This is a genomic window from Cellulosimicrobium sp. NPDC057862, from assembly GCF_042797035.1.
Lineage (GTDB): Bacteria > Actinomycetota > Actinomycetes > Actinomycetales > Cellulomonadaceae > Cellulosimicrobium.
The window spans coordinates 57831-113040 of sequence record NZ_JBHVMH010000007.1 but is presented as its reverse complement, the minus strand read 5'-3'; the positions used below and the strand labels follow the sequence as shown (position 1 = coordinate 113040).

The window sequence follows — 55210 nt, the reverse complement described above, 5'->3', positions numbered from 1 at the left end:
TTGCGGCCGAGCGGCGCCTCGGGCGACGAGTCGGCGTCGTCGGCGTCGAACGTGCGCGGCGCGTAGTCGGGGACGTCCGGCAGGTCGACGGGCAGCAGCGCGTCGGGGATCGCGACGGGCTGGTCGTTCTCGTCCCAGACGATCGGGAACGGCTCGCCCCAGTAGCGCTGGCGGCTGAACAGCCAGTCGCGCAGGCGGTAGGTCGTGGTGCCCTCGCCGAGGCCCTTGCCGACGAGCCACTCCGTGATGCGCCGCTTGGCCTCCGCCACGCCCAGACCGTCGAGCGACACCTCGTCGTTCGACGACCCGACGGCGACACCGTCGCCCGTGTACGGGCCCGTGAAGTCCTCGGGGAGCCCACCCTCGGGCTCGACCGTGCGCACGACCGGCAGCCCGAACGCCTCGGCGAACGCGAAGTCGCGCTCGTCTCCGCCCGGGACGGCCATGATCGCGCCCGTGCCGTAGCCCATGAGCACGTAGTCGGCGGTGAAGACCGGGATCGTCTGCCCGTTCACCGGGTTCACCGCGAGGTGCCCGGTGAACACGCCCGTCTTCTTGCCCGCGTCCGCCTGGCGCTCGACCGCCGTCTTCGCGGCGGCCTCGCGGCGGTAGGCGGCGACCGCCTCGACCGGCGAGCGGTGCCCGCCCGTCCACGCGCTCGACGTGCCGTCGGGCCAGTGCGCCGGGACCTCGTCGAGCAGCGGGTGCTCGGGCGACACGACCATGAACGTCGCACCGAACAGGGTGTCGGGGCGCGTCGTGAAGACCTCGATCTCGCCGCCGGACTCCGCCGCGGCGTCGTTCGCGCCGTCGGGCGTGCCGAGCACGGCGAACCGCACGAGCGCGCCCTCGCTGCGACCGATCCAGTTGCGCTGCATCGCCGTGACCTTCTCGGGCCAGTCGATGAGGTCGAGGTCGTCGGCGAGGCGGTCGGCGTACGCGGTGATGCGCATCTTCCACTGGCGCAGGCTGCGCTGGAACACCGGGAAGTTGCCGCGCTCGGAGCGGCCGTCGGCCGTGACCTCCTCGTTCGCGAGGACCGTGCCCAGGCCTGGGGCCCAGTTCACCGGCGACTCGTCGACGTACGCGAGGCGCTGGGAGTCGACGACGGCGCGGCGCTGCTCCGGCGTGAGAGTCGCCCAGTCCGCACCCTCCTCGACGCCCTCGACACCGCCCGGGACCGGGCGCGCCCCGGAGGCGAGCTCGGCCTCGAGCTCGCCGATGCGGCGCGCACGGCCGCGGCCGCCGTCGGGGCGCAGCGCGTCGGCGTCGTACCAGGAGTCGAAGATCTGGAGGAAGATCCACTGCGTCCAGCGCACGTAGTCGGGATCGATCGTCGCGAACGTGCGGCGCGAGTCGTGCGCCAGGCCGAGGCGGCGCAGCTGGCGCCGCATGTTCGTGATGTTCGCCTCGGTCGTCACGCGCGGGTGCTGGCCCGTCTGCACGGCGTACTGCTCGGCCGGCAGGCCGAACGCGTCGTAGCCGAGCGCGTGCAGCACGTTCTCGCCGCGCATGCGCCGGAAGCGCCCGACGACGTCCGTCGCGATGTACCCGAGGGGGTGCCCCACGTGCAGCCCCGCGCCCGACGGGTACGGGAACATGTCCATGATGAAGTACGGGCTCGCGCCCTCGGGGCCGTTGCCGTCGCCGTCCGTGAGCTCCCCCGTGGGGTTCGCGGCGAAGAACGTGCCGCGCTGCTCCCAGAGCTCCTGCCACTTGAGCTCGATCTGCTCCGCGAGCGCCGGCGTGTAGCGGTGGGCGGGGCCGCCCGCGGCGGGGGCGTCCGGGGCGTGCGGGATCGAGGTCGTGTCAGGCGTGGTCACCCGGCCGAGTTTACCGGCCGGCGGGAGGCCCGACGGCGGCCCGTCCGCCCGTGCGAGGATGTCCGCCGTGATCATCGTGACGACCAACGAGGTGCCCGGCTACCGCATCGACGCGGTGCTCGGCGAGGTGATGGGCATGACCGTGCGCAGCGCGAACATCGGGGCGAACTTCGTCGCGTCGTTCCGCTCGATCGGCGGCGGCGAGGTGACGGAGTACACGAAGCTCGTCTACGAGTCCCGCCAGGAGGTCATGCACCGCATGGTGCAGGAGGCGCAGCGCCGCGGCGGGAACGCCGTCGTGGGCATGCGCTTCGACACCGGCGAGATCGCGGCGTCGTTCTCGGAGGTGTGCGCGTACGGGACCGCGGTCGTGGTCACGCCGATCCCGGCGGGCCAGCCCGGCGCGACGGCGCAGTCCGCCCACCAGGCGCAGGGCGCCCCCGCACCCCAGCAGCCGGGCGGGCACGGCTACCCGCAGGACGCTGCACCCGACCAGCCGGCCTGGCGCTGACGCACGCTGCGGTGCCCGCCGCCGGACCGTCGCGGGGCCGCGGCGCGCGTCAGAACAGCGTCATGATGATCGGGCCCTTGACCAGCAGGATCCACGCGACGAGCGCGACGTAGCCGATCGCCAGGAACAGGTGCCGGTTGCCCACGAGGGTGCGACGCACGCCGTCGCCCGCCGGCAGGTACCCCTCCTGGACCGCGTGGACCACCTGGTACCAGAACAGCGGGAGCATGGCGAACCACACGACCATGCAGTAGGGGCACATCGCCGAGATCTCGTACATCGTCGTCCAGATGAGGAAGACGATCAGGCCCATCCCGAGCGTCGTCCCGCCGAGGAGCGACAGCCAGTACCAGCGCGGGAGCCGCGCCCCCGCGAGCAGCACGACGCCCGTCGTGATGACCACCGGGAACGCCGCGATGCCGAGCAGCGGGTTCGGGAACCCGAGGAGCGAGCCCTGCCAGGAATCCATCGCGTCGCCGCAGTCGAGCAGCGCGTTGAAGCTGCACGACGGCACGTGGTTCGGGTCCGCGAGCTTGAGGAACTTCTCGATCGCCAGCGCCGCCGAGCCGAAGAGGCCGATCACGCCCAGCACGACGAGCAACCAGCCCATCGTGCGCGTGCTGATCGGGCGGGGACCGGACGACGGCAGCGGCTCGTCGTCGTGGTCGGCGGACACGCTCGCACCGGCGGTGGCGCTCTTGCTCACGGGGACGCTCCTCGTGGGTCACCGGCTCGCGCCGGACGTGACGGCGCGCACGGCGGTGCACGCACGGCACAACCTACCGCGCGTCGCTGGATCCCGGCTGGGAGTCCGCCGAGGTAGAGCCCCGGTCCGCGGCTCTACCTCGGCGGGCTGACCGGCTCCATGGCAGGCGAGCGGGCGTCGTCGGGCAGGGTGGCGACGACGACGCCGGCGGGGCGGCGGCCGACGAGGAGGATGATCGCGAGGCCGGCTACGGTGAGGACGACGCCGGTCCAGGCCGGGGCGAGGTAGCCCCAGCCGGCGGCGATGACGAGACCGCCGAGGAACGCGCCGTTCGCGTTGCCGACGTTGAGCGCGGAGTGGCACAGCGCCGCGCCGAGCGAGGGCGCGGCGGGCGACAGGTCCATGAGGCGCGTCTGGAGCGAGAGCCCGAGGACCTGGGACGTGACGCCGAGCAGGAAGAGCGACAGCATGGCGGGGACGGGGTGGTGGCCGGTGAGGGCGAACAGCGCGAGCGTCACGCCCGTGGAGACGAACCCCAGGTAGACGGTGCGCATGACGGAGCGGTCGGCGAGCCGGCCCCCGAGGATCGTGCCGACGGTCATGCCGACGCCGAAGATCGCGAGCACGAGCGGCACGGCGGCGGACGACAGGCCAGTGACGCGCGTGATGGTCGGCTCGACGTAGGAGTAGACGGCGAACATGCCGCCGAACCCGACCGCGGCGCCGACGAACCCGAGCCACAGGGGCCCGTTGCGCAGCGCGCCGAGCTCACGGCGCACGCTCGAGTCCTCGTTGCCCGCGCCGGTCGGGACGAGCCGCCACAGGGCGGCGAGCGTGACGAGGCCGAGGGCGCCGACCACGACGAACGCGGCGCGCCAGCCGAGCTGCTGCCCGGCGAAGGTCGAGAGCGGGACGCCGACGACGTTCGCGATGGTCAGCCCGGCCATCATGGTCGCGACGGCGCGCCCGCGGCGCCCGGGGCCGGCGACGGCGGCGCCGACCGCGGCCCCGACGCCGAAGAACGCGCCGTGCGGCAAGCCTGCGAGGAACCGCCCGGCGACGAGCGTCTCGATGCTCCCCGCGGTCGCGGAGAACAGGTTCCCGAGCGTGTAGAACGCCATGAGGGCGAGGAGCAGCGTCTTGCGCGGCAGGCGCGCCGCGACGACGGTGAGCAGCGGCGCCCCGACGACGACGCCGACGGCGTAGGCCGTGATGGCGTGACCCGCGGTGGGGATCGAGACGTCCAGGTCGGTCGCGATGTCGGACAGCAGGCCCATCGTCGCGAACTCGGTCGTGCCGATGGTGAAGCCACCCATCGCGAGCGCGAGGAGCGCGGGTCCGGCCCCGCGCAGGCGTCCGGCGCTCGCGGGGGGCGTGCCCGTGGGGGGTGCGTCCGCGGCAGGCGCGGGCGTGGCGGTGCTGTCGGTCATGGTGTCCTCGGGCGTCGTGGGCAGGGCGGCGGTGGAGGTCTCGGACCGAAATAGCGATCGAATCGATTCGAGGGGTGTCGGCGACGTCGGCGACGAGAACAGGGGCAGGCCGTCAGTCTAGGCGGAGACGGGCTCCGCGCGCACGACCCACACGTGGTCCGCGGCGCGCAGGCCGAGCTGCGCGGGCGGCGTCGGGCGCGCGGCGTCGGGGCCGGAGCCCGGCCCGGCAGCGCCGGGCGGCGACCAGACGACGGAGAGGATGCCGGCGTACTCGCGGCGCTCGCGCACCTCGACGCCGGTGTCCAGACCGACGCCGATCTCCGCGAGGTAGCGCAGGACGTCCGGGTCGGCGTCGGAGATCCGCGCCACGGTCCCCCGGTCTCCCACCACGAGGTCCGCGAGCGGCACCGCGGGCGGACGCACGACGCTCCCGTCCGCCCCGGGGATCGGGTCGCCGTGCGGGTCGCGCGTCGGGTGCCCGAGGCGCGCGTCGATCCGCTCCATGAGCAGGTCGGAGACGGCGTGCTCGAGCACCTCGGCCTCGTCGTGCACCTCGTCCCAGCCGTAGCCGAGCTCGGACACGAGGTAGGTCTCGAGCAGCCGGTGGCGTCGCACCATGGCGAGCGCGAGGCTGCGCCCGCGCTCGGTGAGCGTGATCGCCCCGTAGGGCGCGTGCTCGAGGAGACCCTGGGCGCTGAGACGGCGCACGGTCTCCGAGACCGTGGAGGCGCCGACGCCGATGCGCTCGGCGAGGAGCTTGGTCGTCACCCTCTCGTCCGACCACTCCTGGGCGGCCCAGACGACCTTGAGGTAGTCCTGGGCGACGGGCGTCAGGTCGGTCGGGTGGTCCACCCGTCCACCCTAGGTCACGGGCTCGACCGCGGTCCTCAGGGTGTCGCGGGTCGGACGAGCTGGAGCCGCACCTCGACCGTGCCCTCGTCGCGCACCTGGACCGGCGCGACGGGCGGCACGGCGATGCCGAAGTCGGAGAAGCGGACGCCGATCGCACCGGTCGCGAGCACCCCGTCCCCGGAGCGCTGCGCCTCGAGCGCCACCGTCACGGCCTCGGTCTCGTCGCGGATCGTCAGCGCGCCAGACGCCTCGAGGCGCACCGGAGCCGTCGTGGACGAGAGCTCGCTGACGTCGAGCGGCGAGGTGAGCGAGAAGAGCGTGGTCGGGTAGAGGTCGGTCTCGAGCGCCTGCTGGAGCTGGCGGTCTGCCACGGAGGACCCGGTCCGGAGCGTCGTCGTCTCGACCGTCACCGTCGCGGTCTGCAGCGAGCCCGACCGCACGCGGAACGTCCCGGTGACGTCCGGGGTGACACCCAGGAGCACGGCCTCGTCCGCCGGGACGTCCAGGACGTCGGCGCGGAAGCCCGCCTCGGACCCGGGGCCGACGACCCACTCGCCGTCGACGTCGAACGGGCCGGGCACGGCGGGCGCGGCCGACGCCGTCGACTCCCCCGGCGACTGCAGGCCCAGCGGCGGCGGCGTGCGGCCCTCGCGCACCTCCGAGTACACGAAGGGTGCGAGAAGCACCACGACGAGCGCGAGGACCACCGACACGACGATCCAGCGCGTGGACCTGCTCATACGGCACATCCTGCCGTGTCCGGCCACGCGCGGCCAGGACCGACGCGCGCCGTCTCAGCCCTCGGTGGCGGGCACGTCGTCGGAGGGCTCGTCGGCGGGGACGTCCCCGCCCTCGACGCCCTCCTCGCCGCCGTCGTCGCCGGCCGGCTCCTCGACGACAGGCACGCCCGACGGCGTGGGCCAGGCGATGCGCGGCCAGACCTTCGCCGACTCGTCGGTCCCGATCTGCACGAGCTGCCAGTCGACGATGCGGCGCCGCTCAGGGTCGAAGCGCAGCACCGTCATCTCGGCCGTGCCCTTGAGCGGGCCGATGCGGAGCTGGTCCTTGACCGCCCCCGCGGTGCTGCCGCTCACGTACCGGACGCCGCCGCCCATCCGCTCCGGGCCGGACCGGGTGTGCATGTGGCCGGAGATCTGGTTCGGCACGCAGCCGGAGTCGAGCGCCTCGTTCCCCATGCGCGGCGTGTGGATGAGGAGGAGGTCGATCCCGTCGCCGTCCTCCTGCTCGGCGCACGCGACCTCGGTGAGCCGGGTCGCATACTCCTCGGGGGTCTCCTCGCGAGGAGGCTGGCTGCCCAGGCCGAGGCGCGTCTCGAGCGGGTCGCGGTCGCCGAGGATGCGGATCCCCTCGACCTCGACGACCTTCCCGTCCAGCACGGTCTGGCCGTTGGCGCGCTCCTGCGCCGAGGTCTCGACGCTGTCGTGGTTGCCGTCGGAGACGACCATCGTCGCGCCCTTCGGCACCGCGGACGCGAACGAGTCGACGCAGAACGACTCGACCGCCGTGCCGTTCATCGTCGTGTCCCCGGCGTTGAGCACGATCGACGCCCCGGAGCGCTCGGCCGCGGTCCGGACGAGCGGCGTCATGCCCGTGTTGCAGTGCAGGTCGCTCACGACCAGGAGCGTGACGAGGTCCTCCTCGGCCGCGGGCTCCGGAGCCGGCTCCTCCGTCGTCTCCGCGTCGGCCGACCCCTCCGCGCCGGAGACGTCCCCGCCCGCGTCCTCGCCACCGGTGCCCGACGGCGGAGCGTCGGTCGCACCGTCCTCGTCCCCCGTCGTGGTGGTCGCGTCGGGCGACGTGGCGTCGTCGGGCGAGGACTCGTCGTCGGGTGAGGGCTCGTCGTCGGACGTCGTGGTGGCCGCGGCCAGCGGCGCGGTCAGGCGCTGGATGCGCTCACGGCGGTCCCACGCGGCGACGAGGTTGGCGTCCGCGCGTGCGTAGAAGTCCTCGTTCTCGCGGTAGAGGTCGATGAGCATGGCGCCGTAGGTGTCGACGACGCCCGCGAGCCGGCCGGTGATACGCGCGCCCTCGAGCGGGGTCCCGTCGAACACGGCGGACGCGCGCTGGGACGGGCCTGTCGTCGTGCCGGGGTCGCTCGCGACGAGCGACGCACCGACGAGGGACACGAGCACGACCCCCGCCGTGATCTCGTACGTCCGCGGCGCGACGCGCTCGGTGAGCTCGCGGCGGCGCGGCGGGCCGAGCAGGAGGTAGAGCCCGGCGCCGACGGCCGCGACGACAAGGATCGCGAACCCGGTCCGGCGCAGCGCGTCGACGACGAGGGCCCGCGCGACGGACCCGATCGTCTCCTGCGGGCCGCCGAAGAAGCGCAGGTAGTCCTCGAGGTCCTGCGACAGGCCCTCGAGCGTGTCGGCCTGCCCGACCGCGGTGAGGTCGGCGGGGATCTCCTCCACCGTGACGTCGGCGCCGAGGCCGAGCGGCAGCGGAGAGTCGATCTGGATGGTGCCGAGCGGGCCGAGGTCGACGGTGACGAGGCCGTTCGTCGTGACCTCGTAGAGCGCCTCGTGCGGGCCGAGGCTGCGCTCGGCCGTCGCGGTCGTCACCCCCCACACGACGCACGGCACGAGCGCGAGCAGGACGGCGAGGGTCCAGCGGACCCAGCGGGGCGGGGTGCGGTGCGGACGGCTCATCACCGCCCAGCCTCCCGGATCCGGGCTCCCGCCGCCAACCGCGAGGGCCGCGCACCCCGCCGCGAGGGTGCGGCGGGGCACGCGGGACGGCGCGTCGTCAGGACTTCGCGTTCCGCAGCGTGACGAGCGCCACGCCCGCGGCGACGAGCATGAGCACCACGCCGATGAGCGACGTCGTGCCCACGCCGCTGCCGAACGCGGCGTGCGCGGAGTCCAGCAGCGCCTGCGCCTGCCCGGCGGGCAGGGTGGACGCGACCTGGGTGGCGCCCCCGAGCGTCTCGGCCGCGGCGACGGCGTCGGCCGCGGGTACGCCTGCCGGGACGACGACGTTCGCGTGGTACGACGCCGTGAGGATGCTTCCGAGCACGGCGGTGCCGAGGACCGCACCGACCTCGTACGCGGTCTCGGAGATCGCGGACGCCGCACCCGCCTTGGCGGCGGGGACGGACGACACGATGAGGTCGTTCGACACGGTCTCGGCCGCGCCGACGCCGAGCGACAGCACGACGAACGCCACCATGAGCAGCGCGAGCGTGCTCTGCCCCGCGCCCGCGGCGACGATCGCGTACCCCGTCGCGGAGAACAGCAGCGCGACGGCGACGACGTGCGCCGGGCGCACGCGGCGCACGACCCGCACCACGCCCAGGCCCGCCACGATCATGACGAGCAGGCCGGGCAGGAGCGCGACGCCCGCCTGCATCGGCGTGAGCCCGAGCACGAGCTGCACGTCCTGGGACACGAAGAACAGGAACCCGACGAGCGAGAACACGGACAGCAGGTTGACGAGCACGGCGCCGCTGAAGGCCCCATGGGTGAACAGGCGCACGTCGATCATCGGGTCGTGACGGCGGAGCTGGCGGCGCACGAACAGCGCCCCGGCGGCCAGCCCGACGACGACGCTCCCGAGCGCGAGCGTGCTCACCCCGGACTTGGCGAGCATCTTGATGCCGTAGACGACCGGGGTCATGGTCGCCATGACGAGCACGATCGACAGCACGTCGATGCGGCCCGGGGCGGGGTCGCGCGACTCGGGCACGAAGAACGGCGCGAGCGCGAGCAGCAGCACGAGCACGGGCACGGCGAGGAGGAAGACCGAGCCCCACCAGAAGTGCTCGAGCAGGAACCCGCCGACGATCGGGCCCAGCGCCGACCCGGCGGCGAACCCGGCCGCCCAGATCGCGATGGCCAGACGGCGCTCCTCGCGGTCGACGAAGACGTTGCGCAGGATCGAGAGCGTCGACGGCATGAGCATCGCGCCGAAGAAGCCGAGCGCCGCGCGGGACGCGACGAGCGCGCCGGCCGACGGCGCGTACGCGGCGACGACCGACACGGCCGCGAAACCGACGGCGCCGACGAGGAGCAGCCGGCGGCGTCCGACGCGGTCGGCGAACGAGCCCATCGGCACGAGCAGGCCGGCGAGCACGAGCGGGTAGATGTCGATGATCCACAGCAGCTGCGTCCCGCTGGGGCGCAGCGACTCGGAGATCTGGGGCAGCGCGAAGCTCAGCACGGTGTTGTCGATCGACACGAGCAGCACCGGGAGCATGAGCACGGCGAGCGCGAACCAGCGGCCGGCGGCGCCGCGCGCGGGTCCGCGCGTCGCGGGCGCGTGCTGGGCGGGTGCGGTCCGGCCGGCCGTCGAGGTCGTCGTCACGGGGGTCGTCACGGCGAGAGGTCCTTCCACGTTCTGCGGGCGGTCGGGGCAGCGCGGTGGCGCCGAACTTCCAAACCGTCCAGACGGTACAGTAACGATCTCGAGCCTCGGCGTCATCCCGAGCACGGTGTGACGCTGCGCACCGACGCCTCTCCCCTGCCGACCGTCGCCTGCGGCCCCACCCCCCGGCCGGAACGGCCAGCGCACCACGCCCTCCCACTACCCTCGGAACCATGCCGCCGCCCCCTGCCGCCCGCGCCAAGGTCCTGCGCGCGTTCGCGTCCCTGCTCGTCGAGCAGGGCGAACGCGCCGCCACGCTCGAGGCCGTCGCCGAGCGTGCCGGCGTCTCCAAGGGCGGCCTGCTCTACCACTTCGGATCCAAGGACGCGCTCGCCGACGGTCTCACCGCGCACCTGCGCGAGCTCACCGCCGCCGACGTCGAGAGGATGCGCGCTGCACCTGCGGGTGCCGTCGACTACCTCATCCGCACCTCGACGCTCGTCGACACCGAGTTCGAGCTCGTCTACCTCGCCGTCTCGCGCCTGGCGCAGGGGTCGTACCCACGCGCGCGCGCGGCGCTCGACGGCGCGCACGACGCGTGGACCCGCGCCGTCCTCGACGAGGTCGGCGACCCCGTCGTCGCGAACGCGATCGTCCTGCTCAGCGACGGGCTCTACGCGCACGCCGCGCTGAGCAGCGACGTGCTCGGGCGCGTCACCGGCGGTGGCGAGGTGGACGACGGCGCCGACACCGCCGGCGAGGACCTCGCCTTCCGGGGGCCGCGCCCGGGTGACGACGTCGACGACCTCCTCCGGCTCATCGGCGAGCTCGTCGCGCTGCGCCGCGCGTCGACGGGCTGAGCAGTCCCCTCACGCGGGAGGGCCCGGTGGCACGTCCGTCGACGCGCCACCGGGCCCTCGTGCTCGGGCGTCGCCCGCGATTACCCGCCGAGCCAGAACGGGACGGAACGCGCGCGCGTCACCGACTCACCGTCGACGTCGGCCGTGAAGGAGACGTCCACCTGGCCCTCGACCGGCTCGGTCGTCCGCACCGCGAACGCCTGGTACGCGCTCGCTCCCGCCGCGACGCGCGGGAAGTGCTTGCGGCCGAACGGCGTCTCGACGCTCACGTCGGCGGTGCTGTCACCCTCGTTGAGCACGCGCACCGCGAAGTACAGCTTGCCCGCGATCCAGCGCTGGCTCACGTCGACGGAGAAGTGCGGCCCGGGGTCGTCGGCGCAGGGGTCGGCCGTCGGGGCGTCCTCCCAGAGGGCCCGGTGGTACCGCGAGTACGACCCGCCGTCGACCGGGACCGAGACGCCGAAGAGCAGGTCGACGTCCTCCAGGCGCCACTCAGGGCTGTAGGAGGGCGAGACCGTGCCGTCGTCGTACGTGACGAACGTCGGCCACGGCTGACGGCTCGTGAACGGTTGCCCGAACCCACCGCCGCCGTACACGACGTCGTCATACCCCTCGTTCGGCCCCACCCAGTCCATCTCGAGCGTCCCTGCGTCAGCGCCGGACGGCGGCGACACGACGACGTCCACGGCCGGCGCGCCCTCGTCGCACACCGGCGTCACGGAGACGACCTCGAGGTCGCAGCGCGGTTGGACGACGGCGCGCCACCTGAGCAGGAGCCGTCCGTCGCCGTCCATCTCCCAGGCTCCGCCCCAGAGCGGGAACTCGTAGCCCGCGGACGGCGTCGCGACGATCCCTCGGTCCGTGCGCGAATAGCTGATCGCCTCGGTGTCGTCAGGAAGCACGACGTCGTCCGGTGTCGCCGCGCAGTCCGTCACGGTGCCCGGAGTCACCGGCTCCACCGTGGTCGGTGGCACCCAGCAGGGCTCGGAGAGCCCGGACTCGGTACGGTCGAGAGCGTCGTCGACGGCGTCGACCTCGACGGACCACGCCTGCGCGGCTGTCCCGTCGACTGCCCACTCGCCCCAGAAGTACCCGCTCTCGTCGATCGCGACCTCGCCGACGACCTCGTCCCCCACGCGCACGGCGAGCTCCGTGCCTGCCGGGTACCCGTCGACCGAGACCGTCAACGTCTCGCAGTAGGCGTTGACGTCGACGCGCAGCCGCGGGTCGAACCGGCACGGCTCGGTCATCCCGGACCATGTCCGGTCGAGGGAGTCGTCCGGGGAGTCGAGGACGACGGACCAGTCGTGCGCGACCTGCCAGTCGAGGCTCCACGTCCCCCAGTACGCGAGGGCGGCCGACGTGTCCTGTCGAACCTCGCCGTCGATCGTCGTCACGACGCGCGAGCCCTCGGGGTACTGGGTGACGCTCGTGACGAGCTCGCCGCAGGACGCGACCACCCACGCCGAGACGTCCGGGTCGGTGTCGCACGGCGTCGTGGTGCCGCTGTCGGAGAAGTCACCGTCCGCGCCGTCCGGGGCGTCGACGACGACGCTCCAGTCGTGCGGCGCGGAGAAGTCGAGGTCCCGCCAGACCCCGTGGGAACCGTCGAAGGTAGCGGTCTCGGTCTCACCGTCGAGGGTGAGCGTGAACGTCGACCCGGCGGGATACCCGTCAAGACTGACGTTGAGGGAGTTGCAGGACGGCTGCACGTACTGGGTAGCGGCGGCGGCGGGGGTCGCGGTGGCGACGCCCAGCCCGCCGAGGGCCAGCACCGTCCCCACGGTGCCGGCAAGGAGCTTCTTCACTCGGTGTCGTGGTCCTTCACGAGAGGACGGCGCGGGCCGTCGGCGGAGATGACGAGCGCATTCAACCAGACCTGGGCAGGGTCTGGACATCTCCGGCGTACCACCTGTGGGTCGCCGGTCGGAAGACCGGAGAGGTCAGCCGTCGAACGCCGCCCGCAGCGGGGCCAGGTCGAGCTTTGCCTGCGTCATCATCACGTCGACGACGCGCTGGACGCGGGCGGGGTCCGGGTCCTGGAGCATCGCGAGGAACTCGACGGGGACCACCTGCCACGACAGCCCGAACCGGTCCTTGAGCCAGCCGCACTGCGACTCCTGCCCGCCGTCGGTGAGCGCGGCCCAGTACTCGTCGACCTCGTCCTGCGACTCGCACTCGACGACGAACGACACCGCCTCGGTGAACGGGAACTGCGGGCCGCCGTTGATGGCGGCGAACCGGTGCCCGGCGAGCTCGAAGTCGGCCGACACCGCCGTGCCGTCGGGCTGGCGGAACACGTCGCCCACCTTCGCGTCGGGGAAGACGCTCGAGTAGAAGGTGATGGCCTCCTCGAGGTTGCCGTCGAACCACAGGCTCGGCACGATCGCGCGCATCGTCGTCTCCGTTCGTCACAGGTCTTCTGGACGGCCGGACGACCGTCCTCACCGTTCCGACGCGCGCCGGGCGCCGAACTCATCGCCCACCACCCGGTCGCGACCGGCAGCAGGCCAGGCCTCCCTACGCGGACGCCTTCTTGCGGGTCGACCTCGCCGTCGTCTTCGTCGTCGTCTTCTCCTTCGAGGTCGACGAGCGGCTCGAGCTCTTCTTGGCCGCGGACTTGGAATCCTCGTCCTTGGCCCCCGAGCTCTTCGCCCGGGACCCCGAGGAGCCCTTGCCCGACGACGAGGCGGCCTTACGGCCCGAGCCGCCCTTCGCGGTCGACCCGCCGGACGACCCCGACCCGCTCGCACGGCTGCTCTTCGACGAGGCGACGGACTTGCGCAGGGCTTCCATGAGGTCGATGACCTCGGCGCCCTCGCCCTCCTCGGGCTGCTCGCCGAACGTCTCGGCGGTGTCGAGCGCGTCGCCCTGCTCGAGCTTGGCCTCGATGAGCTGGCGGAGCTGCGCCTGGTAGTCGTCCTCGTACTCCTCGGGCGTGAAGTCGGCCTCGAAGCTCGCGACGAGCTGCGCCGACATGGCGAGCTCCTTGTCCGTCACCTTGGCCTCGGCGTCGAGCGAGGGGAACGCGGCCTCGCGCACCTCGTCGGCCCACAACAGCGTCTGGAGCACGAGCACGTCGTCCCGCACGCGCATCGCGGCGAGCCGGGTGCGCTGGCGCAGCGCGAACTTCACGATCGCCGTGCGGTCGGTCTCCTCGAGCGTGCGGCGCATGAGCACGTACGCCTTGTTGGAGGTCGAGTCGGGCTCCAGGTAGTAGCTGCGGTCGAGCAGCAGCGGGTCGATCTGCTCGCTCGGCACGAACTCGACGACCTCGATCTCGCGGCTGCGCTCGGCGGGCAGCGCGGCGAAGTCCTCCTTGGTCAGCACGACCGTGCTCTCGCCGTCGTCGTAGGCCTTGTCGATGTGCTCGTACGGCACGACCTCGCCGTCGATCTCGCACACGCGCCGATAGCGGATGCGCCCGCCGTCCTTGTCGTGCACCTGGTGCAGCGGCACGTCGTGGTCCTCCGTCGCGGAATACACCTTGACGGGGACGTTGACGAGGCCGAACGTGACGGCGCCCTTCCAGATGGCCCTCATCCGTCCATGGTGGCGCCCCGCGCGCCCGCCCGCGAGGGGTGGCGGCGCCGGGTCGCGTGCGGGCGAAGCCCGCGGGCTGCCCGACGGCGGCGCGCGTGTGGGTGGCTCGCGGCACCATGGTCTCGTGGCGGGGACGAGGTTCGAGTTCGAGGCAGAGCTGTGGCGGTGGGAGGCGCGCACCGACAGCTGGGTGTTCGCCGCGCTGCCGGAGGACGTGAGCGACGAGATCGCGGAGCTCCCGCTCCCGCCCGCGGGGTTCGGCTCCGTCAAGGTCGAGGTGACGCTCGGGGCGCAGCGCTGGTCGACGTCGGTGTTCCCCGATGCGCAGCGCAAGACGTTCGTCGTCCCCATCAAGGCCGCGGTGCGGCACGCCGAGGGCGTCGACGTCGGCGACCGGGTGACGATCGGCGTCGAGACCCTGCTCTGACGTCGGTCCGTGCCGGGCGCACGTGCGCCGCTCCCACCGCGTCAGCCGAGGAGACCGTGGTGCAGCGCGCGCAGGACGGCGCGCGTGCGGTCGCGCGCCCCGAGCTTGAGCAGCACGGTCGACACGTGGTTCTTCACGGTCCCCTCCGCCAGGAAGAGGGCGTGCGCGATCTCGCGGTTCGAGTAGCCGGCCGCGACGAGGCGGAGCACCTCGAGCTCGCGCTCCGTGAGGTCCTGGACGACCACCGGACCGTCGTCCGCCTCCTCGGCCGGGGGCTCCCCCGCCCGGACCGCGCGCAGCAGACGGTCCGTGATCGACGGCTGCACGAGCGTGCCGCCGGAGGCGAGCGTCCGGACGGCGCCGGTGAGCTGTTCCAGCGTCACGTCCTTGAGGAGGTAGCCGCGCGCGCCGGCACGCAGCGCCCGCAGGACGAGGGCGTCGTCGTCGAAGGTCGTGAGCACGAGCACCGGGGTGTCGTCGCCGCTCTTGCGCAGGGCCTCGAGAGCCCAGATCCCGTCGTGGCGCGGCATGCGCAGGTCGAGCAGCACGACGTCGGGCGCGTGCTCGCGCACGGCCGCGAGCGCCGTCATCCCGTCCTCGGCCTCGGCGACGACGTCGACGTCGGGCGCGAGCTCGAGGAGGCTGCGGATCCCCTGCCGCACGAGGGTCTGGTCGTCGACGAGCAAGACGCGCACCGCGGCGTCGCTCATGCGCCCGGCACCGTCGGGCGCACCGGGGCGGTGCCGCGCGAGCTCGCCAGCACGTCTCCCCCGGCGCGGCGGTGCTCGGCGCGAGCGGCCAGGCGCTCGGGGGCGAGCTCGACCTCGACGCGGAACCCGCTCCGGCCGTCGAGGCGGACGGTCCCGCCGGCGGCGCGGACCCGTTCCTCGATCCCGCGCAGCCCGTTGCCCGGCTCCACGCGGGCGGCGCCCCACCCGTCGTCCTGCGCGACGAGCCGTACCCGGCCCTCCTCGGCGGTGACGGTCACGTCGAGCACGGTCGCCTCGGCGTGCCGGATCGCGTTGGTCAGCGCCTCCTGGACCACGCGCACGAGCACGACCGTCTGTTCCTCGTCGACCGTGACGCCGCCGTCGACGGCGACGCGCACGCGCGGCACGGCCACCCGCTCGACGAGCGAGCCGAGCGACTCCTCTAGGCTCGGCGCGTGCCGCCGGAGCTCCCCGACGGTGGCACGCACGTCGCCGAGCAGCTCGCGGGCGACGTCCTTGGCCCGCACCACGTGCTCGCGCGCCCGCTCGCCGTCCTGGTGGCTCGCCGTCTCGAGCTCGAGCGCGAGCACGGTGAGCTGGTGGCCGAGCACGTCGTGCAGCTCGCGCGCGATCCGCAGCCGCTCCTCGGAGCGCGTCGACTCGTCCCGCAGCACGGCCGCCGCGCGCAGCTCGACGTGCGCGACGGCGAGCTGTTCGCGCATGCGCCGCTCGCGCTGGAGGGCGAGGGTCGAGCCGACGCTCGCGACCTGGAGCAGCAGGTAGATCGTCGCCGTGAGCAGGGCGTCGGTGACGGAGCCGCGCAGGCCGACGGCGGCCCCGGCGACGACGGTGTTCACGGCGACGACGACCGCCACGACGCGGACGGGGGCGACGTAGACGCTCAGGGCCGAGACGACGACGAGCAGGATCGGGAGCCAGCCCGCGCCGGGGGCCGTGAGCACGAGCGTCGCGACCAGGACGACCTGCGCCCCGAGCAAGGTGTACGCCCGGGGTGTCGCGAACCCCGGCCCGAGGGCGATCCCCACGGTGACCAGGACGAACGCGGCGAACACCCCGAGCCACGCGCCGAGCGGCACCGTCACGGAGCCGGCCGCGGCGATCAGGACGAGCGCCCCGATGCCGAGGACCACGACGAGCATCGCGATGCCCGCCCACACCTCCGGGTCGGTCCGTCGCATCCCTCCACCCTACGGACCATCCGGCCGGGCGCGACGTGCCGGAAGTCATGGGCGCCGTCGGTGACGACCGGCACGCGCGCGACGGTCACCGTGGTCCCTAGCGTCGACGGAGCGACCGGGCGGGACCGACCTGACCGGTCGCACGGACGCACCGACGACGAGGGAGGACGACATGGACGCCGTCGACGCACGGCACCTCACCAAGCGCTACCGGCGCAGGGGCGGCACGACGACGGCGGTGGACGACGTCAGCCTTGTCGCCGTCGAGGGCGGGGTCCTGGGGATCCTCGGCCCGAACGGGGCGGGCAAGACGACCACGGTCGAGATGGTCGCGGGCGTGCGCCGCCCCGACGAGGGGACCGTGCAGGTGCTCGGCCTCGACCCGTTCACCGACCGTGCCGCGGTGCGCCAGGTGCTGGGGGTGCAGCTCCAGTCGGGCTTCCTGCACGGCGCGCTGACGGTGCGCGAGCTCGCGCACCTCTACCGCACGTTCTACGGCACGGGCCGCGACCCCGACGAGCTGGTCGCGATGCTGGGGCTCGAGGAGCAGCGCGACGTGCGCTACGAGCGGCTCTCGGGAGGTCAGCAGCAGCGGGTCGCGATCGTCCTCGCGCTCGTCGGGGATCCGCGCGTCGTGATTCTCGACGAGCTCACCACCGGGCTCGACCCGCAGGCGCGCCGCCAGGTGTGGGGCGTCGTCGAGGACCTGCGCGACGGCGGAGCGACCGTGCTCCTCGTCTCGCACCTCATGGAGGAGGTCGAGCGGCTGTGCGACCGCGTGACGCTCCTCGAGAGCGGCCGCGTCGTCGCGCACGACACCCCGGCCGGGCTCGTCGCGGGCGCCGGGCTCGACCAGCGCGTGCGCTTCCGCGTCACGGAGCCGCTCCCCGGGGCGCTCCTGGACCGCGTCCCCGGCGTGGAGGAGGTGACGGTCCGCGGCGAGCAGGTCGTGGTGACCGGTCGCGGCGACCTGCTCCAGGAGGTGAGCACCGCGCTCGTGCGGGCCGGCGTCGTGGCGACGGAGACCCGGCTGGAGCGCGCGACGCTCGACGACGCGTTCCTCGCCCTGACCGGACGCCCGCTCACCGACGACCCGTCGCGCGGTCTCCGCGCGACGACCGCCCCGACCGAGGAGGCCGCATGACCACGACCGTCCCCGCCGTCACGACGCCGTCCGGGCGGCGCGCCTCGACCCGGCCCGCTCCGCGCGCGTGGGTCGCGCTGATCGGCGCCGAGGCGCGCATGGTCGCGCGCGACACCGCCGGGCTCGTCATGCCGTTCGGCATGCCCGTGCTGATCCTCGTCATGTACGGCGTCAGCGACGCCACGACGATGGTCCTCCCGGGCTCGGGGGGCAGGACGGCGTTCGACGTCTTCGTGATCCCGGTCGTGCTCGCGATCGTCGTCGGGATCATCGGCGTCATCAACATGCCGAGCTTCCTGGCCTACTACCGGCGGTCCGGCGTCCTCAAGCGCCTGTCCGTCACGCCCGCGTCGCCCGCGATGGTGCTCGTCGCGCAGGTCGTGGTGAGCCTCGCCCAGACCGCCGGGGGCGTCGCGCTCGCCCTCGTCGTCGCGACGGCCGCGTTCGACGCGCGGCTCCCCGCGTCCCCCGGGGTCGCGCTCGGCGTGCTCGCCCTGGCGTCGGCCGCGATGTACGCGGTGGGGATGCTCGTGGCCGCCGTCGCGCCGACCCCGAACGCCGCGCTCGCGCTCGGCCTCGTCGCGTTCTTCGCGTTCGGGGCGACCGGCGGCATGTTCGGCGACGTGTCCAACCTCCCCGAACCGGTCGCGCGGCTCGGGGAGCTCCTGCCCTTCGGCGCCGCGGTGCAGGCGCTCGGCGACGCGTGGGCGGGTCAGCCCGTCGAGGTCTCCCACCTCGTGGCGCTCGGCGGCGCGGTCGTCGTCGGCACCGTCGGCGCGGCGCGCTGGTTCCGCTGGACCTGAGCCCGCCCCGCCGCCGGCCGTCGCCGCTCGCCCCGAGGGCGAGCGGCGTCAGCCGTCGCGGCGACGCTCGTGGAAGGCCTCGTCGGCGACCTGCACCGTGCGCATGAAGTTCTCGACCATCTCGCGCGGCGACACGAGCGCGTCCGCGGTCTCGACGGGCTCGGCCTCCCCGTCCAGCTCGCGGACCTCGTCGTGGATGCGCTCCATCGTCGTGTCGAGGGTCGCCGCGACGTCGGCCGCGAGCTTGAGCGCGTCCGTGAGGTGCTGGGGCACGTCGCGCTGGTACTTGTAGTAGATCTTGTGCTCGAGGCTCGCCCAGAAGTCCATCGCGATGGTGCGGAGCTGGATCTCCACGACGACGTCCTCGACCCGGTCCGAGAGGAAGACCGGCACCTTCACGATGAGGTGCAGGCTCTTGTAGCCGTTGCCCTTGGGGTGCGCGATGTAGTCGCGCTCCTCGAGCACGGTGAGGTCGCGCTGGCCGACGAGCATGTCCCGCACCCGGTAGATGTCGGAGACGAAGCTGCACGTCACACGCACGCCCGCGACGTCGAACATGTTCTCGCGCACGCCCTCCGGGGTGAGCGGGATCCCCTTGCGCTGGGCCTTGGCGAAGATCGAGTCGATCGACTTCAGGCGCGAGCCGAGGTGCTCGATCGGGTTGTAGTCGTGGATGTGCCGGAACTCGTCGCGCAGGACGGTGATCTTGGTCATCACCTCGTCGATGCCGAACTTGTACGTCATCATCAGCCGGCGGAACTCGCGCACCCGCGGACGGATCTCCCCGGAGGGCGGGACGTCGTCGGTCGTCAGGTGCGTCACGGTGTTCCTCTCGGTCCTGCCTCGTCACGGCGGCCTTCCCGGGTCGGTCGGGCCGCCTCCTCCAGTGTGCACGGTCGGGGGCGCCGGGAAGTTCCCACGACGGCCCGCGGACAGGGCCGTTGGTCCCTCGTCCGGTCCCGTCCCGCGGGCGGCGGCGCCCCGTGCGCGCCACGATGGGCCCATGGCCACCTCATCGAGCCGGAGCGCGGGCGAGACGGTGAGCGTCGGTGGCCACCGCCTGCGGCTCACGAACCTCGACAAGGTCCTCTACCCCGCCACCGGGACGACCAAGGCGGACGTCCTCGCCTACCTGGCGGCCGTCGCCGACGTCATGCTCCCCCACTGCGCCCACCGGCCCGCGACGCGCAAGCGCTGGCCCGACGGCGTCGAGGGTCAGGTGTTCTTCCAGAAGAACGCGGGGCAGGGCGTGCCGTCGTGGGTCCGCACGCGCCGCATCCAGCACAAGAGCAGCGCGAACGACTACGTGCTCGTGGACGACCTGGCGACGCTCACGTGGCTCGGCCAGACCGCGTCGCTCGAGCTGCACGTGCCGCAGTGGCAGTTCGGCCGCACCGGCGTCCACCTCGACCCCGACCGGCTCGTCCTCGACCTGGACCCGGGGCCCGGGGCCGGGCTGCCCGAGTGCGCCGAGGTCGCACGCCTGGCCCGGACGATCCTCCAGGGCATGGGGCTCGACCCCCTGCCCGTGACGAGCGGGTCCAAGGGGATCCACCTGTACGCCGCGCTCGACGGCAAGCAGGACGCCGCGGCCGTGTCCGACGTCGCGCACGAGCTCGCGCGCTACCTCGAGGCCGAGCACCCCGACCTCGTCGTGAGCGACATGAAGAAGTCGCTGCGCGGCGGCAAGGTGCTCGTCGACTGGAGCCAGAACAACGGCAACAAGACGACGATCGCGCCGTACTCGCTGCGCGGGCGCGAGCACCCGACCGTCGCCGCGCCCCGCACGTGGGAGGAGCTCGACGACCCGGACCTGCGCCACCTCGACGCCGACGAGGTCGTCGAGCGCGTGCGGACGATCGGCGACCCGCTGGCCGCGCTCACGCTGGGCCACCTCTCCGCGCTCGAGCCCACGCCCGAGCGCATGGCGACGTTCGAGCGCAAGGGCGCTGCGACGTCGGGCAGCGACGGCGCGGACGATCCCGGGGCGGGCGACGACGAGCGGCCCGACCGCCTGCACCGGTACCGCTCCATGCGCGACGCGCAGCGCACGCCCGAGCCCGTCCCCGACGAGGCGCCGCCCACGAGCGAGGGCGACAGCTTCGTCATCCAGGAGCACCACGCCCGACGCCTGCACTGGGACTTCCGCCTCGAGCACGACGGCGTCCTCGTGAGCTGGGCGCTGCCCCGCGGCGAGCCGACCGACCCGAAGAAGAACCACCTCGCCGTCCAGACGGAGGACCACCCGCTCGCGTACGGGGCGTTCGAGGGCACGATCCCGAAGGGTGAGTACGGCGCGGGCGAGGTGACCATCTGGGACGCCGGCACCTACGAGCTGGAGAAGTGGCGCGACGGCAAGGAGGTCATCGTGACCCTCCACGGCGAGCAGCACGGCACGCGCCGCCTCGCGCTCATCCACACGGGCGGCCGCGACGGCCGCGACGGCCGCGACGGCCGCGAGACAGCCAACTGGCTCATCCACCTCATGGCCCCGCGTGGTGAGACGAAGAAGCCGGGTGGGGCGCTCGCGCCGGGTCGTGGCGGGTCTGGCGGGAGCGCCGAGGAACGAGGCGCGGACGGTGGACCCGGCGCGAGCGCCCCACCCGCCACCCAGCCCGACCACGATCACGCCGAGCCGGCCCCAGCGCGGACGGACTGGCGACCCATGCTCGCGTCGCCCGCGTCGGCGGGCGACCTGCACGACGGCGACGCATGGGCGTTCGAGATGAAATGGGACGGGTTCCGGGCGCTCGCGCACGTGTCCGAGGGGCGGGTGCGGCTCGTGAGCCGCTCGGGCAAGGACATGTCGGTGACGTACCCAGAGCTCCAGGCGCTCGCCGAGCAGGTCCCGGCCGAGGCGCTGCCGGTCGTGCTGGACGGCGAGATCGTCGCGCTCGACGCACGGGGGCGGCCGAGCTTCCGGCGCCTCCAGCAGCGGGCGAACATCGCCAAGCCGGGGGACGTCGCGGCGGCCCGGCGCAAGGTCACCGTCGACCTCATGGTGTTCGACGTCCTGGAGACCGCGGGCCGGTCGCTCGCCAAGCGCCCGTACGACGAGCGGCGCGAGGTGCTCGAGGACGTGCTGGGCGACGCGCGCGCCCCGGTCCACGTGCCGCCCGCGTTCGACGGCGACCTCGACGCGGCGATGGAGACGTCGAAGCGGCTCGGGCTGGAGGGCGTCGTCGCCAAGCGGCGCGACGGCACCTACTCGTCGGGCCGCCGCTCGGCGCTGTGGCTCAAGCTGAAGCACGCGCAGACGCAGGAGGTCGTCGTCGTGGGGTGGCGGCCGGGGCACGGCGACCGGACGCACCTGATGGGCTCGCTCCTGCTCGCGGTGCCCGACGGCGACCGGTTGGTCTACGTGGGGCGCGTCGGGTCGGGTTTCACGGACGCGGAACGACGCGACCTCGTCGCCGAGCTCGGCCGGATCGAGCGCACCACGGCGCCCGCGGCGGGCGTCCCCCGCGAGGACGCGCGCGACGCGCGCTGGGTGTCGCCGCGCCGGGTCGCCGAGGTGGTCTACGCCGAGTGGACGGGGCCGGGCGAGGGCGAGGCGGACGACATCCCGTTCGGCAAGCTGCGGCACCCCGTGTGGAAGGGGTGGCGCCGCGACAAGCTGCCGGCCGACGTCGTTCGCGAGGAGCCCGCGACGCTCGACCGGTGACGGACCGTCGACGGACCGTTGACGCGCGCCTCGACCCGCGGGACCGTTGCTGCGTCGAGGTTCCTCGGCTCCCCTCCGACGCAGGACGGCGACCATGACCGACACGTCCTCCGCACCTCCCGCCCCCGAGCGCCCGGCCCGGCTCCCGCCGCGCTGGTTCGTCCGCACGGCCTGGGTCGTGCACCGCGCCTACTACCGGGTCACCGGCCACCGTCGCGGGCTGTGGCGCCCGCAGCCCGAGAAGTGGGGCACGCTCCTGCTCCGCACGGTCGGGCGGCGCACCGGCCGCGAGCACGACGTGATCGTCGGGTACTTCGAGGACGGCCCGAACCTCGTCACGCTCGCGATGAACGGCTGGGCCGCGCCCGAGCCGGCGTGGTGGCTCAACCTCCAGGCGCACCCCGACACGACCGTCGAGCTGCACGGCGAGACGCGGGCCGTCCATGGTCGCGCGGCCGAAGGCGCGGAGCGCGCCCGGCTCTGGGAGCGGTGGCGCACGTTCGACCACGCGCTGGACGGGTTCGCCGCGCGCCGCCCGACCGAGACGGCGGTCGTCGTGCTGGAGCCGCGGGCCGCCGAGGCGTCGGCTGACGACGGCGCGTAGCTCGGGGGCGCACGACCGACGCACCCCTCGTCCTCGATGGCTTCTCGGCCCTTCCGAGAGTGTCGACACGCACCGCCGATGGCACGGACCCGCCGCTGAACGGTCCACGAACCCGGGCGCGTCGCGCCGGCGTGCAGGTGGGGCATCCTTGCCTATGGTCGAGCCATGGCAGGCCCGATGCACTTCGACACGCTCGCAGACTCGTACGGGTCCGCGCGTCCGCCGTATCCGGCCGAGCTCTGGGATCGGGTGCGTCGGACAGGATTGGCCGCACCGGGCCGACGAGCGGTCGACCTCGGCGCGGGCACCGGTGAAGCGACCGGGCCGCTGCTCGCGCAGGGAGTCGACGTGGTCGCCGTCGAACCGGGCACGCGGCTGGCCGCCGTGCTCGCGGCCCGGCACCCGACGGCTGAGGTGCTCGTCGGCCGCGCCGAGGAGGCCGAGCTCGGCCGAGCCGCGTTCGACCTGGCGGTCGCGGCGACCTCGATCCACTGGATGGACCTCGACGTACTCCTGCCCCGGCTCCACCGGGCTCTGGTGCCAGAGGGGCGGTTCCTCGTCTGGCGGCACGTCTTCGGCGATCCCACGGCGGAGCCCACCGCGTTCCGTGACCGGGTCGCGCAGATCGTCGCGCGGCGGAGCCGACCGCCTCGCGCCGGGGACCCGGAGGACCTCGGCGCGACCACAGCGCTGCTGACCGCCTCTGGGCTGTTCAGCGTCGAGGACGTCGGCGAGTACCGCTGGAGCGTCACGCTGGACGCAGAGCAGGTGCACCGACTCTTCAGCACGTTCAGCGACTGGACGCGGGGCGAGGTCGACGAGGTCGCGGCCGCCGTGGCGGACCTCGGGGGGCGCGTGGTCGAGCACTACACGTCCTGGTTGATCGTCTGCGCACCGGTCCCCGGGGCCGGTCCCGCGTAGCGCACCCAGCGCTCCGCGCCCCGAGAGATCGACGTCGCTGGCACGAACCGACCGTGCGCTGCGGCTGGTCGTGGGACGCCGTCGAGAGGATGATCAGGGTCGTTGGTATACCATTTTCGGATGGCTCCCCTCTCCTCTCCCGGTGGCGCGGCGCCCCTGAGGCGCCGCACGCGCCGCACCCGGCACGTCGTCGCGGCATGGGCGACGGCTGCTGTGGTCGCGTTGCTCGCCGCCTGCTCACCCGGCGCCGCGGGCGACGCTGCCCCGTCCGCTCCGGCTCCGGACGTCGCGCCGCCTTCAGCCACGGATCCCGAACCGGCCCCGACCACCGTGCCCGCGGCCCCCGAGGAGCCGGTGGAGGCGCCCCCGCGCTACCTGCTCGCGACCGAGGCGGAGTCCGACGGGCTCGCGGTCGTCGACCCGACGATCCGTGACGGGAGCGCCGTCGTCGATCGGGTCGAGGTCGGCGCCGCTCCGTGGGGGATCGCCGTGCACGCCCCGACGAGGCGCGCGTACGTCTCGACGGCGCAGGGGGTCGCCGTGGTCGACCTCGCGACGCGCGAGCGCGTCGACCTGATCCCCTACCGAGACGCACCCGACCGGGCCGGGTTCGGCGAGTACCGCCGCGGCGGCATGGGCATCGCCGTCTCGCCCGACGGCGCTCGGGTCTACGTGGCCGTCCACCGCGGCGACTCGTCGACGCTCGAGACGATCGACGTCGCGTCGCGCGAGGTGCTCGCGAGCACGCCCGTGGGCCTGCGGCCGTTCGACGTGCTCGTCGCGGCCGACGGCAGCGAGGTCTACACCGTCGACCACGACGAGTTCTCCGTGCACGTCGTCGACACCACGACGTTCGAGGCGCGGCGCATCGAGGTCGCCCCCTTCGGCACCGAGGGCGGGCTCGCCTCGTTCGAGAAGCCCCACTACGCCGTGCTCGACGACGACGGCGCGCTCCTCCTCCCCTACCAGGGCCGCGTCCTGGTCCGTCTGGACCCGGCCACCGGCACGACGTCGAGCGTGCCGTCCGCGGCCGACAGCCACCAGCACGGCGTCGCCCGTGCGCCCGACGGCCGCGTGGTCGTCGTGGGCAACGGCCCGTTCGGGAACGCCGCGGGCGGCCCCAACGTGACGGTGCTCGACCCCGCGACCGGGGCCGAGCAGGTCGCGCCGCTCACGCGCCGGCACGAGACCGTCACCACGTGGACCGACCCCGTGACCGGGGCCCTCAGCGCCGTGCTCGCCGGCGGCTACACCCAGGCCGAGGCGTGGGACGGCGCGACCGTCGTCGACCTCGGCACCCTCGCCACGTACGAGATCCAGATCCCCGGACGGCCCCAGGTCGTCGTCCCGCTCCCGGAAGGACCCACCGCATGACCAGCCCGAGCACCCCCGAGACCGTCACCGTCCTGCGCGACGTCCGCCCGTGGGGCGGCGAACGGGTCGACCTGCACGTCGCCGACGGGCGCATCGCCGCGGTGACGCCGCACGACCCCGCCGACGCGGCGCCGTCGGGCACGCCGTCCGGCTCGCCGACAGGTGACACGAACGGCGTCGTCGACGGACGCGGCCTGCTCGCGCTGCCCGGCCTCGTCAACGCCCACGCGCACGTCGACAAGAGCTGGTGGGGCAAGCCGTGGGTCAGCTACGGCGGCGAGGCGACGACGCAGGGCCGCATCGCGCACGAGCGCGCGCACCGCGACGAGCTCGGCATCCCCGGCGTCGACGTCACCCTCGCCGTGCTGCGCGAGTTCGTCCGCCACGGCACGACGGCGATCCGCACCCACGTGGACGTCGACCTCGGCCTGGGCCTGCGCGGCATCGAGGTCGTGCGCGAGGCGCTCGCCGCGCTGGGCGGCGCCGTGCACGCCGAGATCGTCGCGTTCCCGCAGGACGGCGTGCTGCGCCGTCCCGGGGTGCTGGAGCTGCTCGACGCGGCCGCCGCCGCGGGGGCCGAGCACATCGGTGGGCTCGACCCCGCGTCGATCGACCGCGACCCGGTCGGCCAGCTCGACGGGCTCTTCGCGATCGCCGAGCGCCGCGGCGTCGGGATCGACGTGCACCTGCACGACGGCGGCGACCTCGGCGCGTTCCAGGTCGAGCTCATGATCGACCGTACGCTGCGCGCGGGGCTCCAGGGCAAGGTCAACGTCGCGCACGGCTTCGCGGTCGGCGACGTCCCGGCGTCGCGCCAGGCGGACCTCGTGGCCGCGATGGGCGAGGCGGGCATCACCATGACGACCGTCGCGCCGATCGGCGCCGCTCCCCTGCCGGTGCACGCGCTGCGCGCGGCGGGCGTCGCCGTCGGGCTCGGCACGGACGGGATCCGCGACCTGTGGTCGCCGTACGGGACCGGGGACCTCCTGGCCCTCACGACGCAGCTCGCCCGCCTGTCCCGCTTCCGGTACGACGAGGAGCTCGTGACCGCGGCACGCATCGCGTCGTCGGACGCCGCGCGCTTCGTCGGCCGCGACGTGCACGACCTCGTCGTCGGGGCACCCGCGGACGTCGTGCTCGTCGACGCCGAGAACGTGCCCGACGCCGTCGTGCGCGCCCCGCGCCGCGCGCTCGTCGTCGCCGGCGGCCGGGTCGTCGCGCGCGACGGCGACGTGCTCGTCTGAGGCACCCGCGACGCTCCGTCGCCCGGCCGCGACTCGCGCGCGGCCGGGCGATGAGTTCATGAGGCACCGGTCGTCTACCCCGACGACACCACGTACCGGGCGAACCGCCCACGACGCCGGAGGCACTCATGAGCACGCAGATCTTCGTCAACCTGCCCGTCAAGGACCTCGACGCCTCCAAGGCGTTCTACACGGCGCTCGGCTACACCGTGAACGAGCAGTTCACGGACGAGAACGCGTCCTCGATCGTCATCAGCGACACGATCTACGTCATGCTCCTCACCGAGGAGTTCGCGAAGCAGTTCACGAACAAGGCGATCGCCGACGCCACCGCGACGACGGAGGTCGTCAACGCGCTCAGTGTCGGCACGCGCGAGGAGGTCGACCGCCTCGCCGACGCGGCGTTCGCTGCCGGCGCGTCCCCGGTCAAGGACCCGCAGGAGGAGGGCGGCTTCATGTACTCCCGCAGCTTCGCCGACCTCGACGGCCACCAGTGGGAGGTCCTCTTCATGGACCCCACGGCGTTCGAGGGCTGACGGACCCCACGAGGTAGAGCCTCCGGTCTCGAGGGAGAACCCCGCGCGTCCTCCCTCGAGACCGGGGGCTCTACCTCGTGGCGGTCGGCCGCGGGAATCGAGCGGGCGCGCGTGCCGTTGCCGCCATCATGCGAGCCATCACCTACTCCCGCTACGGCGGCCCCGACGTCCTCGAGACGACCGACCTCCCGACCCCCAAGGTCGGGCCCGACTCCGTGCTCGTGCGCGTGCGCGCCGCGAGCGTCAACCCGGTGGACTGGAAGGTCCGCGAGGGCTACCTCGACCAGATCATGGACGCGGTCTTCCCCGTCGTCCCCGGCTGGGACGTCGCGGGCGTCGTCGAGCGGGTCGGCCTGGACACCCCCGAGCTCCAGGTCGGCGACGAGGTGTACGGGTACGTGCGCAAGGACGTCGTCGGCGGCGAGGTGTCGGGCGGGACGTTCTCGGAGCTCGTCGCGGCGCCGGTCCGCACGCTCGCGCGCAAGCCCGCCGCCTGGTCGTTCGAGGAGGCGGCCGCGGTCCCGCTCGCGGGTCTGACGGCGTACCAGACGATCCGGCGTGCCGGGGTCGCCGAGGGACAGACGGTCCTCGTGCACGCCGCGGCCGGCGGCGTCGGGTCGTTCGCCGTCCAGATCGCGCGGGCGCTCGGAGCGCGCGTGATCGGCACGGCGTCGGAGCGCAACCACGACTTCCTCCGCTCGCTCGGCGCCGACCCGGTGACGTACGGCGACGGGCTCGCGGACCGGGTCCGGGCGCTCGCGCCGGAGGGCGTCGACGTCGTCCTCGACTACGTGGGCGGCGACGCGCTCGACTCGGTGCCCCAGGTGCTGCGCGACGGCGGCACGGTCGCCTCGATCACGGACGCCCGCGCACGCGACGAGCTCGGCGGGCACTACGTGTGGGTGCGCCCCGATGCGGCGGACCTCGCAGAGCTCGCGCGTCTCGGCGACGAGGGCCTGCTGCGCGCGGAGGTCGCGGAGGTGTTCGACCTCGCCGACGCCGCCGACGCGCACCGCGCGAGCCAGTCGGGCCACGTGCGAGGGAAGGTCGTCGTCCGGGTCTGAGCCCCGCGAGATCGACCCGAGCGTCCCCAGATCGACCCACCGAGGGTCGATCTCGGACGCTCGGGTCGATCTCGTCCGAGCCGTCAGTCGCTCGGCAGCTCGCGCAACGGTGACGTCAGGTCGCCGCCCGCGTCCCCCGTGTTGACGGTCCCCCGGCGCTCGACGAGCACCGCTGACGTCTCGACGGCGGCACGTGGCCGGTGCTCGACGCCGCGCGGCACGACGAACAGGTCGTGCGGCCCCAGCACGACCGCCCGCTCGACGCCGTCCTCGCGCAGGTCGATCGTCAGCTCGCCCGCGAGCACGAGGAACAGCTCGTCGGTGTCGGGGTGCGCGTGCCACACGAACTCACCGAGCACCTTGACGACCTTGACGTCCTCGTCGTTGAGGCTCGTGACCCGGTGCGGCTTCCAGTGCCCGTCGAACGCGTCGAGGGCCGCGAAGAGGTTGCGCGCGTCGCTCATGCACCCACCCTGCCACTCCCCTGCACGGCGCGAGATCGACCCACACGTCCGAGATCGACCTTCAGAGGGTCGACGTCGGAGCGCTCGGGTCGATCTCGCGGGCGAGCGGTGCCACGCTGGCACCATGAGCAGCACCGACGCCGCACGTCCGGGGGCCGCGTTCGGCCCCGAGGTCTACGCCGCCCGCCGCGAGCGCGCGGCCGCGCACGCCCGCGAGGCCGGCCTGGCCGGACTCCTCGTCTCGCCCGGACCCGACCTCGCGTACTTCACCGGCTACGCGCCGCCGGACACCGAGCGCCTCACGCTGCTCGCGATCCCTGCGGGCGAGCCCGGCGCACGGGCCGGTGCGTCCGTCGTCGTGCCGCTGCTCGAGCGGGGCGACCTGGTCTCGGCCCCCGGGGCGGACGGGCTCGACGTCGTGACCTGGCGCGACGGCGACGACGAGCACGATGCCGCGGCGCGACTCCTCGACGGGACCGGCACCTACGCCGTCTCGGACTCGACCTGGGCGCTGCACGTGCTCGGGCTCCAGCGGGCGCTCCCGGACGTGCGGTTCACGGCGTTCACCGACGCCGTCCCGACGTTGCGCGCCGTCAAGGACACGCAGGAGGTCGAGCGCCTCGCCGCGGCGGGCGCCGCCGCCGACGCGGCCTTCGCCCAGGTCCGCGAGGTCGCGTTCGCGGGCCGGCGGGAGCGGGACGTCGCCGCCGACCTCGACCGGTTCCTGCGCGAGCACGGGCACGAGCAGGTCGACTTCACGCTCGTGTGCGCCGGGCCGAACGGCGCCGACCCGCACCACGACGCGGGCGACCGCGTCATCGAGCCGGGCGACCTGGTCGTGCTCGACTTCGGCGGGCTGCGCGACGGGTACGGCTCCGACACGACGCGCACGGTCCTGGTCGAGGGCGGCACCGACGACGCGCTCGCCGCGCAGCAGCGCGAGGTCTACGACGTCGTGCGTCGCGCCCAGCAGGCCGGGGTCGACGCCGTCCGCCCGGGCGCGACGTGCCAGGACGTCGACCGCGCCGCGCGCGCCGTCATCACCGACGCGGGCTACGGCGAGTACTTCGTGCACCGCACCGGGCACGGCATCGGCACGACGACCCACGAGCCGCCGTACATGGTCGAGGGCGAGGACCGGCCGATCGAGCCCGGCATGTGCTTCTCCGTCGAGCCGGGCATCTACCTGCCGGGCCGGTTCGGCGTGCGGATCGAGGACATCGTCGTCGCGTTCCCGCCCGACGCGCCCGACGGCGCACGTCGCCTCAACACCTCGACCCACGACCTCCAGACGGTGCGGTAGGCCGCGCGGGTGGTTCAGCGGTCCCCTGAGACGGCGTCCGCGGTCGCACGCACCTTCTCGTTGCGGATGCCGACCCAGCTCAGCACGCCGCCCAGGACCAGCAGCGCCGCGGTGACGACGAGCGAGCGGTGGAAGCCGTCGAGGTCGAGCACACCGCCGACGATCACGCCCGCGAACGCGATGACGACGAGCCCCGCCACGCGCGAGACGGCGTTGTTCACCGCCGAGCCGATGCCGGCGTCGGCCGCGGGGATCGAGCCCAGGATCGCGGACGTCAGCGGCGCGACGGTCATCGCGAGGCCGAGGCCGAAGAGCAGGAGGCCCGGGAGGACCTGGGTGACGTAGACGGCGTCGTCGGTCGTGGTGAGGAGCAGCAGGTAGCCCACGCCCCCGATGATCGGCCCGACCGTCATGAACAGGCGCGGGCCGTACCGGCCCGCGAGCGCCCCGAACCGCGTGGACAGCGCGAGGAGCACGAGCGTCACGGGGAGCTGCGCGAGCCCGGCGGCGGTCGCGCTGTACCCGCCGACCTGCTGGAGGAACAGCGTGACGACGAACCCGCCGAAGTAGAGCGCGCCGTAGATGGCGGCGGTCGCGAGGTTGCCCCACGCGAAGTTGCGCACGCGGAAGAGGCGCGGCGGGAGCATCGGGTCGGGCGCGCGCCGCTCCCACCACACGAACACGACCAGGCACGAGACGCCGACGACGCACGGTCCCCACACGACCGGGCTCGCCCAGCCGAACCGCCCCTGCTCGATGAGCGCGAACACGGTGCCCGCGAGCCCGACGGCCGCGAGCGTCGCCCCGGCGACGTCGATGCGCCGTCGCCCGTCTGGGCCACCCGCGGCCCCCGGTTCCTCCGCGGCCGACCGGGGCACCCCGCGCAGCAGCCACAGCGTCACCGCGACGGGCAGCACGTTGATCCAGAAGACCCAGCGCCACGAGATCGTGTCGATGAGGATCCCGCCGAGCAGCGGCCCCACGAGCGACGCGGTGCTCGTCCACGCGGTCCAGGAGCCGATGGCGCGGGACTGTCGTTCGCCGTCGAACGTCGAGATGATCATGGCGAGCGAGCTCGGCACGAGCAGCGCGCCCGCGACGCCCTGGAGCCCGCGCGCGACGACGAGGAACAGCCCGTCCGGGGCGAGCGCGCACGCGACCGACGTCACCGCGAAGCCGACGAGGCCGATCGCCATGATGCGACGCCGACCGTGCACGTCGGACAGCGAGCCCGCCAGGAGGATGAGGGCGCCGAGCGTGATCATGTAGGCGTCGACGACCCACTGCTGCAGCGCGAGGCCCGTGACCGGCCCGGTCGTCAGCTCCGCGGAGATCGCGGGCAGCGCGACGTTGACCACCGAGCCGTCCAGGAACGACACGAACGACGCGAGGACCGCGACCACCAGCACCCGTTGCTGCACCGTCACCGACCCACCGTACGACTCCACTCTCATGCCGTCCCGACCGAGCGGGGCGGCGAGGTGTGACGCGAGGTGGTCCGCAGAGCGACGACTGGACACCATACCTAGAGGTAGGTATGGTCGCGGCATGACGACGACCGACGCTCGCGAGCGGCTCGTCGCGGCCGCGCAGGACCTGTTCTGGGCCCAGGGCGTCGGCGCGACCAGCCCGCGCCAGGTCCTCGCCGCGAGCGGCGTCGGCCAGGGCAGCCTCTACCACCACTTCCCCACCAAGCACGACCTCGCCACGGCCGCCGTGCACGCCACGACGACGGCGGGCCTCGACGCCGCACACCGCGACCTCGACGCAGGCGGGTCCGCCGTCGAGCGCCTGGTCCGCTACCTCGAGCGTCCGCGCCCCGCGCTCGCCGGGTGCAAGGTCGGCCGCCTCGTGAGCGACCAGGCCGTCATGGACGACGCCGAGCTCGCCGCGGAGGTCCGCGCCTACTTCCGCGGCCTCGTCGACCTGGCCGCCGCCGTCCTCACGGAGGACGGGCTGCCCGACGACGCGGCCCGCGACCGCGCGCACGCCGCCGTCGCGATCGTGCAGGGCGGGTACGTCCTCGCGCGCGCCCTCGACGACCCCGGCGCGATGACCGCCGCCGCGCGGGGTTTCGTCGCGCTCCTCGACCCTCGCCCCGCCGACCTGCTGGAGGACGCATGACCGACGCCCCCGACCGCCCGTCGCTGCGCGAGCGACTGCGCGCGCTCCCCGTGCTCGCGACCGACCTGCCCGGCCTCGACGTCGACGAGGCACCGGACGAGCCGGTCGCGCTCTTCGTCGGCTGGCTCGAGGAAGCGATCGACGCCGGCCTGCCCGCGCCGCACGCCGCGACCCTCTCGACCGCCGACGCGAGCGGCCGGGTCGACGCCCGGACGCTGATCCTCAAGGACGTCGACGGCGACGGCTGGGTCTTCGCGACGCGTGCCGACTCGCCCAAGGGCGTGGCGCTCGCGCAGAACCCGAACGCCGCGCTGACGTTCTTCTGGCGCGAGCACGGCCGCCAGGTCCGGGTGCGCGGGCCGGTCGTCCCGCTCGGCCCCGAGGCGTCCGCCGCCGACTTCCTCGCCCGCTCCGACTTCTCCCGGGCTACCGCGCTCGCAGGGCCGCAGAGCGCCCGGCTCGCGTCACGGGACGCCTACCGGACCGCGTGGGAGGGGGCGCTCGCGCGGGTCCGCGCCGAGCCCGGCCTCGTGCTCGACGCCTGGGCGTCGTACGCGCTCGAGCCGACGAGCGTCGAGTTCTGGGCGTCCTCGCCCGACGGCCAGACCCGCCTGCGCTACACCGCGGCGCCCGACGCGGGCGACGCGACGCCTCACCCCTGGACGAAGGAGCTCCTGTGGCCGTGACCGACCCCACCGCACCCGCCGCGCCGGACGTCGAGCAGGTGCGTCGCGACGCGCGCGCCGCGCTCGACGCCGTCGCCGCCGCGACGCGTGCCCTCGACGACGCCGCACTCGCCGGGCCGTCGGCCCTCCCGGGCTGGTCGCGCAGCCACGTGCTCGCGCACGTCACCGCGATCGGCGAGGCGATGGCCCGCCAGGCGGAGCGCGCCGCCCACGGCGAGCTCGTCGAGGTGTACGACGGCGGAGCGGCCGGCCGGGAGGCCGGCATCCAGGCGGGCGCCCGCCGCTCGGTCGCGGAGCACGTCGGCGCGCTCGAATCTCTGGGCGAGCGCCTCGACGCCGCATGGCCGGGCCCGGGGTCGTCCGCGTGGGACGCGCCCGTGACCTACCGCGACGGGACCGTCGTCGACGCGCTCGTCGCGTGGTGGCGCGAGGTCCGGATCCATGCCGTCGACCTCGACGCCGGGCTCGGCCTCGACACCTGGCCGCGCGCGCTCGGCCTCCATCTCCTCGACTTCCTCGGGGTCCGCCTCGCCGACGACGTCGCGGTCGAGCTCGTCGGCGAGCCCACCGCGCTCAGGGTGGGCCCGGGCGGCCTCCGCCTCGCTGCCGAGCCCGGGGTCTCTCCCCGCACCGAGACGCCCGTGGGGAGCGACCCCGGGTTCGACGCGCGAGACGGCGTCGTCGTCCGGGGTCGCCTCACCGACGTCGCCGCCTGGCTCGCGGGGCGCCGCCCCGACGCGGAGCCCGACGCCTTCCGCGACGGCGTACGCACGCCCCTCCCCGGGATCGGTCCCTGGCCCTCGCCCTACTCCCCGCCGAGGTAGGACGCTCCTGCCGCGAGGGGGCGAGACGTCCGGCCTGCGCCGCTCGGGACGTTCGTCCCGGGAAAGTGTGACGCACGCCCGTGACGCACCGCACAGTTAGTGCACTCTTTCACAAGCGTAGAATCGGAGCGTGTCGAGTCGAGCGAGCAACCCCGCAAGCAGCGCAGACCAGATCGACGTAGCCCTCATCGGCGGTGGCATCATGAGTGCCACGCTGGGAGCTCTCCTCAAGGTCCTGGAGCCCTCCTGGACCGTGCGCATCTACGAGCGTCTGGACGCCGTGGCGCAGGAGTCGTCGAACCCGTGGAACAACGCCGGGACGGGTCATGCCGCCCTGTGCGAGCTCAACTACACGCCCCAGAAGGCGGACGGCTCGATCGACATCGCCAAGGCGGTGAAGATCAACGAGCAGTTCGAGGTGTCGCGCGAGTTCTGGCACCACCTGCTCACGACGGGCGCCCTCCCGCAGCCCGCGAGCTTCATCTCCCGCACGCCGCACATGACGTTCGTGCGCGGCGCGGAGAACGTCGACTACCTGCGCCGCCGGTTCGAGACGCTGCGCCAGCACCCGCTGTTCAGCGAGCTCGAGTTCAGCGACGACCCCGCCGTGATCGCCGAGTGGGCACCGCTCCTCGTCGCGGAGCGCGACGGTGACGAGCCGGTCGCGGCGACGCGCGCGACGAGCGGCACGGACGTCGACTTCGGCGCGCTCACGCAGCAGCTCGTCGACTACCTCGTCTCCCAGGGCACGCAGCTCTTCCTCGAGCACGAGGTGAAGAACCTCAAGAAGACGAAGGACGGCCGCTGGCGCCTGACGGTCAAGGACCGCTCGTGGAACGCCCCGAAGCGCCGCTCGACCGTCGAGGCCCGGTTCGTGTTCGTCGGCGCCGGCGGTGGCGCCCTGCCGCTGCTCCAGGCCGCGGGCATCCCCGAGGCCAAGGGCTACGGCGGCTTCCCCATCAGCGGCGAGTTCCTGCGCACCGACAGCCCCGAGCTCGTCGCGCAGCACCAGGCCAAGGTGTACGGCAAGGCCGACGTCGGCTCGCCGCCCATGTCCGTCCCGCACCTGGACACGCGTGTCGTCGAGGGCAAGACGTACCTGATGTTCGGCCCGTACGCCGGGTTCAGCCCCAAGTACCTCAAGAAGGGGAAGTACCTCGGGCTGTTCACGTCGCTGCGCCTGCACAACCTCGGCTCGATGGTCGGCGCGGGCCTGAAGAACCTCGACCTCACCCAGTACCTGGTCGGCCAGCTCCTCGCGAGCCCGGAGACCAAGTTCACGGCGCTCCAGGGCTTCATGCCGACGGCGCACCCCAAGGACTGGGAGACCATCACCGCGGGCCAGCGCGTCCAGGTGATCAAGAAGGACAAGGACGGCAAGGGCGTCCTCGAGTTCGGCACCGAGGTCATCGCCGCCGCCGACGGCTCCATCGCGGGCCTGCTCGGCGCCTCCCCGGGCGCGTCGACCGCCGTCCCCGCGATGATCGACCTGCTCGAGCAGTGCTTCCCCGCCCGCTTCACCAAGTGGCGCCCCGAGCTCGCGACGATGATCCCGAGCCTCGGCCAGGCCCCCTGGGAGGCCGAGGAGCTCGAGGGCCTCGACCAGCTCACGGGCGGCGCGGACGTCGACGCCGTCGGCTCGCGCGCCTGACCACGATCTGACGCCCCTCCCCCACGACGGCCCGGACCTCCACGAGGTCCGGGCCGTCGTCCGTCTCCGCGCGGGGACGGTCAGCGTGGGAGCGGGACGCGCCGGGACGCCCTCGACGACGACGGCTTCGACGGCTCCGTCGCGGTCGGAACCGGAGAAGCACCGCGGACGCCGTCCCGCACGGCAGGGTTCGGGACGACGCGCCGCAGCACGAGCTCGGCCGCGACCTCGTGCGGGTCGACGTGCTCGCCCTGCACGTCCGAGCGAGCGGACGCGGCCCGCAGGTCGGCGTCGAGGCGCTGCGCGTCGCGGTCCCAGCGCTCGCCGTGGACCGACCGGTCGCCCCATGCGCCGGCGCCGGGCCACGCGCCGTCCGACCCCGCGGGGAACCACGGTCGCACAGGGTCCTCTCGCCGCACCACGAGCGCCGCGACGGTCGGGCCGACGACGAGGAGAAGAACCATCACACCCCAGAAGATGTCCATGCCTCTACCCTGTCGCCGCACGTGCGCGGCGACGAGTGGCAGGAGCGACACCTCTCGACAAGATCCCGCCACGGGCGTAGCGTGCCGTGCATGGTGCGTTCCGTCGCGGCCGTCGTGTGCGACGGCCTGGCCCCGTTCGAGTTCGGCGTCGTGTGCGAGGTGTTCGGCCTCGACCGCAGCGAGGACGGCGTCCCGTCGTTCGACTTCCGCGTGTGCGGACCGGTCGCCGGGCGCCCCGTGCGCACGTCGGTCGGCGCGCAGGTGGTCCCGGAGCACGGTCTCGACGCCACGGACGACGTCGACCTCCTCATCGTCCCGGCGATCCGCATCGGCTCGCACTACCCGCCCGAGGTGCTGGACGCCGTCCGGCGCGCGTCCGAGCGCGGCGCGCTGCTGCTGAGCGTGTGCTCAGGGGTCTTCCTCCTCGCCGCGGCCGGCGTGATCGAAGGGCGGCGCGTCACGACCCACTGGATGCACGCCGACGAGCTGCGCCGCCAGTACCCGAGCCTGGACATCGACCCGGACGTGCTGTTCGTCGACGACGGCAACCTTGTCACGAGCGCCGGGACCGCCGCGGGGATCGACGCGTGCCTGCACCTCGTGCGACGCGAGCTCGGGGCCAAGGTCGCGAACACGATCGCGCGGCGCATGGTCGTGCCGCCCCAGCGTGACGGCGGGCAGCGCCAGTTCATCGAGCGCCCGGTCCCGGAGTGCGAGGAGGACTCGTTCGCCGAGCTGCTGGAGTGGATGACCGAGCACCTCGACGAGCCGCTCACGGTGCGGGACCTGGCACGCCGGGCCCACACGTCGGAGCGCACGTTCGCGCGCTCGTTCGTCGCCCAGACGGGCACGACGCCGCTCGCGTGGCTGACGTCGCAACGCGTGGGGCACGCGCAGTCCCTGCTCGAGGAGTCGACGCTGGACCTCGAGGAGGTCGCGCGGCGGTGCGGGTTCGGCTCCGCGGCGCTCCTGCGCCACCACTTCCGGCGTGCGGTCGGCATCACCCCGACGGAGTACCGCCAGACGTTCCGCTTCGCCGCCTGACGACGACGCGGCCCCCGAGGCTCCTGCGCGAGTTCTTCACGCGCCGGGCTCGCGTCCGCAACCTACGGTCCCGTAGGGTGAGGGTCATCTGCAGCACGAGCACCCGCTCACCTCCGCGGCTGGGAAGTCGACACCGACACCCTGCGAGGCCGCACATGACCTCTGCCGCAGTGCGCCCGGGCTTCCGGGCCACCCGCCCCCGCACCGACGAGCCGGGCGCCGTCACCAGCACCTACAGCGCGCTGTCGCGCACCGTGCGCGACGCCGGTCTGCTCCACCGGACGCACGGCTACTACCTGTGGACCCTCGCCGTCCTGACGCTCGCGCTCGGCGGCGCCGTCGCCGGGTTCGTCCTCCTCGGCGACTCGTGGTTCCAGCTCCTGATCGCCGGGGCGCTCGGCCTGATCTTCACCCAGTTCGCGTTCGTCGCCCACGAGGCGTCGCACCGACAGGTCTTCGCGTCCGGCCCGGCGAACGACCGCCTGGGTCGCACCCTCGCGAACGGCGTCGTGGGGATCAGCCACTCGTGGTGGATGAACAAGCACACGCGCCACCACGCGAACCCCAACCAGCGCGGCAAGGACCCGGACATCGCCCCGGACGTCGTCGTCTTCCTCGACGAGGACGCGGCAGCCGCGAAGGGCTTCCGGGCCGTGATCAACCGGTACCAGGGCTGGCTGTTCTTCCCGCTGCTCACGCTCGAGGGTCTCAACCTGCACGTCCAGGCGTACCGCTCGCTCCTCGCGGGCGGCCGGACGCGCGGCAACCTCCGGGCCCGGGTCGGCGAGCTCGTGATCCTCACGCTGCGTCTGTCGCTCTACGTGGGCGCGATCTTCTGGTTCCTGCCGCTGGGCATGGCGTTCGCGTTCCTCGGCGTGCAGCTCGCCGTGTTCGGCGTCTACATGGGGGCGTCGTTCGCGCCGAACCACAAGGGCATGGCGATCATCCCCGAGAACACGAAGATCGACTTCCTCTCAAAGCAGGTCCTCACGTCGCGCAACATCCGCGGCGGCTGGTGGATGAACATCCTCATGGGCGGGCTCAACTTCCAGATCGAGCACCACCTGTTCCCGAGCATGCCGCGGCCCCACCTCGCGCGGGCGCGCGAGATCGTGCGCGAGCACTGCGCGAACCTCGGCCTGCCCTACACCGAGACGAGCCTCGTGCAGTCCTACGGCATCGTCGTGCGGTACCTCAACCGTGTCGGGCTCTCCGCGCGCGACCCGTTCGACTGCCCGATGTTCCGCCAGCTCCGCAAGGTCTGACCGCCGCCGGGGCTCGCCGCCGGGCCGGGCTGGCCCGACGGCGTGCGCCCGGGTCAGGCCGACGCCGCGTGCCCGTGCCGCCAGTACCCGACGAAGTCGACGTGCGTCTTGGGCACGCCGCGGTCGTTGACGAGGTGGCGGCGCACCCCGGTCGCGAGCGTCGACTCCCCCACCGCGTACGCGTAGACGGGCCCGGACGGCAGGTCGGCCGACCGCACGGCCTCGAGCGCCAGCGCGCCGGGCAGGAGCTCGTGCGGGTCCGTGCCCGCGGGCGCCGCGCCCTCGCGCACGACCCAGCGGAGCTCGACACCCGCCGGCACGCGGAAGTCCTGCGCGTCCGCCGCCTCGGGGATCTCGACGATCGCGAGGCCGCGCGCGTCGTCGGGCAGCGACTCGCAGATGCCCGCGACCGCGGGCAGCCCGGTCTCGTCGGCGACGACGAGAGTCCAGTCGTGCGGGACGCGCGGGTTGTAGCCGACCCCCTGGTCGAGCAGGCCGACGCGGTCCCCCGGCTGCGCGGACAGCGCGAACGACGACGCGGGCCCGGCGTCGCCGTGGACGACGAAGTCGACGTCGATCTCCCGCAGGTCGGGCCGCGCGGCGCGCACCGTGTAGTTGCGGACCCAGGGCCGGCGCGCCTTGGGCGTCGCGAGGTACTGGACGTACCACATGCCCGAGGTGCGCGTGGGCAGGCGCAGGGAGTCCTGGTCGTCACGCGCCAGGAACATCCGGAACCACTGGTCGAAGCCCATGGGCGTGAAGAGGTCCGTGTCCTCGCCGCCGAGCGTCACCCGCACGACGTTGGGGCTCACCCGCTTGCTGCCGACCACGCTCAGCGTGACGACGTGCGCGTCGGCGGGCTTGACCATCTTGAAGGTGGCCACCAGCGGCTCCTCGGGGTGCGGCCCGGGCCGGCCGGGCGAACGGCGGCCCCGCGAGCACGGAACCGTAGGCAAGGCTAGCCTCACCTCGCGCGCGCGTCGATGTGGTCGATCCCACAGGCCGCACGCCCCTCCTCCGCCCGGGGACGCCGTCGTCCGGTGTCATGCTCGGGGCGTGGAGCTCCCCGTCGCCTGGTCCGTCGTCCTGCTCGTCACCGCCGCGTGGAACCTGCTCATCTGGCCGCGGTTCCTCCAGCGCATCGCCAAGGACCCGCGCGCGCGTGACGCCGACGGACGCGCGACGCGCTTCCTCACGGTGCACGTCGTGCTCGTCGCGGTCTCGCTCGTGCTGGCCCTGGCGGTCGGGGTGCTCGGCCTCCTCACGCTCGTCTGAGCCCGGCCAGCCGCTCCGGGTTCCGGAAGAGCAGGACGCGCACGACGCGCTCCCCGTCGTACTCGACGGTCGCGCCCATGGCGGGCTCCCCGTCGACGGTCCACACGCCGCCCAGCGCGCCGTTGACGAGCGCGGGCTCGAAGGCCATCGCGGTCGTCTCGGGCTTCGCCGAGAGACCCACGAGCATCCGCGCCACCTTGTCCGCTCCCGTCACGGGCCGCAGGGCCGCGCGCGCCTTGCCGCCGCCGTCGCTCACCACGACGACGTCCGGCGCGAGGATCTCGACGAGCGCGGTCGTGTCCCCCGTCGCGCACGCGGCCATGAACCGCTCGACGGCGGCACGCTGCGCGTCGTCGGGCGGCGTGAACCGCGGGCGCCGCGCCCGCACGTGCTCGCGCGCGCGGTGCGCGGTCTGGCGCACGGCCTCGGGCGAACGGTCGAGGCCCTCGGCGATCTCGTCGTACGGGACGTCGAACACCTCGCGCAGCACGAACACGGCACGCTCGAGCGGGCTCAACGTCTCCAGCACGACCAGCAGCGCCATCGACACGTCCTCCGCGCGCTCGACCTGCAGCGCGGCGTCCGGCGACGTGAGGAGCGGGTCGGGCAGCCACGACCCCACGTACGTCTCGCGCCGCCTTCGCAGCGCGCGCAGACGGTCGAGCGCGAGCCGGGTCGTGACGCGCACGAGGTAGGCGCGCGGGTCCAGGACGCCGGAGCGGTCCGCCGCCGACCAGCGCAGCCAGGCCTCCTGGACCACGTCCTCGGCGTCCGCGGCGGAGCCCGTCATCTCGTACGCGACCGTGAAGAGCAGGCGACGGTGCACCGTGAACGGCGCGAGGGCCGGACCGGGACCGCGAGGGTCCGCGACGCCGTCAGACGGTCGGTGCCCGGCGCTCTCGCTCACCTCGCCAGCCTGCCAGCCGTGCCCGCCGCGCGCAGCCCGCCGGCGAGCGGGACCTCGCACCGGTCGCTGAAGCCCTGGCTGGACAGGCCGAGGGCGGCGTTGATCCGGCTGCGCAGGTTCTCCAGCGCGACGAGAGCCGTGAGCTCGACGAACGCGGGCTCGCCCAGGTCGTCGACCAGCGCGGCCGCGAGCTCGTCCGTCACCGTCGGCGGGGTCCCGGTCGCCGCCTCGGCGTACTCGAGCACGCGCCGCTCGACGGCGGTGTACGCGTCGCTCTCGCGCCACGCGGGCACGTCGTGGAGCTTGCGGGGATCGACGTCGCCGTGCTCCGACTCCCAGTAGCCGAAGTCGACGCACCACGAGCAGCCGATCTGCACCGCGGACGCCATCACCGCGAGCGCCGAGAGCGTCGGGTCGAGCGTCCGCCAGCGCGCGACGCCGGCTTCGAGGACGCAGTACGTCGTCGCGACGCGCGGGTTGTGCCCGACGGCGGCGAGCGGCTCGAGCACGGCGCCGTACCGGCGTCGCGAGAGCGTGGCGAGGGTGCGGTTGAGCAGGGTCCGGGGCGGGTCGAGCGAGATGCGGGCCACGAGGGTCTCCTTCCGTCAACCGGCGCGGTGCGCGCCGGTCGTGCGCGGGGTCGACCATCCAGACGCCTGCCGCGCGCCGAGCGTGACGTGGACCCGCGTGACCTGCGTCACGGCCGGTGGGCGCGCTTCTCGTTGCCGCGCCGGTAGTTCCCCGTCGCCCGGGCGAGCAGGAGCTGGACCTCGCCCTCGTCGTCGCGCGCCTCGGCCCGTTCCAGGGCGGCGGCGAGCCGGCCGGCTGCGGCCCCCGTGACCGTGACGACGACGCGCCCGCCGCGCCCGACCCGGACGCGCCCGTCCTGGGTCACCTGGTGGTCGAACGGGTCGGGGAACGGGTCAGGAAGGGTGCGGTCGCTCGCCATCCCGCCACGCTAGGGCGCGTCGGACGGGACGCGCACGGTCTTTCGCCCGGCGTGCGGCCGCACGAGGTTCGCGAGCGGCGAGTAGCGCGGCACCCAGCGCGCGAGGGCCGCCGCGGACCCCGCGCCGAGCACCGACGTCGCCCAGACCCCGGCCGCGAGCGACCCCAGCGCGGCCCCGGCCGAGAGCACGAGGGGCCCGAGCGCGTCGCCCGTGTCCTGGAAGAGGCGCCACACGCTGAGGAAGGTCGGGCGCACCTCTGCGGGTGCGACGTCGGCCCCGAGCGTCATGACGATGCCCGACCCCATCCCGTTGCCGACCCCGAGCAGCGCCGCGACGACCGTCACCGCGGCCACCGTGTGGGCGAAGGGCAGGAGCGCGAGCCCGGCGGCCATGGTGAGCATCGACGGCACGGCGACCCAGAGGCGCCCGAACCGGTCCATGACCTTGCCCGCCGGGTAGAACAGCAGCATGTCGAGCGCGCCGGAGACGCCGAAGATCAGCGACGTCACCTCCGCGTCCAGCCCGAGATGCTCGCCCCAGAGCGGGATGACGGTCTGGCGCGCCCCGCGCACGGCGCTCACGAGGAGGATCGCGACGCCGAGCGTCGCGAAGAGGCGCCGGTGCTCGCGCGCCACGCGGGCGATGGTCACCCGCGGTCCCGTCGCGGCGCCGCGACCGCGCGTGCGCACGCGGCCCGGCTCGTCCTGCGCCGTCGGCTCCGGGCGCACGACGGCGAGCACCGCCACCGCGGCCAGCGCCGCCCCGGCGCCGAGCCAGTAGGCGCCGCGCACGTCCGTCGCCGCGATGACGGCCGCCCCCGCGAACGGGCCGAGGAACAGCCCGATGCGGTGCACGCCGGCGAGCGTGGACAGGACGCGCGCCCGCCGCAGGGGCGGCGTGATCTCCGTGAGGTAGGCCTGGCGGGCGAGGTTGAAGACGGCGGTCGACGCGCCCAGGGCGAGGACGCCGGCCGCCAGTCCCCCGAGGTTCGGGCTGAGCGCGATCGTCGCGAACGCGACCACGGCGACGCCGCCCGCGAGCAGCATGGCCGCCCGGTCGCCGATCCGCTGCGCGAGGGCCCCGGCCGGGAGGTCGAACAGGATCTTGCCGATCGGGACGAGCGCGGCGACGAGGCCCGCGACCGTGAGGCTCGCCCCGCGCCCGGTCGCGGTGACCGCGACGACGGGCAGCATCGCCCCGATGCCGATCTCGAGGACGAGCGTCGGGACGAACGCGCCGAGGACGACGCTGCGCAGGGGGAAGAGCGGCGCGTCGGTGCCCGCGGGGGCGGTCACCGCACCTCCGCCACGGCCTCGACGCCCTGCCGCTCGCCGTCGGGTCGCGCGACCTCGACGCCCCGGCACGAGGGCGCGTCGGCGAGGAGCTCGAGGAGCTGGGGCGCCGCCGAGGCCCCGCTGGCCCAGCGGCCCGTCACCACGGAGACGACCCAGCTCGGCGCACCGGCCTCGGGCAGCGCGAGCGTGACGAGACGCGCCGCCTGGGGCTTCGCCGCGACGTGGCGCGGGACGAGCGCGATCCCGAGGCCCCGGTCGACGAGCTCGAGCAGCGTGTGCACGTCGTTGACCGAGCACCGCACGCGGCGGTGCACGCCGTGCGCGGCGCACGTGGCGTCGTTGACGGGACGCGCGCCCCACGACGGGTCGAAGTCGACGAACTCCTGGCCGGACAGGTCGGACCAGTCCACCCGCCCGCGGGCGGCGAGCGGGTGCTCGGGCGCGCACACGAGCACGAGCGGCTCGCTGCCCAGCACGGTCTGCGAGAGCGACCCCAGGTGCTCGGTGGTCGCGACGAACGCGACGTCGAGGTCGCCCTCGCGCACGCGCGCGAGAAGGTCGTGGGAGCCGGCCTGCGCGAAGTGGATCTCCACCTGGGGATAGCGGCGGTGGAAGCGTTCGAGCAGCGTGGTGACGTCGAGGACGCCGAGGCACTGCTCCGAGCCGACGCGCAGCGAGCCGGACAGCGCGCGCGTCGCGCGGACCACCGCGTCGCGACCGGCGGCCGCCTGCGCGAGCATGGAGCGTGCGTGCGGCAGCAGCGCCAGCCCTGCCTCGGTGGGCTCGACGCGGCGCGTCGTGCGCGTGAACAGGCTCGCGCCGAGCTCCTCCTCGAGGCTGCGGACCGCGGCGGACAGGCCCGACTGGGAGACGCCGACGAGCTGTGCCGCGCGGGTGAACTGGCGCTCGTCCGCGAGCGCGACGAGGTACTCCATCTGCCGCAGATCCATTGATGACTCGCTCTTCTGTATGTGACAACCGCTAGTCGTTGGACTTCTAGGTTACTCGTTCCTACGCTCGGGACGTCCGGCCGTGACGCCCGCACCGGCGTCGTCCCGGCCGGCGACGACCCCTTTCTATCCTCCGACCCGCGAGGGAGACCCCATGCAGCAGCGCACTCTCGGATCCCGGACAGTCTCCGCGATCGGACTCGGCGGCATGCCGATGTCGATCGAGGGGCGACCGGACGAGGCCCGGTCCGTCGCGACGATCCACGCAGCGCTCGACGCCGGCGTCACGTTGATCGACACGGCCGACGCCTACCACCTGCACGCCGACGAGGTCGGGCACAACGAGGAGCTGATCGCCCGCGCGCTGCGCTCGTACGGCGGCGACACGTCCGACGTCCTCGTCGCGACCAAGGGCGGCCACCTGCGCCCCGGCGACGGCACCTGGACCCGCAACGGCGACCCGACCTACCTCAAGCAGGCCGCGAAGGAGTCGGCGCGCCGGCTCGGCGTCGACGCGATCGGCCTCTACCAGTTCCACCGCCCCGACCCCGAGGTCCCCTACACCGACTCGGTCGGCGCGCTCGTCGAGCTGCTCGACGAGGGCGTGATCCAGCAGGCCGGGATCTCGAACGCGGACGTCGCGCAGATCGACCTCGCGCACGAGCTCCTCGGCGGGCGCCTCGCGTCGGTGCAGAACCAGTTCTCGCCGCGCTTCCGCTCGAGCCAGGGCGAGCTCGAGCACTGCGCGGCGCTGGGCGTCGCGTTCCTGCCGTGGAGCCCGCTCGGCGGGATCGCGAACGCCGCGGAGCTCGGCGCACGCCACGCCGTCTTCCAGGACGTCGCCGACGCCCACGGCGTGAGCGTCTACCAGGTCACGCTCGCGTGGGAGCTCGCGCTCGCGCCCGTCGTGATCCCCATCCCCGGCGCCTCGCGGCCCGGGTCGATCGTCGACTCTGCGGGCGCCGCGGACGTCGTCCTCACCCCCGGGGAGGTCGCGCGGCTCTCCGCCGCGTGACCTCCACCGAGTCCCCACCAGCGAAGGAGCTCACCGGTGAAGACCTTCACCCTCCCCGGCACCGACCTCGTCGTCCCGGACGTCGTGCTCGGCCTCATGCGCATCCAGGACAAGACCGACGACGAGGTCCGCACGCTCGTGCGCACGGCCCGCGACGCCGGCATCACGTTCCTCGACCACGCCGACGTGTACGGCACCGACCTGCACGGCTGCGAGCGCCGGTTCGCCGAGGCGATCGACCTCTCCCCCTCCGAGCGCGCGGAGTGGGTCATCCAGTCCAAGGCCGGGATCGTGCGCGAGGGCCCGTACTTCGACTTCTCCTCCGAGCACCTCGTCGCGTCCGTCGAGGGCTCGCTCGACGCGCTGCGCACGGACTACCTCGACATCCTCCTGCTGCACCGGCCCGACGCCCTCGTCGAGCCCGAGGAGGTCGCGCGCGCGTTCTCCGAGCTGCACGCGGCGGGCAAGGTGCGCGCGTTCGGGGTGTCCAACCACACGCCCGGCCAGATCGAGCTGCTGCGCCGGTACGTGGAGCAGCCGATCGTCGCGAACCAGCTCCAGCTCTCGATCACGCACGCGCCGATCGTCGCGCAGGGGGTCGCGTCGAACATGCAGGGCCTGGACCAGTCGATCAGCCGCGACAGCGGGATCCTCGACTACTGCCGCCTGCACGACATCACGGTCCAGGCGTGGTCGCCGTTCCAGGCGGGATTCTTCACCGGCGTCTTCCTCGGCTCGGAGGAGTACCCCGAGCTCAACGCCGTGATCGACCGCCTCGCCGCCCGGTACGACGTCCCGCCCATCGCGATCGCGACCGCCTGGATCACGCGGCACCCGGCGCGGATGCAGGTCGTGCTCGGCACGACGAGCCCCGAGCGGGTGGCGGGCGCGGCCCTCGGCTCGGAGGTGCCGCTCACGCGCCCGGAGTGGTACGAGCTGTTCCGCGCCGCGGGCTACACCGTCCCCTGACGAGCGCGCCCGGACGGCTGGTGTCGGAGGTCACGCACCGGCCGTCCGGGCCGCCCCACGGGGCGGTCTAGGCTCGTCCCGTGGCGACCTTCTCGGCAGTGACCCGGCAGCACATCCTCCAGGCGATCGCGGACTGGGACGACCGGGGCCGGGACGCGTTCCTCGGGGTCTACGGGTTCACCGCGACCCCCGGCACCCCCCTCCTCCACGACGACCGCGCGTACGACGCCCAGGCGATCCTCGGCGTCGCGCACCGGTACGCGACCGGCCGCGTCGCGACCGCCGAGGAGTTCCGCAGCAGCCCCGTGAGCGTCGCGGAACTGCTGCGCAAGCGCGGCTTCGACGTGCCGGGCGCGGCTCCCGCGGCGCCGGCGCCCGCACGTCGGACCGCGGCGAAGGCCGCGACCGCACCCCGCAGCCCCCGCAAGACGACGCCGCGTGCCTCTGAGCCCGAGAAGCCGCCGGCCGTGTGCCCCACGTGCTTCACGGTGCTGCCCGCGACGGGCATCTGCGACGACTGCGGCTGACCGGGTCTCCCCCAGCGCACGACGAGGGGCGCCGTCCGGACGGACGGCGCCCCTCGTCGTGCTGCGAGTGCCCGTGAGGGCCGCGGGCGACCGGGTCAGTTGACCTCGGACGGGTGCGCGCTCACGCGGCCCGAGCCGTCGCCGGTGTCGAGGGCGTCGATCGCCGCGACCTCGTCGGCCGTGAGCTCGAAGCCGAAGAGGTCGAAGTTCTCCGCCATGCGCTCCTTGCGCGACGACTTGGGGAAGACGATGAAGCCGCGCTGCAGGTGCCAGTGCAGGACCGCCTGGGCAGGCGTCACGCCGTGCGCGGCCGCGGCGTCGACGACGGCCTGCCTCTCGAACAGCGGGTACTTGCCCTGGCCGAGCGGGCCCCACGCCTCGATCTTCATGCCGTTCGCGTCGGCCCACGCGAGCACGTCGCGCTGCTGATAGGCCGGGTGCAGCTCGATCTGGTCGACGGCGGGGACCACGCCCGTGTCCGCGACGATCCGGTCGAGGTGCTCGGACAGGTGGTTGGAGACGCCGATCGAGCGTGCCAGGCCGGCGTCGCGGATCTCGATGAGCTTCGCCCACGCGTTCGTGTACTGGTCCTGGGCGGGCGCCGGCCAGTGCGTGAGGTACAGGTCGACGTGGTCGAGGCCGAGCTTGTCCAGGCTCTCGCGGATCGCGTCGTGCGGCTGCTCGCCGGACTGGCGGTCGTTCCAGAGCTTGGTCGTGACGAAGAGCTCGTCGCGCGGGACACCGCTCTTGGCGATCGCGGCGCCGACGCCCTCCTCGTTGCGGTAGATCGCGGCCGTGTCGATGTGGCGGTAGCCGACCTCGAGGGCCTCGCTCACGGCCTTCTCCGCCTCGTCCGGTGGGACGAGGAAGACGCCGAAGCCGAGCTGGGGGATGGTGTGACCGGAGTTGAGCGTCACGGTCGGGACAGAGGGAACGGTCATGTCCTCCAGCCTAGGAACGGGCCGCCCAGGCGTCCAACGACTACGAGCCATGCGACTCAGCGCTCGCGCTCATGAGTCCCTGACCTGCACGGCGAGATCCGGGCTGGACTTTGTAGATCACGGTTTGGTTACATGGGCGCGGTCCTGACCACGAACGAACCGGAGCGCACCATGTCCCGAGGCCGCCACAGCGCCGCCCCCGCAGCGCCCGCGCGCTCCCTCCGGCTCCCTGCCCTGCCGTCGTTCCCGGCGCTCCCTGCGCGCGCCCTCAAGCTCCCGGCGCTCGCGCTCGTCGGGCTGCTCGGCGCGGGCGTGGTCGGCGCGGGCCCCCAGCCCGCCGAGGGGAACCCCGACCTCGCGCCGCTGAGCGTCGAGCCCGCGTCCGGGGCCGGGTCGACCGTGGAGCGCGGCACGGGCGCCGCCAGCCGCTCCGCCGAGCGCGCCGCTCCCCCGGCGGCGACACGGGAGTCCCCGCTCGTCGAGACCGCGGCGAAGATCACCGTGGTCCCCGCCGCCGAGGTCGCCCCGCCCGCCCCGGTCGTCCCCGTCGCCACGGGCCAGCTCTGGACCACCGACGCCGTCAACGTCCGCACCGGGCCGTCGGCCGACGCCGGACGCGTCGCGACCGCCGCGTTCGCCACCGCCGTCGACGTCACCGGCGCCACCGAGGGCGAGTGGAGCCAGATCGTCTGGGACGGTGCCGCGGCCTGGATCAAGTCGAGCTTCCTCGCGGACTCCCAGCCCGAGGCGCCGGCGGCGACCGCCGCGAGCGGCGGCGGGTCGAGCGCGAGCGGCATCTCCGACGCCGCCTGCTCGGTGAGCTCCGGGATCGAGTCGTCGCTCCAGTCCAACGCCCGTGCGGTGTACCGGGCGGTGTGCGCGATCTTCCCGCAGGTGACCTCCTACGGCGGGATCCGCCCGGGCGACAGCGGCGACCACGGCACCGGCCGCGCCCTGGACATCATGATCACGGGCGAGACGGGCTGGGAGATCGCCCGCTACCTCCAGGCCAACGCCGGGGCGCTGGGGATCACCTACCTCATCTACCAGCAGCAGATCTGGATGGCCGGAGACCCCGCGAGCGCGTGGTCCGGCATGGAGGACCGCGGCGGCACGACCGCGAACCACTTCGACCACGTGCACGTCAGCACGTCGTAGGTCCGCGCGTCACGGCACGACGTTGGAGTACAGCCTCCTGCCAAGACCCTCCACGTCCGACCCGTCGCGGGTCAGGCCCACGTAGCCGCTGCGCTCGACGACGAAGACGTCGGACGGGACCGCGGCCGTCAGCCGCGACACCCAGGAGCGCTCGTGGCGGAGCGCGACCACCTGGACGCCCTCGGCGACCAGTCGCAGCACCACGTCGACGAGACCGGGGTGGGCGGGCAGCGGAACAGGCGCGTCCTCGTCGTCGTACCCGGCGTCCCCAGGGGCCGACCCGCCCGAGAGCTTGAGCGAACGCAGGTGCGGCATGCGGGTGAGGAACGCCGCGTCGGCGCCGTCGAGGCTCAGCGACAGCCGTTCGACGGCAGTGTCCCGCAGCACCGTGAGATCCGCGCCCCGGGTCGTCCCGACCAGGTGCAGCTCCGTGAGCGCGGGCAGCTGCGCCAGTGCGTCGACGCCCGTGACGCCGGGGGTACCGGAGCCGTCGGCGACGTTCACGTGCAGCCGCCGGAGCGCGGTGCACTCCGCCAGCGGCGCGAGGTCCGCGCGCCCGGTGAGGACCATGCCGAGGCCCGTGAGTCCCGGCACCGCCCCGATGCCCTCGACGGTCGAGCACGCACCGAGCTGGAGCATGGCACGCCCGGGCCGGAACATCGTCGCGGCGAACTCCCGCCGGTCGAACTCTCCCCACGCGCGGTGCAGCTCTGCGAGCTCGACGTCGGGATAGCCGTCGCGTGCGTACCCGGCGAGCACGTCGAGCGCCGCCGGGGTGGCCATGGTCCCCAGCGCGCGGAGGGCGACCCGCCGCTCGGCCGCCCGCTGCCCCGGGCGCTCGGCGAACCACCGGGGGTCTGCGCCGGGGTGCGCGGCGAGCCACCTCCCCACCTGCGCCACCTTCTCGGGGAGCGCCGGGACGTCGTCCCCGGTGGGCGCAGGCGGCGATCCGGGAGCGTCGCGTGACGCGGGAGCACCCGGCGAGGCAGGTGCGGACCCTAGCGCCGCCGCGTGCCTCGCGGCCGCCCGGCGGATGGTCGCGATCTTCGGAGCGCCCCGCTCCGCCGTCTCGGCCGGGATCCGGTCGAGGACGGTCACGTCGGCCCGGGCCGCGAGCGCGAGGAGCGCCCAGAGCGCCCGCGCGTCGAGAGCCCCCGCGAGGCTCGACGCGTCGAGACCGGCGACCGCTCCGAGATCCGGGTCCTCGAACACCCGCAGCGCCGCACGCTCCAGCGCGGGGTCGCTCGGGAGGCGCGCGGCGCCCTTGATGGCGTTCGGCTGGTTCGAGTACCCGTCGAACCGAGCCAGCAGCTGCTCGGCGCGTGCTGCGCCGACGGCGTCCGCCAGCACGGCGAGGGCGTCTGTCGAACCCGGCATGCGAGCCTCCGCTTTCCGTCGGGACCCCCGGCCGCCGGACGGCAGGACCGGCGGGGCCGACCCTACCGAGCCACGCCTCGCGGCCGCCGAGACGCGCCGAGCAGGAGAGAGCGAGAGCCACGTCCCGACGCAGCGCGGAGACGACGAAAGCGGGGCGCCGATGAACGACGCCCCGCTTCGATCCGGTGGAGCTGAGGGGACTCGAACCCCTGACCCCCTGCATGCCATGCAGGTGCGCTACCAGCTGCGCCACAGCCCCGTGGATCTGCGAAGATCCTGGTCAAACACTGGATGAACACTCCCCCGGCCGGTTTCCCGTCCTGCGGAGCGTCGCTAGTCTACGCAGAAACCGGCTCCAGATTCCAATCCGGTCCCGCGTTCCACTCGTCGAGCGGGAACCCGGCCCCGACGTTGTGGGCCACGAGACGCCACGCGGGCGTCGCGGCGGGCGCGGAGCGGTGCAGGTGGGACCAGTGGACGTTGTGCAGGCCGGAGATCCCGCGCCAGCCCTCCGGGTCCAGCCCGAGCAGCGCGGTCACGGCGAGCGTGATCGCCGCGCCGTGGGACACGACGACGAGGGTGTCGTCCTGCTCGAGCGCCTCGACGTGCTCGGTGACGGCCTCCACGAGGCGCGCGGCGACGGCGGCCTTGGTCTCGGCGCCCGCGCGCGTGGGCTCCTCGCCCCGGCGCCACGCCGCGTACTCCTCCGGCCACCGCTCGGCGATCTCCGGGCCTGTCAGGCCCTCCCACTCCCCGAAGCCGCGCTCGCGCAGCCGCGGGTCGAGCTGGACCTCCGCGCCGATCGCACCGGCGTACGCGCGCGCGGTGTCGGCGGCACGCACGAGGTCGGACGCGACGACGTGCGTCGCGCGGTGCGCGCTCGCGAGCGCCTTCGCGCCGCGCTCGGCCTGCCACTGCCCGACGCCGTCGAGCGGGATGTCGACCTGGCCCTGGAGGCGCATCGCGGCGTTGTACGCCGTCCGGCCGTGACGCAGGAGGACGAGCGTGCCGGCGGTCACGCCAGGGGCTCCCCCGAGAGGCGGATGGCGCCGTCGCCGCGGGTCGTGTCGTCGGCGTCGTCGGCCGTGCCGTCGCCGCCGCGCGCGTCCTCGGGGAGCTCGACGACGGGGCAGTCCTTCCACAGGCGCTCGAGCGCGTAGTAGACGCGGTCCTCGGCGTGCTGCACGTGCACGACGACGTCGCCGAAGTCGATGAGGACCCAGCGGGCCTCCTGCTTGCCCTCGCGACGGATCGGCTTGGACCCCGCCTTGTACATCGCCTCCTCGACCGCGTCGACGATCGCCGAGACCTGGCGCTCGCTCGACCCGGACGCGATGAGGAACACGTCCGTGAGGACGAGCTGCTCGCTCACGTCGAGTGCGATGATCTCCTCGGCCTTGCGGTCGGACGCCGCCCGCGCCGCGATGACGGCGAGCTCTACGGCTCGTTCGGTGGCAGTCACGTGTCTCCGTTCGTGGGGCGGCCGCTCAGCGGCCGGTGTCGAGGGTGCCGGGGTCGTCCCACGTCGACACGGCGGTCGCCGAGTCGCTCGTGTCCTCGGTGGCGAGACCCGGGTCGTCGCGCGAGACGAGCGTCCACACGAGCAGGCCGAGGACGAACGCCACGGCGACGAGGATGAGGTAGTGCAGCCACGTGTACGAGGGGCCGCGCGGCTCGTCGTCGAAGTCGTCGTCCGCCTCGTCGTCGAGCTCGTCCGCGCGGGCGCGCACACGGGGGAAGAGGTCGTCGGACGGGCCGCTCGCGGCGGCGGGCGCCGCAGCCGACTCGCGCACGCCGCCGAAGGGCGAGGCGGGCTCGCGGCCCGCGCTCGCCGGCTCGGGCGCCGACCCGGACGTGATCGCCGACCACGGGAGCGCGGCTCCCGGGGCCTCGGCGGGCGGCGCCGCAGCGGTGGGCCGCGCGGCAGCGGGCGTGCGCTCGGGCGCGGGCGCCGCGGTCGCACCCCACGGCGACGGGGCGGGTGCCGGAGCAGGTGTGGCGGGAGGCGCGGCAGGTGCGGCTGCCGGAGCCGAGAAGGCCGACAGCCGCTGCGGCTGGGCGGGCGGCGCCTCGGGTGCTTCGACCCGACCGACGGGCGCAGACCCGAACCCACCCACGGGTGCGGACGGGGTCGGGGGCCGGACGGGGCCGGTGGCGCCCGGCGTGGCGGGCCGCGGCGTGCCCGCAGGGGGGCGGGAGCTCGTGCGCGTCGGCACGACGGGGGTCGGCGCCGGCGGGCGGATCGCGACGCGCTCCGCGGTCTCCTGCACCGGGGTGAGCCGGCCCGTCTCGTCGAGGCCGCGCATGCCGCCCGAGGCGGCGGGCGGGCGGACGACGGACGGCTGCGACGGGTAGTCCGTCGGGCCGGTCGTCTCGCGCAGGGTGCGGCGCGACGGCGGCGGGGTCGCCGGAGCGGCGGGCCGCGCCGGGGCAGGCTGCTGCCACCCACCGGCGCCGGGCGCCGGGGCGGGTGGAGGCGTGCCAGGCTGCGCGGACCGCTCGGCCGCCGCCGCCTGCTCGCGCTCGCGCATCTCGCGCCGCGTGAGGGGGCGGACGGGCTGCATGTTGCTGCCGTTGTCACTCATCGTGCTGACCTCGATACAAACCGTGCTTGGCGATGTACTGGACCACGCCGTCCGGAACCAGGTACCACACCGGCTGGCCCGCCTCCGCACGCCGACGGCAGTCCGTCGACGAGATGGCGAGGGCCGGGACCTCGAGCATTGTGACCACGCCCGGAGGCAGACCCTCGACGCTCAGGCTGTGGCCCGGGCGGGAGACAGCCACGAAGTGTGCCATCTTCCACAGCTCGTCGGCATCCTTCCAGGTCAGGATCTGCTCGATCGCGTCCGCACCCGTGATGAAGAACAGCTCCGCGTCCGGACGCGCGGCCCGCAGGTCGCGCAGCGTGTCGACCGTGAAGGTCAGTCCCGGCCGGTCGACGTCGACCCGGCTCACCGTGAACCGCGGGTTCGAGGCGGTCGCGATGACCGTCATGAGGTACCGGTGCTCGGCCGGGCTGACGCTCTGGTGCTGCTTGAACGACGGCTTGCCCGTGGGGACGAACACGACCTCGTCGAGGTCGAACCGCGCCGCGGCCTCGCTCGCCGCGACGAGGTGGCCGTGGTGGATGGGGTCGAACGTGCCACCCATCACCCCCAGGCGGGGACGGCGCGGGCTCATCGGGACGTCATCGGTCGCGGGCGCTTCCGTCGTTCGCTACCGGTCAGTGCCGCGTGCCGACGCTGCGGAACGCGTAGGTCACGAGCAGCAGGGCCACGAGCCCGCCGAACCCGAGCAGCCCGTAGGCGAGCGGCGGGATGGGCAGGTGCGACGCGGCCTCGGCGCCTTCCTCGGCGGCCAGCACGACGGCAGAGATCACGACGTCCTCCTCGAAGGTCGTCCCCGGGGCGGACGGTGTCGTGCCGCGGTCCGGGGTGGTGCGGTGGATCGGTACGCCTGCCGGGACCGGCCCGACGGCGGACCGGACGGGCTCCGGTCGCCGACCAGTCTCTCACGACCGCCCGGCGGCCTGGTCCGGCAGGTATCAGGTACTTGCCGACGAACCGCTCGTCACGGACGAACGTGACCGTCGCCGTGCACGACCCATTTCGTCGTCGTGAGCTCGGCGAGCCCCATGGGGCCGCGGGCGTGGAGCTTCTGCGTCGAGATGCCGATCTCCGCGCCGAGGCCGAACTGGCCGCCGTCGGTGAACCGCGTCGAGGCGTTGACCATGATCGCCGCGGAGTCGAGCTCCGCGACGAACCGCTCCGAGGACGCGAGGTCCTGCGTGACGATCGCCTCGGTGTGCCCGGACGTCCACGTGCGGACGTGGTCGATCGCGGCGTCGAGGTCGTCGACGACGCGCACGGCGATCTCCGGCGCGAGGTACTCGGTCGCCCAGTCCTCGTCGGTGGCCGCGAGCACCTCGGTGCCGGCGGGCGCGAGGCCGGCCGTGCGGTCGTCGCCGTGCACCACGACGCCCGCCGCGGCGAGCGCGGCGAGGGCGGCGGGCAGGAAGTCGGGTGCGGCGTCCGCGTGGACCAGGAGCGTCTCCGCGGCGTTGCACACGCCCACACGCTGCGTCTTGGCGTTGAGCAGGATCTCGAGCGCCATGGCCCGGTCCGCGCTCGCGTCGACGTACACGTGGACGTTGCCGACGCCGGTCTCGATGACGGGCACGGTCGACTCGCGCACCACGGTGCGGATGAGGTCGGCCCCGCCGCGCGGCACGAGCACGTCGACGAGCCCGCGCGCGTGCATGAGCGCGACGGCGCCCGGCCGCCCGTGGCGGTCGATCGACTGCACGAGGTCGCCGGGCAGGCCCTGCGCCTCGAGCGCGCGGGCGAGCACGCCCACGATCACCTCGTTGGAGCTCGCCGCGGCGGACCCGCCGCGCAGGATCACGGCGTTGCCGCTCTTCAGCGCGAGCCCCGCGGCGTCGACCGTCACGTTCGGCCGCGCCTCGTAGATCATGCCGACGACGCCCATGGGCACGCGCAGCTGGCGCAGGCGCAGCCCGTTCGGCAGCGTCGAGCCGCGCACGACCTCACCGACCGGGTCCGGCAGGCTCGCGAGGGCGCGCAGCGCGTCGGCGATCGCGGCGATGCGCGGGCCGTCGAGCGCGAGCCGGTCGAGCAGGCCCTCGCTCATCCCGTTCGCGCGCTCGCGCTCGAGGTCGACGGCGTTCGCGGCCACGATCTCGTCCGTCGCCTCGACGAGCGCGTCGGCGAGCGCGAGGAGAGCGGCGTCCTTGGTCGCGCGCGTGGCCGTGGCCAGCGTGCGCGAGGCGACCTTGGCGCGGCGCGCGACGTCCTCGACGGCGGTGGCGACGTCGGGCGCGGTACCCGCTGCGGCTGGACCGGCGGGCTGGGGCTCGGCGGCGCCCGCGACGACGGGCGCGTCCTCGGTGGTGGTCATGGACCGAGCCTACGTCGGTCGACGGTGCGTCGGGGGCGCCGTCCGACGGCCGGTCAGCGGGCCCGCTTGCGGACCAGGACGAGGTCGTCACGGTGCACGACCTCGCGGTCGTAGCCCTCGCCCAGCTCGGCCCGCAGCTCGCCCGTCGACCGGCCGAGGAGGTCCGGGATGTCGCGGGACTCGAACGCGACGAGCCCGCGGGCGACCACGCGCCCGTCCGACGTCACGAGCTCGACCGGGTCCCCGGCGTCGAACTCCCCCTCGACGGCCGTGACCCCCGCGGGGAGGAGCGACGCGCGCCCTCCCTGCACGGCCTTCACGGCGCCGTCGTCGAGGACGAGCCGGCCGCGCGTGCGCGCGGCGTGCGCGAGCCAGAGCCGACGGCGCGTCGTCCGCTTGCCGGTCGCCGCGAACCACGTCCCGACGGCGTCGCCCGCGAGCGCGGCGGCGGCGTTCTGCGCCTTCGTCAGCACGACGGGGATGCCGGTGCCGGTCGCGATGGAGACGGACTCGAGCTTGGTCAGCATCCCGCCGGTCCCGACCGCGCTCCCCCGGCCCGTGACCTCGACACCCTCGATGTCGGCAGCCGACCGCACCTCGGCGATCCTGCGCGTGCCGGGGCGCGACGGCGGTCCGTCGTAGAGCCCGTCGACGTCCGTGAGCAGGACCATCGCGTCGGCGCGCACGAGGTGGGAGACGAGCGCGGCGAGGCGGTCGTTGTCGCCGAACCGGATCTCGTCGGTCGCGACGGCGTCGTTCTCGTTGACGATCGGCACGACGCCGAGGTCGAGCAGCCTCTCGAGCGAGCGCTGGGCGTTGCGGTAGTGCCCGCGGCGCACGGTGTCCTCCGCGGTGAGCAGCACCTGCCCGACGCGCAGCCCGTGCCCCGCGAACGCCTCGGTGTAGCGAGCGACGAGCATGCCCTGCCCGACCGAGGCGGTCGCCTGCGCCGTCGCGAGGTCGCGCGGCCGGCTGGGGAGCCCCAGGGGCCCGATCCCCGCGGCGATCGCGCCGGACGTGACGAGCACGACCTGGCCGCCCGCCGCGCGTCGCGCCGCGAGGACGTCGACGAGCGCGCGCAGGGCGGTGAGGTCGAGGTGCCCGTCGGCGCCCGTGAGCGAGGACGAGCCGATCTTCACCACCACGCGGTGGGCGGAGGCGATCTCGGAGCGGGAGGACAGCGCGTTCACGCGTCCATCATCGCCGCCCGCCGCCCCCGGGCGCGCAGGATTTCACGGACCAGGACGCCCCGGACCGGCTGTGGGCATGGAATGGGCCCGGTCCCCACGTGGGGACCGGGCCCATTCCATTCCCACACCGGTCCCGCGGCAGTCCGCGA

Annotated in this window: 55 protein-coding genes and 1 tRNA gene (1 of these 56 running past the window's edge); 24 read left to right on the top strand and 32 right to left on the bottom strand. The window is 74.1% G+C overall.

What is annotated here, in order from left to right; translation table 11 throughout:
- On the bottom strand, window positions 1-1823 hold the 5' portion of the coding sequence (gene leuS, locus ACFVN3_RS11195) for a leucine--tRNA ligase (RefSeq protein ID WP_378232903.1). The gene continues 1177 nt to the left of window position 1, outside the view; the window shows 1823 of its 3000 coding nt (coding positions 1-1823); the start codon lies at window positions 1821-1823; its stop codon lies beyond the left edge, outside the window.
- Between the two features lie 67 nt (window positions 1824-1890).
- Here leuS and ACFVN3_RS11190 point away from each other — a divergent pair, with 67 nt between their 5' ends.
- Window positions 1891-2334 (top strand): YbjQ family protein, encoded by a 444-nt coding sequence (locus ACFVN3_RS11190; RefSeq protein ID WP_047233741.1) that lies wholly within the window; start codon window positions 1891-1893, stop codon window positions 2332-2334.
- Between the two features lie 49 nt (window positions 2335-2383).
- On the opposite strand, the gene ACFVN3_RS11185 is transcribed toward ACFVN3_RS11190, so the two are convergent.
- From ACFVN3_RS11185 to ACFVN3_RS11160, 6 genes are all read right to left on the bottom strand, one after another.
- Window positions 2384-3040: a vitamin K epoxide reductase family protein gene (locus tag ACFVN3_RS11185; RefSeq protein WP_378232901.1), complete on the bottom strand. Its 657-nt coding sequence runs from the start codon at window positions 3038-3040 to the stop codon at window positions 2384-2386.
- Window positions 3041-3174: 134 nt separating this feature from the next.
- The gene (locus tag ACFVN3_RS11180; RefSeq protein WP_378232900.1) at window positions 3175-4470 is read right to left on the bottom strand and encodes an MFS transporter; all 1296 of its coding nucleotides are present in this window, start codon (window positions 4468-4470) and stop codon (window positions 3175-3177) included.
- A gap of 117 nt (window positions 4471-4587) precedes the next feature.
- Complete coding sequence (locus ACFVN3_RS11175) at window positions 4588-5322, bottom strand: metal-dependent transcriptional regulator (protein WP_378232899.1); 735 nt, start codon at window positions 5320-5322, stop codon at window positions 4588-4590.
- A gap of 35 nt (window positions 5323-5357) precedes the next feature.
- Window positions 5358-6062: a YceI family protein gene (locus tag ACFVN3_RS11170; RefSeq protein ID WP_378232898.1), complete on the bottom strand. Its 705-nt coding sequence runs from the start codon at window positions 6060-6062 to the stop codon at window positions 5358-5360.
- Window positions 6063-6116: 54 nt separating this feature from the next.
- Complete coding sequence (locus tag ACFVN3_RS11165; protein ID WP_378232896.1) at window positions 6117-7994, bottom strand: metallophosphoesterase; 1878 nt, start codon at window positions 7992-7994, stop codon at window positions 6117-6119.
- A 97-nt stretch (window positions 7995-8091) separates the two neighbouring features.
- On the bottom strand, window positions 8092-9660 hold the full coding sequence (locus tag ACFVN3_RS11160; protein ID WP_378232895.1) for an MFS transporter: 1569 nt from the start codon (window positions 9658-9660) through the stop codon (window positions 8092-8094).
- A gap of 221 nt (window positions 9661-9881) precedes the next feature.
- On the opposite strand from ACFVN3_RS11160, the gene ACFVN3_RS11155 reads away from it, so the two are divergent.
- Complete coding sequence (locus tag ACFVN3_RS11155; RefSeq protein WP_378232894.1) at window positions 9882-10508, top strand: TetR/AcrR family transcriptional regulator; 627 nt, start codon at window positions 9882-9884, stop codon at window positions 10506-10508.
- 80 nt (window positions 10509-10588) lie between these two features.
- On the opposite strand, the gene ACFVN3_RS11150 is transcribed toward ACFVN3_RS11155, so the two are convergent.
- The 3 genes from ACFVN3_RS11150 to ACFVN3_RS11140 all read right to left on the bottom strand — a co-directional run bounded on the left by ACFVN3_RS11150 (window position 10589) and on the right by ACFVN3_RS11140 (window position 14051).
- Window positions 10589-12316, bottom strand: a complete 1728-nt coding sequence (locus ACFVN3_RS11150) for a hypothetical protein (RefSeq protein WP_378232893.1) — start codon at window positions 12314-12316, stop codon at window positions 10589-10591.
- A gap of 135 nt (window positions 12317-12451) precedes the next feature.
- Window positions 12452-12904 (bottom strand): VOC family protein, encoded by a 453-nt coding sequence (locus tag ACFVN3_RS11145; RefSeq protein WP_378232892.1) that lies wholly within the window; start codon window positions 12902-12904, stop codon window positions 12452-12454.
- A gap of 124 nt (window positions 12905-13028) precedes the next feature.
- Window positions 13029-14051 (bottom strand): Ku protein, encoded by a 1023-nt coding sequence (locus ACFVN3_RS11140; RefSeq protein WP_378232891.1) that lies wholly within the window; start codon window positions 14049-14051, stop codon window positions 13029-13031.
- Window positions 14052-14175: 124 nt separating this feature from the next.
- On the opposite strand from ACFVN3_RS11140, the gene ACFVN3_RS11135 reads away from it, so the two are divergent.
- Complete coding sequence (locus ACFVN3_RS11135; protein WP_277514962.1) at window positions 14176-14478, top strand: DUF1905 domain-containing protein; 303 nt, start codon at window positions 14176-14178, stop codon at window positions 14476-14478.
- Window positions 14479-14519: 41 nt separating this feature from the next.
- Here the strand turns inward: ACFVN3_RS11135 and ACFVN3_RS11130 are convergent, their stop codons facing one another.
- Both ACFVN3_RS11130 and ACFVN3_RS11125 read right to left on the bottom strand, forming a co-directional pair.
- A complete protein-coding gene (locus tag ACFVN3_RS11130; protein WP_378232889.1) occupies window positions 14520-15188 on the bottom strand; it encodes a response regulator in 669 nt (222 codons plus the stop codon).
- Window positions 15185-16387, bottom strand: coding sequence for a sensor histidine kinase (locus ACFVN3_RS11125; protein ID WP_378232888.1), 1203 nt, complete (start codon window positions 16385-16387; stop codon window positions 15185-15187). The genes ACFVN3_RS11130 and ACFVN3_RS11125 overlap by 4 nt, the downstream gene beginning before the upstream one ends.
- A 172-nt stretch (window positions 16388-16559) precedes the next feature.
- Between ACFVN3_RS11125 and ACFVN3_RS11120 the strand changes: the two genes are divergently transcribed.
- Window positions 16560-17531, top strand: coding sequence for an ABC transporter ATP-binding protein (locus ACFVN3_RS11120; protein WP_378232887.1), 972 nt, complete (start codon window positions 16560-16562; stop codon window positions 17529-17531).
- Complete coding sequence (locus ACFVN3_RS11115; RefSeq protein WP_378232886.1) at window positions 17528-18334, top strand: ABC transporter permease; 807 nt, start codon at window positions 17528-17530, stop codon at window positions 18332-18334. The genes ACFVN3_RS11120 and ACFVN3_RS11115 overlap by 4 nt, the downstream gene beginning before the upstream one ends.
- Before the next feature lie 48 nt (window positions 18335-18382).
- Here ACFVN3_RS11115 and ACFVN3_RS11110 read toward each other — a convergent pair whose 3' ends face one another.
- Window positions 18383-19081, bottom strand: coding sequence for a GTP pyrophosphokinase family protein (locus ACFVN3_RS11110; RefSeq protein WP_378232986.1), 699 nt, complete (start codon window positions 19079-19081; stop codon window positions 18383-18385).
- A gap of 256 nt (window positions 19082-19337) precedes the next feature.
- Between ACFVN3_RS11110 and ACFVN3_RS11105 the strand changes: the two genes are divergently transcribed.
- The 7 genes from ACFVN3_RS11105 to ACFVN3_RS11075 all read left to right on the top strand — a co-directional run bounded on the left by ACFVN3_RS11105 (window position 19338) and on the right by ACFVN3_RS11075 (window position 27741).
- A complete protein-coding gene (locus ACFVN3_RS11105) occupies window positions 19338-21998 on the top strand; it encodes an ATP-dependent DNA ligase (protein WP_378232885.1) in 2661 nt (886 codons plus the stop codon).
- Between the two features lie 94 nt (window positions 21999-22092).
- A complete protein-coding gene (locus tag ACFVN3_RS11100) occupies window positions 22093-22602 on the top strand; it encodes a nitroreductase/quinone reductase family protein (protein ID WP_378232884.1) in 510 nt (169 codons plus the stop codon).
- 165 nt (window positions 22603-22767) lie between these two features.
- Window positions 22768-23523: a class I SAM-dependent methyltransferase gene (locus ACFVN3_RS11095; RefSeq protein WP_378232882.1), complete on the top strand. Its 756-nt coding sequence runs from the start codon at window positions 22768-22770 to the stop codon at window positions 23521-23523.
- Window positions 23524-23643: 120 nt separating this feature from the next.
- A complete protein-coding gene (locus ACFVN3_RS11090) occupies window positions 23644-24897 on the top strand; it encodes a hypothetical protein (RefSeq protein WP_378232881.1) in 1254 nt (417 codons plus the stop codon).
- Window positions 24894-26141 carry an amidohydrolase gene (locus tag ACFVN3_RS11085; RefSeq protein WP_378232880.1) on the top strand — a complete coding sequence of 416 codons (1248 nt, stop codon included), beginning with the start codon at window positions 24894-24896 and terminating at the stop codon, window positions 26139-26141. The genes ACFVN3_RS11090 and ACFVN3_RS11085 overlap by 4 nt, the downstream gene beginning before the upstream one ends.
- A 128-nt stretch (window positions 26142-26269) precedes the next feature.
- Entirely contained in the window at window positions 26270-26677 is a 408-nt protein-coding gene (locus ACFVN3_RS11080; protein WP_378232879.1) for a VOC family protein, read from the top strand.
- Between the two features lie 128 nt (window positions 26678-26805).
- Window positions 26806-27741 (top strand): NADP-dependent oxidoreductase, encoded by a 936-nt coding sequence (locus ACFVN3_RS11075; protein ID WP_378232877.1) that lies wholly within the window; start codon window positions 26806-26808, stop codon window positions 27739-27741.
- 83 nt (window positions 27742-27824) lie between these two features.
- Here the strand turns inward: ACFVN3_RS11075 and ACFVN3_RS11070 are convergent, their stop codons facing one another.
- Entirely contained in the window at window positions 27825-28205 is a 381-nt protein-coding gene (locus tag ACFVN3_RS11070) for a cupin domain-containing protein (RefSeq protein WP_378232876.1), read from the bottom strand.
- Window positions 28206-28329: 124 nt separating this feature from the next.
- On the opposite strand from ACFVN3_RS11070, the gene ACFVN3_RS11065 reads away from it, so the two are divergent.
- Entirely contained in the window at window positions 28330-29508 is a 1179-nt protein-coding gene (locus tag ACFVN3_RS11065; RefSeq protein WP_378232875.1) for a M24 family metallopeptidase, read from the top strand.
- Window positions 29509-29522: 14 nt separating this feature from the next.
- Here the strand turns inward: ACFVN3_RS11065 and ACFVN3_RS11060 are convergent, their stop codons facing one another.
- Window positions 29523-30962 carry an MFS transporter gene (locus ACFVN3_RS11060; protein WP_378232874.1) on the bottom strand — a complete coding sequence of 480 codons (1440 nt, stop codon included), beginning with the start codon at window positions 30960-30962 and terminating at the stop codon, window positions 29523-29525.
- 94 nt (window positions 30963-31056) lie between these two features.
- Here ACFVN3_RS11060 and ACFVN3_RS11055 point away from each other — a divergent pair, with 94 nt between their 5' ends.
- The 4 genes from ACFVN3_RS11055 (at window position 31057) to mqo (ending at window position 34793) form a co-directional block, all read left to right on the top strand.
- The gene (locus ACFVN3_RS11055; RefSeq protein ID WP_378232873.1) at window positions 31057-31632 is read left to right on the top strand and encodes a TetR/AcrR family transcriptional regulator; all 576 of its coding nucleotides are present in this window, start codon (window positions 31057-31059) and stop codon (window positions 31630-31632) included.
- Entirely contained in the window at window positions 31629-32318 is a 690-nt protein-coding gene (locus ACFVN3_RS11050) for a pyridoxal 5'-phosphate synthase (protein ID WP_378232872.1), read from the top strand. The genes ACFVN3_RS11055 and ACFVN3_RS11050 overlap by 4 nt, the downstream gene beginning before the upstream one ends.
- Window positions 32315-33142 (top strand): maleylpyruvate isomerase family mycothiol-dependent enzyme, encoded by an 828-nt coding sequence (locus ACFVN3_RS11045; protein WP_378232871.1) that lies wholly within the window; start codon window positions 32315-32317, stop codon window positions 33140-33142. The genes ACFVN3_RS11050 and ACFVN3_RS11045 overlap by 4 nt, the downstream gene beginning before the upstream one ends.
- A gap of 130 nt (window positions 33143-33272) precedes the next feature.
- Window positions 33273-34793: a malate dehydrogenase (quinone) gene (gene mqo / locus ACFVN3_RS11040; RefSeq protein ID WP_378232870.1), complete on the top strand. Its 1521-nt coding sequence runs from the start codon at window positions 33273-33275 to the stop codon at window positions 34791-34793.
- Window positions 34794-34873: 80 nt separating this feature from the next.
- On the opposite strand, the gene ACFVN3_RS11035 is transcribed toward mqo, so the two are convergent.
- The gene (locus ACFVN3_RS11035) at window positions 34874-35278 is read right to left on the bottom strand and encodes a hypothetical protein (protein ID WP_378232869.1); all 405 of its coding nucleotides are present in this window, start codon (window positions 35276-35278) and stop codon (window positions 34874-34876) included.
- A 90-nt stretch (window positions 35279-35368) separates the two neighbouring features.
- On the opposite strand from ACFVN3_RS11035, the gene ACFVN3_RS11030 reads away from it, so the two are divergent.
- Together ACFVN3_RS11030 and ACFVN3_RS11025 are read left to right on the top strand one after the other, a co-directional pair.
- Window positions 35369-36322: a helix-turn-helix domain-containing protein gene (locus ACFVN3_RS11030; RefSeq protein ID WP_378232868.1), complete on the top strand. Its 954-nt coding sequence runs from the start codon at window positions 35369-35371 to the stop codon at window positions 36320-36322.
- A gap of 155 nt (window positions 36323-36477) precedes the next feature.
- A complete protein-coding gene (locus tag ACFVN3_RS11025) occupies window positions 36478-37587 on the top strand; it encodes a fatty acid desaturase family protein (RefSeq protein ID WP_378232867.1) in 1110 nt (369 codons plus the stop codon).
- A gap of 53 nt (window positions 37588-37640) precedes the next feature.
- Here ACFVN3_RS11025 and ACFVN3_RS11020 read toward each other — a convergent pair whose 3' ends face one another.
- Window positions 37641-38471, bottom strand: coding sequence for a siderophore-interacting protein (locus ACFVN3_RS11020; protein WP_378232866.1), 831 nt, complete (start codon window positions 38469-38471; stop codon window positions 37641-37643).
- 172 nt (window positions 38472-38643) lie between these two features.
- Here ACFVN3_RS11020 and ACFVN3_RS11015 point away from each other — a divergent pair, with 172 nt between their 5' ends.
- Entirely contained in the window at window positions 38644-38862 is a 219-nt protein-coding gene (locus tag ACFVN3_RS11015) for an SCO4848 family membrane protein (RefSeq protein ID WP_378232865.1), read from the top strand.
- Here the strand turns inward: ACFVN3_RS11015 and ACFVN3_RS11010 are convergent.
- The 5 genes from ACFVN3_RS11010 to ACFVN3_RS10990 form a co-directional block, all read right to left on the bottom strand.
- Complete coding sequence (locus tag ACFVN3_RS11010) at window positions 38849-39769, bottom strand: RNA polymerase sigma-70 factor (RefSeq protein ID WP_378232864.1); 921 nt, start codon at window positions 39767-39769, stop codon at window positions 38849-38851. The two genes, ACFVN3_RS11015 and ACFVN3_RS11010, sit on opposite strands and share 14 nt — an antisense overlap.
- Entirely contained in the window at window positions 39766-40359 is a 594-nt protein-coding gene (locus tag ACFVN3_RS11005) for a carboxymuconolactone decarboxylase family protein (protein WP_378232862.1), read from the bottom strand. The genes ACFVN3_RS11010 and ACFVN3_RS11005 overlap by 4 nt, the downstream gene beginning before the upstream one ends.
- A gap of 107 nt (window positions 40360-40466) precedes the next feature.
- Window positions 40467-40718: a hypothetical protein gene (locus ACFVN3_RS11000; protein ID WP_378232861.1), complete on the bottom strand. Its 252-nt coding sequence runs from the start codon at window positions 40716-40718 to the stop codon at window positions 40467-40469.
- 9 nt (window positions 40719-40727) lie between these two features.
- Window positions 40728-42014, bottom strand: coding sequence for an MFS transporter (locus ACFVN3_RS10995; RefSeq protein ID WP_378232860.1), 1287 nt, complete (start codon window positions 42012-42014; stop codon window positions 40728-40730).
- Window positions 42011-42964, bottom strand: a complete 954-nt coding sequence (locus tag ACFVN3_RS10990) for a LysR family transcriptional regulator (RefSeq protein ID WP_378232859.1) — start codon at window positions 42962-42964, stop codon at window positions 42011-42013. Before ACFVN3_RS10990 ends, ACFVN3_RS10995 begins: the two co-directional genes overlap by 4 nt.
- Before the next feature lie 154 nt (window positions 42965-43118).
- Between ACFVN3_RS10990 and ACFVN3_RS10985 the strand changes: the two genes are divergently transcribed.
- The 3 genes from ACFVN3_RS10985 (at window position 43119) to ACFVN3_RS10975 (ending at window position 45475) form a co-directional block, all read left to right on the top strand.
- Window positions 43119-43979: an aldo/keto reductase gene (locus tag ACFVN3_RS10985; protein WP_378232858.1), complete on the top strand. Its 861-nt coding sequence runs from the start codon at window positions 43119-43121 to the stop codon at window positions 43977-43979.
- 36 nt (window positions 43980-44015) lie between these two features.
- A complete protein-coding gene (locus ACFVN3_RS10980) occupies window positions 44016-44948 on the top strand; it encodes an aldo/keto reductase family oxidoreductase (protein ID WP_378232857.1) in 933 nt (310 codons plus the stop codon).
- A gap of 80 nt (window positions 44949-45028) precedes the next feature.
- On the top strand, window positions 45029-45475 hold the full coding sequence (locus ACFVN3_RS10975) for a hypothetical protein (RefSeq protein ID WP_378232856.1): 447 nt from the start codon (window positions 45029-45031) through the stop codon (window positions 45473-45475).
- A gap of 95 nt (window positions 45476-45570) precedes the next feature.
- Here the strand turns inward: ACFVN3_RS10975 and ACFVN3_RS10970 are convergent, their stop codons facing one another.
- Window positions 45571-46416, bottom strand: a complete 846-nt coding sequence (locus ACFVN3_RS10970; RefSeq protein WP_378232855.1) for an aldo/keto reductase — start codon at window positions 46414-46416, stop codon at window positions 45571-45573.
- 171 nt (window positions 46417-46587) lie between these two features.
- Here ACFVN3_RS10970 and ACFVN3_RS10965 point away from each other — a divergent pair, with 171 nt between their 5' ends.
- Complete coding sequence (locus tag ACFVN3_RS10965; RefSeq protein ID WP_378232854.1) at window positions 46588-47574, top strand: SH3 domain-containing protein; 987 nt, start codon at window positions 46588-46590, stop codon at window positions 47572-47574.
- A 9-nt stretch (window positions 47575-47583) separates the two neighbouring features.
- Here the strand turns inward: ACFVN3_RS10965 and ACFVN3_RS10960 are convergent, their stop codons facing one another.
- The 9 genes from ACFVN3_RS10960 to proB form a co-directional block, all read right to left on the bottom strand.
- Complete coding sequence (locus ACFVN3_RS10960; protein ID WP_378232853.1) at window positions 47584-48951, bottom strand: hypothetical protein; 1368 nt, start codon at window positions 48949-48951, stop codon at window positions 47584-47586.
- A 186-nt stretch (window positions 48952-49137) separates the two neighbouring features.
- A tRNA-Ala gene (locus ACFVN3_RS10955) sits at window positions 49138-49210 on the bottom strand.
- Window positions 49211-49289: 79 nt separating this feature from the next.
- Window positions 49290-49970: a histidine phosphatase family protein gene (locus ACFVN3_RS10950; RefSeq protein ID WP_378232852.1), complete on the bottom strand. Its 681-nt coding sequence runs from the start codon at window positions 49968-49970 to the stop codon at window positions 49290-49292.
- Window positions 49967-50413, bottom strand: coding sequence for a ribosome silencing factor (rsfS, locus tag ACFVN3_RS10945; RefSeq protein ID WP_378232851.1), 447 nt, complete (start codon window positions 50411-50413; stop codon window positions 49967-49969). The genes ACFVN3_RS10950 and rsfS overlap by 4 nt, the downstream gene beginning before the upstream one ends.
- Window positions 50414-50438: 25 nt before the next feature.
- Window positions 50439-51536 carry a hypothetical protein gene (locus ACFVN3_RS10940; protein WP_378232849.1) on the bottom strand — a complete coding sequence of 366 codons (1098 nt, stop codon included), beginning with the start codon at window positions 51534-51536 and terminating at the stop codon, window positions 50439-50441.
- A complete protein-coding gene (gene nadD / locus ACFVN3_RS10935; protein ID WP_047233692.1) occupies window positions 51529-52134 on the bottom strand; it encodes a nicotinate-nucleotide adenylyltransferase in 606 nt (201 codons plus the stop codon). Before nadD ends, ACFVN3_RS10940 begins: the two co-directional genes overlap by 8 nt.
- Before the next feature lie 43 nt (window positions 52135-52177).
- Window positions 52178-52333, bottom strand: coding sequence for a hypothetical protein (locus ACFVN3_RS10930; RefSeq protein WP_021483496.1), 156 nt, complete (start codon window positions 52331-52333; stop codon window positions 52178-52180).
- A 191-nt stretch (window positions 52334-52524) separates the two neighbouring features.
- Window positions 52525-53871: a glutamate-5-semialdehyde dehydrogenase gene (locus ACFVN3_RS10925; protein WP_378232847.1), complete on the bottom strand. Its 1347-nt coding sequence runs from the start codon at window positions 53869-53871 to the stop codon at window positions 52525-52527.
- Between the two features lie 53 nt (window positions 53872-53924).
- The gene (proB, locus tag ACFVN3_RS10920) at window positions 53925-55052 is read right to left on the bottom strand and encodes a glutamate 5-kinase (protein WP_378232985.1); all 1128 of its coding nucleotides are present in this window, start codon (window positions 55050-55052) and stop codon (window positions 53925-53927) included.
- Between the last annotated feature and the right edge of the window lie 158 nt (window positions 55053-55210).

What these genes read in the sequence shown, in the direction of transcription:
- ACFVN3_RS11180 (WP_378232900.1), bottom strand. Translation starts at nt 4,470, where the DNA reads ATGACCGACAGCACCGCCACGCCCGCGCCTGCCGCGGACGCACCCCCC.
- ACFVN3_RS11170 (WP_378232898.1), bottom strand. Translation starts at nt 6,062, where the DNA reads ATGAGCAGGTCCACGCGCTGGATCGTCGTGTCGGTGGTCCTCGCGCTC.
- ACFVN3_RS11165 (WP_378232896.1), bottom strand. Translation starts at nt 7,994, where the DNA reads ATGAGCCGTCCGCACCGCACCCCGCCCCGCTGGGTCCGCTGGACCCTC.
- ACFVN3_RS11155 (WP_378232894.1), top strand. Translation starts at nt 9,882, where the DNA reads ATGCCGCCGCCCCCTGCCGCCCGCGCCAAGGTCCTGCGCGCGTTCGCG.
- ACFVN3_RS11145 (WP_378232892.1), bottom strand. Translation starts at nt 12,904, where the DNA reads ATGCGCGCGATCGTGCCGAGCCTGTGGTTCGACGGCAACCTCGAGGAG.
- ACFVN3_RS11140 (WP_378232891.1), bottom strand. Translation starts at nt 14,051, where the DNA reads ATGAGGGCCATCTGGAAGGGCGCCGTCACGTTCGGCCTCGTCAACGTC.
- ACFVN3_RS11130 (WP_378232889.1), bottom strand. Translation starts at nt 15,188, where the DNA reads ATGAGCGACGCCGCGGTGCGCGTCTTGCTCGTCGACGACCAGACCCTC.
- ACFVN3_RS11125 (WP_378232888.1), bottom strand. Translation starts at nt 16,387, where the DNA reads ATGCGACGGACCGACCCGGAGGTGTGGGCGGGCATCGCGATGCTCGTC.
- ACFVN3_RS11120 (WP_378232887.1), top strand. Translation starts at nt 16,560, where the DNA reads ATGGACGCCGTCGACGCACGGCACCTCACCAAGCGCTACCGGCGCAGG.
- ACFVN3_RS11115 (WP_378232886.1), top strand. Translation starts at nt 17,528, where the DNA reads ATGACCACGACCGTCCCCGCCGTCACGACGCCGTCCGGGCGGCGCGCC.
- ACFVN3_RS11110 (WP_378232986.1), bottom strand. Translation starts at nt 19,081, where the DNA reads ATGATGACGTACAAGTTCGGCATCGACGAGGTGATGACCAAGATCACC.
- ACFVN3_RS11105 (WP_378232885.1), top strand. Translation starts at nt 19,338, where the DNA reads ATGGCCACCTCATCGAGCCGGAGCGCGGGCGAGACGGTGAGCGTCGGT.
- ACFVN3_RS11100 (WP_378232884.1), top strand. Translation starts at nt 22,093, where the DNA reads ATGACCGACACGTCCTCCGCACCTCCCGCCCCCGAGCGCCCGGCCCGG.
- ACFVN3_RS11095 (WP_378232882.1), top strand. Translation starts at nt 22,768, where the DNA reads ATGGCAGGCCCGATGCACTTCGACACGCTCGCAGACTCGTACGGGTCC.
- ACFVN3_RS11090 (WP_378232881.1), top strand. Translation starts at nt 23,644, where the DNA reads ATGGCTCCCCTCTCCTCTCCCGGTGGCGCGGCGCCCCTGAGGCGCCGC.
- ACFVN3_RS11085 (WP_378232880.1), top strand. Translation starts at nt 24,894, where the DNA reads ATGACCAGCCCGAGCACCCCCGAGACCGTCACCGTCCTGCGCGACGTC.
- ACFVN3_RS11080 (WP_378232879.1), top strand. Translation starts at nt 26,270, where the DNA reads ATGAGCACGCAGATCTTCGTCAACCTGCCCGTCAAGGACCTCGACGCC.
- ACFVN3_RS11075 (WP_378232877.1), top strand. Translation starts at nt 26,806, where the DNA reads ATGCGAGCCATCACCTACTCCCGCTACGGCGGCCCCGACGTCCTCGAG.
- ACFVN3_RS11070 (WP_378232876.1), bottom strand. Translation starts at nt 28,205, where the DNA reads ATGAGCGACGCGCGCAACCTCTTCGCGGCCCTCGACGCGTTCGACGGG.
- ACFVN3_RS11065 (WP_378232875.1), top strand. Translation starts at nt 28,330, where the DNA reads ATGAGCAGCACCGACGCCGCACGTCCGGGGGCCGCGTTCGGCCCCGAG.
- ACFVN3_RS11060 (WP_378232874.1), bottom strand. Translation starts at nt 30,962, where the DNA reads ATGAGAGTGGAGTCGTACGGTGGGTCGGTGACGGTGCAGCAACGGGTG.
- ACFVN3_RS11055 (WP_378232873.1), top strand. Translation starts at nt 31,057, where the DNA reads ATGACGACGACCGACGCTCGCGAGCGGCTCGTCGCGGCCGCGCAGGAC.
- ACFVN3_RS11050 (WP_378232872.1), top strand. Translation starts at nt 31,629, where the DNA reads ATGACCGACGCCCCCGACCGCCCGTCGCTGCGCGAGCGACTGCGCGCG.
- ACFVN3_RS11035 (WP_378232869.1), bottom strand. Translation starts at nt 35,278, where the DNA reads ATGGACATCTTCTGGGGTGTGATGGTTCTTCTCCTCGTCGTCGGCCCG.
- ACFVN3_RS11030 (WP_378232868.1), top strand. Translation starts at nt 35,369, where the DNA reads ATGGTGCGTTCCGTCGCGGCCGTCGTGTGCGACGGCCTGGCCCCGTTC.
- ACFVN3_RS11025 (WP_378232867.1), top strand. Translation starts at nt 36,478, where the DNA reads ATGACCTCTGCCGCAGTGCGCCCGGGCTTCCGGGCCACCCGCCCCCGC.
- ACFVN3_RS11000 (WP_378232861.1), bottom strand. Translation starts at nt 40,718, where the DNA reads ATGGCGAGCGACCGCACCCTTCCTGACCCGTTCCCCGACCCGTTCGAC.
- ACFVN3_RS10990 (WP_378232859.1), bottom strand. Translation starts at nt 42,964, where the DNA reads ATGGATCTGCGGCAGATGGAGTACCTCGTCGCGCTCGCGGACGAGCGC.
- ACFVN3_RS10985 (WP_378232858.1), top strand. Translation starts at nt 43,119, where the DNA reads ATGCAGCAGCGCACTCTCGGATCCCGGACAGTCTCCGCGATCGGACTC.
- ACFVN3_RS10970 (WP_378232855.1), bottom strand. Translation starts at nt 46,416, where the DNA reads ATGACCGTTCCCTCTGTCCCGACCGTGACGCTCAACTCCGGTCACACC.
- ACFVN3_RS10965 (WP_378232854.1), top strand. Translation starts at nt 46,588, where the DNA reads ATGTCCCGAGGCCGCCACAGCGCCGCCCCCGCAGCGCCCGCGCGCTCC.
- ACFVN3_RS10960 (WP_378232853.1), bottom strand. Translation starts at nt 48,951, where the DNA reads ATGCCGGGTTCGACAGACGCCCTCGCCGTGCTGGCGGACGCCGTCGGC.
- ACFVN3_RS10940 (WP_378232849.1), bottom strand. Translation starts at nt 51,536, where the DNA reads ATGAGTGACAACGGCAGCAACATGCAGCCCGTCCGCCCCCTCACGCGG.
- nadD (WP_047233692.1), bottom strand. Translation starts at nt 52,134, where the DNA reads ATGAGCCCGCGCCGTCCCCGCCTGGGGGTGATGGGTGGCACGTTCGAC.
- ACFVN3_RS10925 (WP_378232847.1), bottom strand. Translation starts at nt 53,871, where the DNA reads ATGACCACCACCGAGGACGCGCCCGTCGTCGCGGGCGCCGCCGAGCCC.